Genomic DNA, 42,475 nt, shown 5'->3' on the forward strand with positions numbered 1-42,475 from the left:
GTACGCCGGGTTCTCCCGCAGGTACCAGTCCGCCGAGGCGACAGTGCCCTGCTTGGGGTCGTGCACCTGCCAGTTGGCCGAGACCGTGCCCGCACCGGCGGCCCGGGTCAGCTTGCCCAGGTCCTGGTGCTTCCACCAGTCCAGTCCACCGGTCCACGGGCTCTTCACCGACGGGTTCCCGTACACCGCCTGCAACGAGCACTCGTCGGCGAGGGACGTGCACTCGGCCGGGCCGTACTGCCAGACCAGCGCGACCGTACCGATCCGCCGGTCGAGCTGCCGCGCGTACGTGATGGTGCGCCAGTCGAACGACTGGATGGTGGCCCGGTTGGTGAAGCCGGCGCGCTGGATGGCGTCGACGAGCTTGCGGGTGAAGCTGCGGTACGGCTCGGTGTCGTTCACCACCGGGCTGATCTTCGTTTCGATGTTCATTCCGATGTCGGTGCGACCACTCGCCTTCACCAGGGCGAAGACCTCGTCCAGGGTCGGGATCCGGGCACCCGGTGCGGGCACCTGCGCGGGCAGTTCGGGCAGCGTCCTCGTGCCGCAGTCGACGGTCTTGAGCTGCGCCAGGGTCAGCTCGTGCACCGGCTTGCCGACGTACGGGAATTTCCGGTCTCCCGGGCGCACCGGGGCGGTGTCGACGCAGTGCGACCCGTTGACGGTGCGGTCGTGCAGCACCACGAGCCTGCCGTCGGCGGTCACGCCGGTGTCCAATTCCAGCGTGGAGATGGCCCGGTTGGACAACGCGTTCGAGAAGGCCGGCAGGGTGTTCTCCGGCCGGGTGGCCCGACCGCCGCGGTGCGCCTGGATGTCGAACGGCGCCGTGTACGCCTTCGGCAGCCGGTAGCCGCGCTGCGCCAGCAGGCCACGCAACCGGTCCGGGTAGTCGGTGATCATGCCGTCCACGCCGTCGTCGATCAGCCTCGCCATGGTCGGCACGTCGTCGACGGTCCACGGGATCACCTTGATCCCGTAGCGGTGCGCATGGGCGACCATCTCCCTGGTGACGTACGGCTGGTAGCCCGGGTCGGTGACAGTGCCGTTCTGCGGGAAGCCGTGCACCGGTGAGAAGGCGCTCGCGCCGAAGCTGCGGATCGCCCTGATCGGATCGCCGCCGAAGTCGTCGATGTCCAACCCGCCCAGCCACGGCGAGGCGCCCGGCTGTCCGGTCTGGAGGAAGTCGTAGTTGGTCAGGGCGACCAGCGGCAACTTCGGTTCGACCTGGCGCATGCGCATCAGCGCGCCCCAGTCGAAGCTCTGGATGGTGACCTGCTTGAGCAGCCCGGCGGCGCGGATCTCGGCCGCGGTGACCCGGACGAACTGGTCCCGGGGCGCGGTCTCGGTCGGCGCGCCCGCCTCCACCTTGGTCTCGACGTTGAGCTTCACGTCCTTCGCCCGATAGCGGTTGACGAGCGCGAAGACCTCACGCAGCAACGGCATCCGGGCACCCGGGACGGCGAGCTGGCCGGGCTTGTCCGGCAGGGTCTTCGAGCCGCAGTCCAGCGAGCGCACCTGGGCCACGGTGAGCGTGTTGACGTACTTCCCGACGTACGGGAACTCCGGGTCGCCGGGCGTCACCGGGGCGGTGTCGACGCACTTGGCGCCACTGATCTTCCGGTCGTGGGTGACGACGGCCTGACCGTCCTCGGTGATCTGCACGTCCAGTTCGAGGGTGGTCACCCCGAGCTGGAGGGCGTTGCCGAAGGAGGCGAGGGTGTTCTCCACCCGCAGCCCGAGGCCGCCCCGGTGGGCCTGCACGTCGAATGTCCGGTCCGGTCGCGGTTTCGCCTGGGCGGGCACCGCGAACCCGGTCGTCACCGTCGCGGCCACCAGGGCCGCGACGGCGGTACGCCGTACTGTGCGCACGCTGTCATCCCCTCTGCCGGCGGGCATCTCCCACCGGTCGCCGGACAGCATGGACATCTCGGACTGCGGGCAGGCGGCCAGTGGGCGGCGCGACGGTGAACCGCCGTGGACGACCTCCCGGTCACGCCGGGTTTGGTCGGCGGGTGGCCGGGCACGCAGTCAGTTCCACAGCTTCTGCGAGGTGATGATCGTGCGTGAGGACGACATGCGGCAGGACGCCGCCCGCCAGGCCGAGGATCGGATCGCCGGAGGCGTGTACGGCAAGGGAGCCGTCGAAGAGGTGACGGTGCCCCGCACCGATGTGCTGAGCGAGATTCAGCGCGACGACCCGCTCGACCCGGCGCACGAACGGATCGATCCGCAGGTGCTGCGCGACGGCGGCCCGGTCGGCGGGCAGGGCGCGGTGACCACCACCGGTGGCACCGCCGGTCCGGCGAGCGTACGCAGGGTGGCCCGGCAGCCGGAGCGACACCCGGGCAAGGTCGCACCGACCACGACCGGCGACGCCACCACCGGCGGCCTGAGCACCCCGATGGGCGGGAGCACCAGCGACCAGTCCACGTCCGCGACCGGACCCGCCAAGTCCACCCAGGATCACGCCGGCGACTAGAGCGGAACCCCGCCGTGATCATGAGGTTGGCGTGGCTGTCGGAGATGACAGTCCACGCCAACCTCATGATCGACGCAGGGGTTGGCCGGGAGGCCGTGGGGGATCAGCTTGTGGGGCGCAGGATGCCCAGGCGTTGGGTGGCTCGGGTGAGCGCGACGTACAGGTCGCTGCGCCCGCGCGGCGACTCGGCCACCATCCGGTCCGGGTCGACGACCAGCACCGAGTCGAACTCCAACCCCTTGGCCTGCGCCACGGTCAGCACCACGACCCGGCTTTCCAGCTCGGGGTGCTCGCCCACGGCGGCCTCCGGCAGGGCCGCTGTCACGGCCGCGCCCAACTCACCCACCCGGCCGGCCGGCACCAGCACGCCGAGCCGACCCTCGGTCAACCGGGCCGCCTCGCGGGCGGCCTCGGCGACCAGCTCCGCCGCCAACCGCTCGTCGGCCACAGCGCGGTCCCACGGGGGTACGCCGCTCTCCCGCACCGAGCGCGGCGGACGCAGCGCCGGGTCGATCTCCGCCAGCACCTCGGCGGCGACCGCCATGATCTCGGCAGGGGTGCGGTAGCTGACCGTCAGCTCGGTCAGCCGCCACCGCTGGGCGACGTACGGGGCCAGGGCATCCGCCCAGGAGGGCGTGCCGCTGAGCGCGCCGGTCTGAGCGACGTCCCCGACGATCGTCATCGACCGGCTCGGGCAGCGGCGCATCAGCAGCCGCCACGCCATCGGCGAGAGCTCCTGTGCCTCGTCCACGATGACGTGGCCGAACGCCCACGTCCGGTCGGCGGCGGCCCGCTGCGCGGTGGTGAGGCGGTCGGCCTCCTCCTGCCGCTCCAGCAGCCGGTCCGCGTCGATCAGGTCGGTGACGCCGAGGATCTCACCGCCCTCGGCCTCGTCCTCGACGTCGATCGAGCGGGAACCCCGGGCGATCTCCAGCACGCCCTCGGCGTACTCCCGTTCCATCATCCGGATGCGGTCCCGCCGGGCGGCGGCGGCGCGCTCGTCCTCGCCGAGCAGCTCGGCGGCCTCGTCGAGCAGCGGCACGTCGGCCGGCGTCCACCCACCCGGCTCCCGCCGCAGCAGCGCCCGCTCGTCCTCGGTCAGCATCGGCGTGGCGGCGGCGATGCGCTCCGGGTCGGCGTACAGGTCGGCGAGCAGCCGCTGCGGGGTGAGCACCGGCCACAGCCGGTCCAGGGCGGCCTGGATCTCCGTCTCCTCGCGCAGCTCGCGGCGGATCTCGGCCCGGTCCGCCTCGTCGAGCAGGTTGTCCCCGCCCAGCGGGTCGGCGCCGATCCGCTCGGCCACCTGGTCGGCGATGGCGTGCACGATCTCCACGTCGAACAGCGCGCGGGCCAGGTTGTGCGGGCGGTCGACGCGGCGTACCCGGTCCCGGGCGGCCCGCACGATCTCCGGGTCGAGAGTCAGCGTCTCCCGCTCGACCTCGATCTCCAGCGGCTCGTCCGGCACCCACTGCCGGTCCCGCACGGCCAGCGCCAGGACCTCGGCGAGCACAGCCCGGCCCTTCAGCGCCGCGGTCTCGGCCGGTTCGGTCCGTTGGGCGCTCACGCCCGGGAAGAGATCAGCCTGGGTACGCAGCAGCACGCCGGTCTCCGCCAGCGTCGGCAGCACCTGGGAGATGTAGCGCAGGAAGGTCGCGTTCGGGCCGACCAGCAGCACGCCCCGGCTGGAGAGTTCGCGTCGGTGGGTGTAGAGCAGGTACGCCGCCCGGTGCAACGCGACAGCGGTCTTGCCGGTGCCGGGACCGCCCTGGACCACCATGACCCCCGGCAGCTCCGCGCGGATGATCTGGTCCTGTTCGGCCTGGATGGTCTCGACGATGTCGCGCATCCGGCCGGTCCGGCCCGCGTTGAGCGCGGCGAGCAGGGACGCCTCGCCGGTCAGCTCCTCGTGGCCGCCGGGTGCGGCGGTGTCGATGTCGAGCACCTCGTCGTTCAGGCCCGTGACCTTCCGCTGCCGGGTGCGCAGGTGCCGGCGCCGGCGTACGCCCTGCGGGTTGGCGGCGGTGGCGAGGTAGAACGGGCGGGCTGCCGGAGCCCGCCAGTCCATCAGCAGCGGGTCGTAGTCACCGCTGGTGTCGAAGATGCCGATCCGGCCGATGTAGCGGCGGGAGTCGTCGTCACCGTCGAGGCGGCCAAAGCAGAGCCCATTCTCCACGGCGGAGAACTGCTCGACCTGATCGGCGTACATCGCTACCGAGCTGTCGCGCTGCGAGCGGTCCTGGAGGGTGCCGCCGGTGTTGCGCAGCTCGGCGGTGAGCCGGTGGGCGGCCTGCTCACGCAGCCCATCCAGCCGGTCGTAGAGCATCGAGACGTACTCCTGCTCGCGACCGATCTCGTCGTCGAGCGGCAATTCGCCGGAACCGCCGGAGTGCCTTGACAAGCCGTCTCCCTAAAGATTAGAATCCTTTGCAGGAACGGCTTATAGCCGTTCTTTTTTGTGTCCTCGAACTGTTGAAGATAGCGCGTTGCGTCGGCTCTCACCAAGCCGGACGGGTCGGCGCGCCGGTGATCGCGAGGTGGCGGCGGATGATCCTGCGGACCGGGCAACGGGTGGTCTTCATCGGGGACAGCATCACCGATTGTGGTCGACGCGACGTCGCCGCGCCCTACGGCAGCGGATACGTGAGCCTCGTGCGCGCCCTGGTCGACGCACGGCACCCCGAGTTGGAGCTGGAGTGGGTCAACCGGGGTGTGGGCGGCGACACGGTGCGGGACCTGGCCGCCCGGTGGGACGACGACGCCATCGGCGAGCGCCCCGACTGGCTCGCGGTGCTGATCGGCATCAACGACATCTGGCGGCACTACGGTGACCGGCCGGATGAGGCAGTCGGCATCGAGGAGTACGAGCGCACCCTGCGTGACCTGCTTCGACGGGCGGTTGCCGCCACCGGCTGCCGACTGATCCTCGGTGACCCGTTCTTCATCGAGGCGGACCGGAGCGTCCCGCAACGCGCCGACACGGACCGGTACGCGGCGGTCGTGGCGGGGCTGGCCACCGAGTTCGACGCGGTGCACGTGGCCAACCAGGCGGCGTTCGACCGGGTGCTGGCGGTGAGCCCGGCGACGCGCTGGGCCGACGACCGGGTCCACCCGCACCTGCCCGGCCACGCGGTCCTCGCCGACGCCTACCTCACCGCACTCGGCGTGACCTCCGCCCGCTGACCGGGCGTCCACGGCAGCGAAGCGCCGGGCCGACCGTCAGGTCGACCCGGCGCGAACACCGTGTGGATCAGCCGCGCGCGGCCTGGTACAGCCGCTCCGGGGTGACGGCTCCGGCGAGCACCCGCCCGTCATCGGTGAGCAGCACGCTGAACAGCTTGCTGCTGAAGAGCCGACCGCTGCCCCAGTCACCACTGACCGCCGGCAGCCCACCGAGCAGCTTCGACATGTCCACGTCCGGCGAGCCGGCCGGTGGCGTAACCGGCTTCGCGGAGGTCTTCGGGCCGCCTTCGAGCCCGTCGAGGCGGCCGACCAGCACGGTCGTCCAGCCGGAGCCCACCGTACGCACCTGCGGCTCACCCGAGGGTGCGGCGTGGCCAGGCTTGCCGGCACCCGGGCCGGCGGCCGACCGCTCTGCCTTCTCCTCGGTGACGGTCACACCGGGCGGCGGGTTGAAGGTGAACTGGTCGGCGTCCGGGCGGCGGTAGTCGACCTGGGTGAAGGCCATCTCGAACGCCGGCCGGTCGCTGCCCTTCGCGAGCACCTCGAAGCGCAGCGGCACGTGCTGCTTGGCGTCGATGGCGATCCGCAACTGGTGCACCAGTGAGTCCTTGTCGCGCGGCTGGAGCACCAACTCGTAGGCGTCCTGGCCGGCGACCGTGGCCGACCGGCCGACGCTGACCTCGGTGCTCGGGTCGATCGCGCCCAACGCCAGGTCGGCGGCCTGCTGCGGGGTGGCCGGCATGGTCGCCGCCGCGTCGGGGACCGGCTTTCCGGCGTCGCCGCCCAGCGTGAGGTGCTTGGCGGTGTTGCTGCGACTCTGCCAGGTCCAGACGTCCCGGCCGTTGCGGATCACGTCCTGCTCGCCCAGGGTGTCCAGCAGCGCGACCCGCTGCTGATCCGGGCCGGAATACCAGACCCGCAGGGTGTGCGTGCCAGTCAGCATGGTGGTCAGCTCATTGCCGGAGACCAGCCCGACGAGTGGTGGCAGGCCGAGATCGGCGCGCTGCACGACGGTCCCGGACAACCCCTCCAGCCGGGAGGTCTGCAGATCGACCAGAAGCTGGGCCGCGGTACGCGGTGGCAGGCTCGGCTCCGCCTCGGCGGCGAACGTGCCGATCGCCGCGCCCCCGCCGATGACGGCGACGGCAGCCGTGGCCGGGACCAGCCAACGAAGGACGGGACGGCTTCTCAGAACGGACATGGTGACACCTCCTCCGCACATCCTCCTCCCTGTGCGCTGTGAGTGTGCTGAGGACGCCGGACCAGCACGTTTGACCCGGGTGGCACCCTTGGACCGTGCGCTTGCTGGTAGTGGAGGACGAAGCCCGGTTGGCGGCCGCCCTGCAGCGCGGCCTCCAGGCGGAGGGGTTCGCGGTGGATGTGGCGGGGACCGGTCCGGCCGGCCTGGACGCGGCCCGGCACGGCGGGTACGACGCGATGATCCTCGACGTGATGCTGCCCGGCCTCTCCGGCTACGAGCTGGTCCGGCGGCTGCGGGCCGAGCAGCACTGGTTGCCGGTGCTGATGCTCTCCGCCAAGGACGGCGAGTACGACCAGGCTGACGGCCTCGACTGCGGGGCCGACGACTACCTGACCAAACCCTTCTCGTACGTGGTGCTGCTGGCGCGGTTGCGGGCGCTGCTGCGCCGGGGCGCGCCGGAACGCCCGGCGGTGCTGGCGGTCGGTGACCTGCGACTGGACCCGGCCCGCCGACGGGTGACCCGGGCCGACGACGAGGTGACCCTGACCGCGCGGGAGTTCGCGCTGCTGGACTACCTGATGCGCCGGCCCGGCCAGGTCGTCTCCAAGACCGAGCTGCTGGACCACGTCTGGGACGCGAGCGTGGAGACCGCGCCGAACGCCGTCGAGGTGTATGTCGGTTACCTGCGCCGCAAGCTCGGCCGCGACCGGCTGGAGACGGTCCGGGGCGCCGGTTACCGGCTGGCGACGTGACCGCCGACGCCCCGGTGGGTGCCCGCCGGGCGTGGCTCGGCTGGATGCCGGTGCTCGGGCTGCGGGGGCGGCTCATGGCGCTCGGAGTGTTCGGCCTCACCATCGGCCTCGCCCTGGGCGGGGTGGTGCTGCTCGGCGCGCTCGGCTTCGTGCTCCAGCGGACGGTCGACACCGAGGCGTTCCGGACCGCCGACGCGGTCGCCCTGCTCGCCGCCGAGGACGCGCTGCCCGACCCGCTGCCGGTGGCCGGTGGCCAGGTGCGCGTCCAGGTCGTCGACGCGCAGGGGCGGATCAGGGCCGCCTCGATCGACGCCGACCGGCTGGTGCCGATGGTCCGCCCGGAGCGGCTGGACCGGGACCGCCGCCAGCGCCTGGACGTGCCGGCCGAGCGGGTCGGGCTCGCCGGTCCGGTCCGGGTGGTCACCGTTCCCGCCGGCACCGCGGCCGACCCGCTCACCGTGCTGGTCGCCCGCTCGATGGCCGACGTGCGGCACAGCGCGCACGTCGTCCGGACCATCCTGCTGGTGGCGTTCCCCCTGTTGGTGGCCGTGCTGGCCGCCGTGGCGTGGCGGGTGGTGGGCGCGACCCTGCGCCCGGTCGAGGCGCTCCGCCAAGGCGCCGAGGAGATCACCGGGCGGGCCGGCGCCGGCCGGTTGCCGGTGCCCGCGTCGGCCGACGAGATCCACCGGTTGGCGGTCACCCTCAACGGCATGCTGGACCGGCTGGAATCGGCCCGGATCCGCCAGCGGGCGTTCGTCTCCGACGCCGCACACGAGCTGCGCAGTCCGTTGACCAACATCCGGACCGAGCTGGAGGTGGCCCAGCGTCTCGCCGACCGGACGGACTGGACGGCCGTCACCACCAACCTGCTCACCGACACCGAGCGACTGAGCCGGCTGGTCGACGACCTCCTGCTGCTGGCCCGCCTGGACGAAGCGCCACCGACCCGGGGCGTCGGCCCGGTGGAGTTGGGCGCGCTGCTGGCCGAGGTCGCCGCCCGTTACCCGTCGCCGCCGGTTCGGTTGACGCCGCCGCCGGGCCCGCTCTGGACGACCGGCAACGCCGACGAGCTGCGGCGCGTGCTGGCCAACCTGGTCGACAACGCGGTCCGGCACGCGTACGGCAGTGTGGTGCTCGCCGCCGAGGCGGCGTCGACGGACGGGCGTGGCTCCGGGGCGTACCACCTGGTGACGGTGACCGACGACGGCCCGGGGATCCCGGTCGCGGACCGGGAGCGGGTCTTTGATCGGTTCACCCGGCTGGATGACGGACGGGCCCGCGACGACGGGGGCGCCGGCCTGGGGCTGGCCATCGTCCGGGAGCTGGTTCGACGTGCGGGCGGCAGCATCAGCCTGACCGACGCGCCGGAGCAGTGCGGGCTGCGAGTGTGTCTGCTGCTGCCAGCGTTTCCGGGCGAGGACGGCCCTGGGCCACAGATTGACGGTCCGTGACGGCGAGCCTGCCCCCACCCACCCCCCGATCACCCCTTTGCTCTGCACCCGCGGACGCGACAGCTACGTAGCGTGATACCTCGCCGATGCCTGTCGAAGCGGCTGCCGCGACGTCTCAGCTGTTCGTCCGCGGTGGTGCATCGAGGTATGCAGAGCAAAGGCGGGGTGGGATGTTGTGGCTGGGTGCGCCGGAGGTGACGCAATGTCACGGCAGTCTTGTCAGTGGGCAAGCCACGGTGAGTGAGGTCGGCAGGGCGGGGCCGGCAGGGCTTGGCCGGCGAGGGTGTGGTCGGCTGGGCGTGCCTGGCGGGTCAGCGGCGGCGGGTGCAGACCTGCTCGGAGCTGGCGACGGTGTCGGTGGACCAGACGACGGCGACCGTGAAGCAGTAGTCGTTGGTGCGGTTGAGCGCGTAGATGACGTAGCTGGTGGTGCCGGCGGGCAGCGTCGCGAAGACGTTGCGGTCCTGGCCGGTCCGGCCACCCGCGATGACCACCGGGCCCTCGCTGCCGGCAGGGTAGGTCCAGTTCAGCGCGATGCTGTCCCGGCTGTCGCGCAGCGTCACCGCGCCGGGCGGGCTGCCGGGCGGTGCCGCGGGGCCAGCCGACGGCGGCGGGGTGCCGGTGGAGGCGGGCGCGGTGCTGGCCGGTGAGGCGGTGCTGGCCTGTGAGGTGGCGCTGGGGGAGCCGCTCGCCGGGGGCGGGGCCGGCTCGTCGTCGCCGTCGACCTGGGCCACCCCGGCGATCACGGCGGCGGCGCCGAGCAGGACCACGACCACGCCGGCCACCAGCACCGGCACCAGCCGCTTGCGCTGCGCCGACGGCACCCGGTGCACGGGCACCGGCAGCAGCCGGGACGGTGTGTACGGCTCAAGTGGCGCGTACGGGTCGGACGGCTCGTACGGGTCGGACGGCGGGTGCGCGTCGGCCCGGCGCAGCCTGTAAACCCCGGACTGCTCCTCCGTGCCGCCGGCCAGCCCGACCACGGACGGGGGCACCGGGGTGTCGGTGGTGTACGACGAGGGTTCGCTCGTCGGCTCGGGTGGCCATCTGGTGCCCGCCGGCCCGACCGGTTCGTCGGCAGGCACCCGGGGGTTCGGAACGGATCCGCCGCCCGCCGCCGCCCCGGTGTGGTGCGGGGGAGGCGCGGGCGGGTCGTAGTCGGAGTCGCCCGGGTCGTCGCGGTGCGGAGGGACACGGGCGGCCGGCACCACCGGGGTGTCCCGGGCCGTGGGCGTGTCGTCGGCGCAGGCATGGTCGGGGTTGGCCGCCGCCCGGGCCAGCGTCGCCACCTGTGCCGCCAGCGGGTCGTCGGCGGGCAGGTGCTGCCGGCACAGCTCGCGGGCCAGCGCCAGGTTGTCGTGCGCCTCGGCGAACTGCCCGCAGTCCCGCTGCATCGCCCCGAGCCGCGCCAGCATCTTGATGCCGCTGGGGTGCCCGTCGCCGTACACCTCGCGGTGCAGCTCCCAGGCATCCTGGAGCCGGTCACGGGCCACCGTGCACTGCCCGCGGGCGTACTCGACGGTGGCCAGGTCGGCGTGCGCCGCGAGCACCCGCAGCGACTCCGGACCGTCCTGTGCGGTCAGCTCGATGATGACTTCCTGGTAGAGCCGGGCGGCCCTCGAATGGCTGCCGACCCGGTGCAGCACCGCGGCCAGGGTCGCCGCGGCGGCCACGGTGCGCGGGTCGGAGCGGCCGTGCAGTCGGGTGGTGGCCGCGTACGCGAACGCGGCCCACCCCCGGGCCGAGTGCGGCTCACCGAGAGCCACCAGCACCCGCGCCTGGAGGCTGGCCGCCTCGGCCAGCTCTCCGGTTGCGTTGGCCGGGCGGGGGTCGGCGTCGGTGAGCGCGTCGGAGAGCAACTGCTGCGCGCCGGCCAGATCACCGGCCGACACGAGGTGGTGCGCCTGATCAGTCAGTTCGCCGAAGCCGGAAGACACGCCCCATCGTGCTCATCCGACGACGGTAAGTACAAGACCCGCGCCGGTGTCGATTGGTCAGGATCCGGTCAGGTGCTCGGCCAACGTCTCGCTGATCCGGCGCAGCTGGTCGACCTGGGCGGGGCTCAACGCGTCGAACAGGTGCCGTCGTACCCCCTCGACGTGGCCGGGCGCGGCGGCCGCGAGGGTGGCGAAACCCTCGTCGGTGAGCACCGCGATCTGCCCTCGTCGGTCGGTGGGGCACTCCTCGCGGCGCACCCAGCCGGCGGCCTCCAGCCGGGCCACGGCGTGCGACAGCCGGCTGCGCGACGAGCCGGCGGCCTGGGCCAGCTCGCTCATCCGCAGTTGGCGGCCGGGGGCCTCGGAGAGTTGGACCAGGATCTCGTAGTACGCGTGCGGCATGCCCGCCTCGCGTTGCAGCTCGCGGTCGAGCGTGTCCATCAGCACCCGGGAGGCGGTGAGGTACGCGCGCCAGGTGCGTTGCTCGTCGGGGTCCAGCCAGCGGGTCATGACAGCCATCATATCCCCTATAGTTGAACGTTCAACAAAACCGCGCTAGTCTCGGGTCATGGGTATCCACCGGCTCAACCACGCGGTCCTCTACGTCAGTGACCTCGCCCGCAGTGTCGCGTTCTACAGCGACGTGCTGGGCTTCCGCCCGGTGGCGATGACCCCGGACGGCTTCCGGGGTGCCACCTTCCTCCAGGCCCCCGACTCCACCAACGACCACGACCTCGGCCTGTTCGAGATCGGCGCCGCCGCCGGGCGGTCGACCGCCGGTCGAGCCACCGTCGGCCTCTACCACCTCGCCTGGGAGGTGGACACCCTCGACGAGCTGGCCGCCACCGCCGAGCGACTCGCCGCCGCCGGCGCGCTGGCCGGCACCTCCGACCACGGCACGACCAAGAGCCTCTACGGCAAGGACCCGGACGGTCTGGAGTTCGAGATCGTCTGGCTGATCCCCGCCGACCTGCTCGACGACAGCGCGCTGGCCGCCCGCAAGCAGATCGGTCGGCTCGACCTGGACGCCGAGCGGCAGCGCTACGGCGGGCAGACCAAGGGCGGAGTGGGGATCTCCGTCCCGGCCTGATCGGTCGTACGGTAGAACGGACCGATGCCGACCGACCGGACCACTGATTTCCTCCGCGAGCTGCTGGTCCGCCAGTTGACGACCTGGCTGCCCGCGGCCCTGCACCGTTCCCGGCGGGCCACCGTCGCACTCGCGGGCACGACCGCGGGCAGCGCGGAGGCCGCGCTGCGCCTGGTCGCCGCGCACGGCGACCAGGTGCGCGGCCGGCAGGTGACGGTGCTGGTGCTGGCCGACGGCGCCGCCGACCTGCCGGCCCGACTCGGCCCGATCGAGGCGGAGCTGCCCGCCGAGGTCACCGTGCACCTTCTGCCCGGTGACCCATACCGGCTTCCGGTCGCCGTGAAGGCCGCCGGGGCCGCTGGCGCCCCGCTGTTCTCCTTCGTGGACCTGCCCGGCGCCGTGACGCCGAAACTGCTCACCGCCGCGACCAACGGTCGCACCGGAGAGTTGCTGCTGCACACCGGCGACAGCGCCCGTGACGCGCTCGTCTCCGCCGGCTTCCCCCTGGTCGCCGAGGTGGCGCCGGTGCTGCCGGACGGCGACGGGGCCGGCGTGATCGCATTCGGCAGCCGCTCCGACCGGAGCCTGGAGGCGGTCCGCGACGCGCTCTGGGCGATCGGCGCGGATCTCGACGTGCGCTACCGCGACCCGGCCGACCCGATGGGCGCGACTGTCGACGTGACCGGCGATCCCGACCTCGAACCACTGATCCGCGAGCTGCTGGCCGAGCTGCGCGAGGGCGGGTCGCGGCCGGTCACCGAACTGCGCCGGCACACCCTCACCGCGACCGTCTACCGTGCCGCCGACGCCAACCGGGCGCTCGCCGACCTGCTCGACGCGGGTGAGGTGCGGCGCGACCGCGACGCTGGCCGGCTGGCCGGCGACGAGATCATCGCCCTGGCGCGCTGAGCATCCCGCACCCCCACAGACGCCGAGCGGGGTGCCGGTGAATCACCGGCACCCCGCTCGACTCCCGGGATGATTACGACCGGGACTTGTCCTGCTTCCAAGACAGCGGACCCGGCAGGTCGACCCGGTGCGCCTTGGCCTTCGAGTTCCAGGACCAGCGACCGATCTTGATGCTCCACGAGGAGAAGCCGTTCTCGGTGAAGTTCAGGATGATCGGACCGTACTTCTTGCGCTTGCGAAACATGAGGCCCATCGGAGGTCTCCCCTCGTCACCGTTCCCTGCCGTGTCGAGATCGAACATGCCCGAACCGACAACTTTTGAAACCCTCTCAATGTCCGTCCTGGACACTGCTCCGCCGCGTACCCGAATCTCTATCCAACAGATAGGTGTTGCGGCGCGGTAAACGCTGCTGAGGGCACTCCCGTAACATCGGCAGCGGCGGAAGTCTCATCTGCTGGAAGGCCGTTGACCGCTCGATCCCGTGCCCGGCAACATGAGGTCATGTCGCAGCGGGATGAGCTTCTCCTTACCGCTCGTGTGCACGTCGACCTGGTCCGGCACGCGAGGCGCGTCACCCTGGTGTCGGCGTGACCACGGTGGAGCGTCCGACGGCGGACGCCGCCGAGCTGCGGCCGGTGAGCCGGGACCTGTTCCGTGGCCTGCTGCGTCGGCAGGCCACCAGTGTCACAGTGGTCACCGCCGTTGCCCGCGCCACCGACCCCGCCTGCCTGGGTGGGATTGGCGCACCGGTCCGGGCGGGGTTCACCGCCACCTCGTTCACTTCGGTGTCGCTGGATCCACCTCTCGTCTCGTTCTGCCTCGGGACGGCGTCGTCGAGCTGGCCGGTGCTGGCCCGAGCCGAGCACGTCGCGGTGCACCTGCTGGCCGCCGGGCAACGGGAGGCCGCCGCCGTCTTCGCCACCAGCGGCATCGACAGGTTCGCCGCGTACCCGGACTGGACGCCGGGGCCGTTCGGGGTGCCGTTGCTGACCGGAGTGCTGGCTCGGCTGCTCTGCCGGGTGGTGCACCGGGTGCCGGCCGGCGACCACACGCTGGTGATCGCCGAGCCACTCGCGTTGGGCGACGGCGGGGACGGCGCACCGTTGGTGCACCACCAGGGCGGCTACACCACGGCGGTCGAGGTGTGAGCGCACCGACCACGTCGTACCGTACGTCTCCAGCAGCAACCGGGCCAGGACGGCCATCGCTCCGTTGACAGCGGTCCTCGCCGCCGACGTGGACTTCCACCAGCGGCTGCCCGAGCTGTATCCGCACCGTCCGCAGGCGCGGGACTGGCTGGCCGACCGGGCGGCGCGGGTCGAGCAGGCCCGGTTCAACGCCACCCTGCAGATCGGCTATTTGATCGTCGGTGTCCGCGCGGCGGGTCTCGCCGCCGGCCCGATGGCGGGCTTCGACGCCGCAGGCGTGCGGCGGGAGTTCTTCCCCGACGGTCGCCACGAGGTGCTGCTCCTGCTCAATCTCGGGCACCGGCCCCGGGGCCTCGCACGAGCGTCTGCCCCGGCTGGACACCGGGGAGGTGATTCGCACCGTCGACGATGCCGGCTGAGCGGTGGCCGGGGAAAAGAGCCGTCCCCGGTGTCGGCGGGGTGCCGGCACCGGGGACGGGAGTTTCGCGGATCAGGCGCCCTTGACCCAGTCCAGTGTGAAGCGGGCGAAGAAGATGCCTCCGGTGTTGCCCACCTCGTACAGGTTGCCGATCGTGCCGTCGTTCAGCACGGCCATCGTGGAGTAGCCCGCACCGCCGGGCTTGACCAGTGCCCGCGCCGGCCAGCTCGCACCGTCGTCGGTGGACAGCCGGACGGTGAGGTCGTTGCGCGCGGCCGGGGCCGCGTTGTTGCTGAACAGCGCGGTACGGGTCCGCACCGGCGCGCCGTTCGTGCCCAGCTCCGACGGGCGCAGGTAGGAGATCTCGTCGGCGTTGCAGAGCGGATCGGTCAGCAGGGCGCTGGCCGTGGCCGGTCCGAACGTCGCGCCGCCGTCGGTGGAGGTGGAGTAGAACCGGCTACGGGTGCTGTTGTGCCGCATGTTCTGCACGATCGCCCCGGTGCCACGCTCGATCGCCTTGCTCTCGTTGATGTTGCCGCCGGCGGGTCCACCGCGCTGCCACGTCGCGCCGTTGTCGTCGCTGTAGATGTTGCCGGTCTGGGTGAGACCCGCACCGTCCCGGTAGACGAACGGCTGGATCAGGCGCCCGGTGCTGCTCTGGATGCCGTGACCGGAGGAGAAGAACGCCTGCTGCCACGTCGGCACCTTGATGGTCGGGTTCAGCTCGACCGGGGCACTCCAGGTGGCACCGCTGTCCCTGCTGGTGATGTATTGCAGGTGCAGGCTGTTCGGGTCGTTCGCGGTGTTGAGACCGGATGAGCCGGACCAGAAGCTGATGCCCGGCTTGGGGGAGTAGGTGTAGAAGCAGTAGACGACGCCGGTCTTGCGGTCCACCAGCAGGCTGGGGTCGCCCGCTCCCTCGCTCGTGGTGGCGGGGGCGTGGATGATGCGCGGCTGGTCGAAGGTGCGACCGCCGTCGGTGCTGCGGGTCATGGCGATCTGGATGTTGTTGGTGCCGCCACCCAGGTCGTACGAGCCGTTGATCCGGGCGTCCGCGACGGCGATGACGGTGCCGTTGTTGGTGACGGCCATGCCCGGGATGCGGACCGAGGCGGAGGTGCCGTCGTAGCGGCCGTTGGGCCCGTTGAGGTTGCGGATGACGGACTGCGTGCTGATGACCGTCGTGGCGTTCATCTGCGGGGTGCCGGCGGCCAGGCCGCACCCGGCGGTTCCCCGCAGGGTGCTGTCGAAACCGGGGGCGGTGACCCGCAGGGTGTACGCGGTGCCGGCGCCGACCGTCCAGTAGTGCAGGTAGTTGCCGCCGGCGGCGATGGTGCGCGTCCACGGGGATCCGGTGCGCCCGGGCCAGGCGACTGTGAAGTCTCGGGCGGTGGTGGTGCGGTTCTCCACCGCGAGCTGGAGCCGACCGGCCGTGCAGTCGTAGCTGGCGACCGCGGACATGCCGGTGCCGCAGTGGAAGATGCCGGCGGAGGTGTCGTCCAGTCCGGTCGGCGTGGTCGTGCGCAGCGTGTACGCCGTGCCCGCCGGCAGTGTCCAGTACAGCTCGTTACTGCTGCTGCCAGCGGCGACCGTGCGGGTCCAGGGGGAGTTGGTGCGGCCCGGCCAGGTGACGGTGAAGGTCTGCGAGGTGGTGCTGCCGTTGGTGAGCCGCAGGTTGAGCCGGCCGGTCGTGCAGTCGGCGCTGGCCGTCGCGCTCACACCGGCGGGGGCGGCGTGAGCTGGCGTGGCGGGCAGGATCGCGGCCACGCCGAGGACGGCGACCACGACCGCCGTCACTCGGCGCGTCAGTACTCGGACAGGAGACACGGGGGATGTCCTTCCGGGGACGGGGGTGAGGAACGGAGAAGTTAGCCATAAGACGTCGGATATCTGACGTCCAAGACGCTAAGGGGCGCCGGGCGGGTCGTCAATAGATCGACGCTCGGGTACCCGTGGCGGCTGCCAGATGCGGGCGTGCGGGCTCCATTGCGGACGCAGATGATCGAAGGTGCAAAGCGAGCTTAGATATTTACATCTTGTTGCATCGTCTGGCAGGCTCGCTCTACATCGATCATTGTCGACACGCTGGCGATCCGGCCCGTCCGGCCCTCGGCCGCCACCGGCGTGCCGACGATGCCTGTCCGAAGGAGACACCATGCAACGGCGCCAACTCCTCACCCTGGGTGTGCTCAGTCCGTTCGCGGCGATGCTGGCGTCGGGCGGCCCGGCCGGTGCTGCGGCCGCGGCACAGGTCTTCGGGTTCTCCGCCGATGGCAGCAACTTCCTGCTCAACGGTCAGCCGTTCCAGATCCGCAGCGGGGAGATGCACCCGTCCCGCATCCCGGTGCAGTACTGGCGTCACCGGATCCAGATGGCCAAGGCGATGGGCATGAACACGATCGCCATCTACGTGATGTGGAACCACATCGAGGAACGGCCGGGCGTCTTCGACTTCACCACCGACCGGCGGGACATCGCCGGCTTCATCCGGCTGTGTCAGGCCGAGGGCATGTACGTGCTGCTGCGTCCCGGCCCCTACGTCTGCGCCGAGTGGGACCTCGGTGGCGTGCCGCCGTACCTGCTGCGCAACCCGAACATCAGGTTGCGGGTCCGCACCGCCTCCGACCCCAACTACATGGCGGCCGTCACGCGCTACGTCAACGCGCTCGCCGCGCAGGTCAGGCCGCTCATGGTGGCCAACGGTGGGCCGATCCTGATGGTCCAGATCGAGAACGAGTACGGGTCGTACGGCAGCGATGCCGTCTATCTCGAGGAACTGCGGCAACTGTGGCTGGCCGCCGGGATCACCGGGCCGTTCTACACCGAGGACGGGCTCGGCCAGGTGCAGGGCAACCGAACGGTCGTGACCGGCGGTGCGATCGCACTCAGTGGTGGTGACGCGGCGGCCATCGCCGCGGCCCGGCAGTCCTTCCCGACCGTCCCGGCCATGTCTGGCGAGCTCTACACGGGCTGGTTGACGCACTGGAGCGACGGTGGCTTTGCCGGGTCGAACACCGACATCTCCACCCAGCTGCGGGGCCTGATGGCCGGCAGGCTGTCATTCAACCTCTACATGATCCACGGCGGGACGAACTTCGGGTACTCCGCGGGTGCGAACGCCGCCGACAACGGGACCGGCTACCAGGCGGACATCACCAGCTACGACTACGGCGCGCCGATCAACGAGCAGGGCGGCCCGTCGCGGCTGTACCCCACCTACCGCGAGATCATCGGCACGGCCCTCGGGGTGACGCTGCCGGCTGTGCCCGCGCCGAACCCCACCATCGTGCGTACCGGCGCTCAGGCGGTGGTGCCGACGCCGTACGCCTCGCTGTGGGACAACCTGCCGGCCGCGCTGTCGACGCAGACGAACCCCCAACCGATGGAGATGTACGGCCAGAACTCCGGCTTCATGTTGTACCGCCGGGTCCTGCCCGGCTACACCCGGGCGACGCTGGACATCAGGTCGGTGCGCGACTACGCGACGGTGTTCCTCGACGGCGTCTTCCAGGGCGGTCTGTCCCGGAGCAACCTCCCGGCGGCCTACACGACCCCGCTCGGGGTGATCGTGCAGGACGCGCCGCTGGCGTTGAAGACCTCGGCCAGTGGCAGTCCCACGCTCGACATCCTGGTGGAGGGAATGGGCCGCAACAACTTCGGCCAGGCCCTGGTCGACCGCAAGGGCATCACGGAACGGGTGTCGCTCGTCGACGCGGGCACCCTGACCGGCACGTTGACCAACTGGCAGACCCACCTGCTGCCCGTCGACGAGGCGTACGTGGCCGGCCTCCGTCCGGTGATCACCAACAGCTCGCGGCCCGGCATCTTCTTCAAGGCCACGGTGAATCTCACCCAGACCGGCGACACGTACCTCGACATGTCCCGGTGGACCAAGGGCGTGGTCTGGGTCAATGGTCGTAACCTCGGCCGCTACTGGAAGGTGGGGCCACAGCAGCGGCTCTACTGTCCGGCGCCGTGGCTGCGGGTGGGGGCCAACGAGATCGTCGTCTTCGACCTGCACCAGGTGCAGGCGCAGCCGATCTCCTTCGAGGCCACATTGAGCGGCCAGTCGGGCGCCGTCCGCCACACGGTGGTCAACCGGGCCAGCGGCAAGGCCCTCGACGTGCCGGACCTGTCCCGGGTCACCGGCGTGCAGTTGATCCAGTGGACCCCCAACGGCGGGACCAACCAGGCGTGGTTGATGGCTGGCGCGGTGGGTGGCGTCACCACGATGACCAGCGTCAACTCCGGGCTGCTGGCGGACGTCGAGGCCGGCTCCACGGCTGAGGGGGCGCGGGTCATCCAGTGGAGCGCGACCGGCGGCGGCAACCAGCAGTGGCGGGTCGTCACCGCCACCGGCGACTTCGTGAAACTCGTCAACGTGCAGACCGGCAAGGTCCTCGCCGTGGCCGGCGGGGCGACCACCAACGGTGCCGCCATCGTGCAGCAGAGCGACACCGGCAGCGCCTCCCAGCACTGGCGGCTCGCCGACGCGTGATGTCCACCCCGTGCTCCCAGGCCCGCTCCGCCGTGGTGCGGTACGGAACTTTGCATCAGGGATGCAAGGATGGGCGCATGGGCGGGCCGAGCGACCGGAGTGAGACGTGAACCAGCGCGAGCGGTGGCACCGGCTCCTGGAGATGGTCGCGGTCGAGGGTCAGCTCGACATCGAGTCCACCGCCCGCGAGCTGGGCGTGAGCACGGCGACCGTCCGACGTGACTTCGACGAGCTCGCCACGCAGCAGTTGGTGACGCGTACCCGCGGCGGCGTGGTCGTCACGAACGTGTCCTACGACCTGCCGCTGCGCTACAAGGCGGTCCGGCAGGCATCGGAGAAGCAGCGCATCGCCGCTGCAGCCGTCGCACTGATTCCGCCGGGGAGCACGGTGGGGCTCAACGGGGGCACCACGACGACCGAGGTGGGCCGGGCTCTCGCGCTGCGCACCGACCCGAACGGGCAGACGACGGCGAACACGGTGGTGACCAACGCGCTGAACATCGCCCACGAACTCATCGTGCGGCCGCACATCCGGGTGGTGCTCACCGGTGGGACGGCCCGCCCGCAGTCGTACGAGCTGGTCGGCCGTATCGCTGAGACGATGCTCGCGTCCGTGGCGCTGGACGTGGTCGTGCTCGGGGTGGACGCGATCGACCACCAGCACGGCGCCAGCGCGCACAACGACGGCGAGGCGGCGGTCAACCACGTCATGGTGACCAGCGCCGCGCGAACGATCGTGGTGGCGGACGCCTCGAAGCTGGGCCGCCGGAGCTTCAACCGGATCTGTCCGTTGGGCAACATCGACACCCTGATCACCGACAGGGCGGCGGATCCGGAGCAGGTGAGCCTCGTCGAGCAGGCCGGGGTGAAGGTGGTGCGGGTCTGACGAGCGTCTCTCGACGGCAAAGATGGAACTTGATGCGAAATCGTCGCTGATTTCTTGCATCTTGAGTCAAGTGGGTGCAGCATCCCTGCTTATCGGCCCCCGTGAATGTCCGGAGCCGCGTCGACCCCTCACCACACCGGGAGAAATCGATGATCTGGTCATCGCTGCCCGCGTTCCGTCGCCCCCGCACCGCCGTCCGGGCCGCCGTGGTGGCCCTCATCCTGCTCGCCGCGATGCTGCAAGCCGTACCCGCTCATGCCGGCACACCGGGAAGCGCCACCGGCCTCACGCGGGCCGGGAACACGTACACCATCGCCACCAACACGGCCGCCCGTATCCGGGTGACGCTGACACGCGCGGACATCTTCCGCGTCTGGGCGGCACCCAACGGCACATTCACCGAACCGGCGGCGAACGAGATCACCGTACGGACCGACTTCGGCGGGGTCGCCAGCACGGTGACCGACGACGGCACCGCCTTCCGCATCACCACCGCGGCGGTGGTCATCCGGATCAACAAGAACCCCCTGACCATGCAGGTTCTACGCCCGGACGGGCGGCCGGTCTGGCGGGAGGCACAACCGCTGGACTGGTCCGCCGGCCGGACCACGCAGCGGCTGGTACGCGACGCGGACGAGCAGTTCTACGGCACCGGCCTTCGGCTGGGCGAGTGGGCGCTCCGCGACAAGACGGTGCCCATCGCCGTGGACAACCAGTGGCGGGAGAACACGAACGCCAGCCCGGCGCCCTTCTACCTGTCCACCAACGGCTACGGCGTCCTGCGCAACACCTGGGCAGCCGGCTCCTACGGCTTCACCGCACCGGTGACCACCACCCACAACGAGGAACGCTTCGACGCGTACTACTTCGTGGGTGATTCGCTCAAGGCGGTGCTCGGCGCGTACACCGACGTGACCGGCAAGCCGTTCCTGAGCCCGATGTGGGGCCTCGAACTCGGCAACGCCGACTGCTTCAACGCGTCCAACCCCACCTACCAGGGCGACCACAACCGGGCCGGGCATCAGCGGACTCCCGACGTGCTGGCGTACGCGCGGGAAGCCCGGGCCAAGAACATGCCGTCCGGGTGGTTCCTGCCCAACGACGGGTACGGCTGCGGCTACACCGACCTGCCGTCGACAGTGGCGGGCGCCAAGGCACTCGGCTTCCAGACCGGTCTGTGGACATCCGCCGGGCTCGGGTCCATCGACTCGGAGGTCGGCACCGCCGGCTCGCGCGGCGTGAAGACCGACGTCGCCTGGGTGGGCGGCGGGTACCGCGACGCGTTCCGTGGTGTGCAACAGGCTGTGGACGGCATCGAGCGGAACTCCGACGCGCGTCGCTACGTGTGGACCGTCGACGGCTGGGCCGGTAGCCAGCGCAACGCCGTTGTCTGGACCGGTGACACGTACGGCCGGTGGGACGACATGCGGTGGACCGTGCCGGCCGTAGCCGGCGCGGGACTGTCCGGCTTCAACTACGCCACCGGCGACGTCGACGGAATCTTCGGTGGCAGCCCGAACACCTACGTGCGGGACCTGCAGTGGAAGTCGTTCACGCCGGCCTTCATGACGATGTCCGGCTGGGGCGCGACCAACCCGGCGCCCGGCTACCAGGACAAGCAGCCCTGGCGCTATGCCGAGCCGTACCTGTCGATCAACCGCAGGTACCTCCAGCTCAAGATGCGGCTGATGCCGTACCACTACACGATGAGCCGCGTGGCCAGCGTGACCGGCGTGCCGGCGACCAGGGCCCTGGTGCTGGAGTATCCCAACGACCCGGTCGCCCGCGGCAACGCCACCGCCGGGGAGTTCATGGCGGGCGATGCCTTCCTCGTGGCGCCGGTGGTCTCCGACACCGAGTTGCGCGACGGCATCTACCTGCCGGCCGGCACCTGGACCGACTACTGGACCGGGCGGGTGTACCAGGGGCCACTCACGTTGAACGGGTACGCCGCACCGCTCGACCGGCTGCCTCTGTTCGTCAAGGGCGGTTCCATCGTGCCGATGTGGCCGCAGATGAATTACACCGGCGAGAAACCGGTCTCCACACTCACCTACGACCTGTATCCGCGTGGCGCGTCGAGCTTCACGCTCTACGAGGACGACGGCATCACCCGCGCCTACCGGAACGGGGCCTATGCCACCCAGCTGGTCCAGATGACTGCGCCGACGTCCGGCACCGGAACGGTCACCGTGGACGTGGGCGCCTCCACCGGCACGTACGCCGGTAAGCCGTCGTCGCGGTCCTACGAGTTCAGCGTGCACCTGGCGGGTGCTCCGCAGGCGGTCACGGTCGCCGGCCGGACGCTGCCGCCGCTGAGCACGCGCGCCGCCTACGACTCGGCCAGCAGCGGATGGTTCTACGCGGACGGAGTTCTGTGGATCAAGGCCGGTGCGCGGAACACCGCGTTCCAGACCCGGATCGACGGCGCCGTGCTGCCGGTCGCCGGCACCAGTACGACGCCGCCGCCGATCCCGAGGGACGGCTGGCGCCTCGTGTACGCCGACAGCGAGGAGACCAGCGCGGAGAACGGCGCTGCCACCAACGCGTTCGACGGTAACCCGGCCACCTTCTGGCACACCGCCTGGTCGTCGACGGCCGCACCCCTGCCGCACGAGATCCAGATCGATCTGGGTGCCACGTACCGGATGGATGGGCTGCGGTACCTGCCACGGCAGGACGGGGGAGTGAACGGCCGGATCGGCCGCTACGAGGTGTACGTCTCGGACAGCCCGAGCAACTGGGGCACCCCGGTGGCGTCGGGGGCGTTCGCCGACACGTCGACGCAGAAGGTGGTGCCGTTCGGCGCTTTCCGCAGCGGCCGGTACGTGCGGCTGCGGGCACTGAGCGAGGCTGGCGCCCGGGGTCCCTGGACGACGATGGCCGACCTGGCGATCACCGGAACCCCGGTGACGTCGGGGAGCTGATCCCCGCGTGGCCCGTCGGACAGGGTTGCCGCCCTGTCCGATCGGCCATCACCACATCCCGGGACCGGGATCGGTCCCGGTGCTGACTAGGACAAGGACCACCGCTGGTGGGTCGCGCCGGTGGCGGTCTCAGCAGGCAGCACGTGCAACTTTCTGCAAGATCGGTGTCGTACGCGCGGCAGCTCACCGACCGACTCCGACACCTCACTGATCCTCGTGCCGGTGGGGTAGCCCAACGGCCTCCACCAATTCGAAGCGGGTTGGGAGACCTTGACGGCAGTCGGGTCAGATCCTAGGGTCTGCAACATCCTGATTGATACAGGCGCTCGGATGTCACGAAAGATCATGCGTGCTCGTGTAGCCGGCATCTGCCGGAGGAGGCGGCCAGATGACGATCGAAGACCCGCCCCGGGCCCGCGGTCGGGGTGACCTGATCATCTCGGTGGCGCTCAATCCGGCCCTGGACATCACCTACACCGTTCCCCAACTGGTCCCGGACACGTCGCACCGGGTCACCGGCGTGGTCGCCCGTGCCGGGGGCAAGGGTCTGAACGTCGCCCGGGTGCTGCGTCAACTGGGCGCCGAGACAGTGGTCCTGGGTCTGCTCGGCGGTGCCTCCGGCGAGCACATCGAAGCGGAACTGGCGGCGGCCGGCGTGCCGGCGCAGTTCACCCGCCTCGGTGCGGAGACCCGTCGGACGGTGACCGTCCTCGCGCAGGGCACGGCGACCGTCCTCAACGAACCTGGCCCGCACGTCACCGAGGCGCAGTGGGCGGCGTTCCGGGACGCGTTCGCCGAGCGGGTGCGGGCCGCGCGGGTGGTGGTGCTGTCCGGCAGCCGGCCGCCGGGCGTACCCGAGACCGCGTACGCCGATCTCGTCACCATCGCGCGAGCCGCCGGGGCCGAGACCATCGTGGACGCCGACGGCGCCGCGTTGCGGCATGCCCTGGCCGCTGGACCGACGTTGGCGAAACCGAACGCCCACGAGGCCGCCGACCTGCTCGGACGCTCGGTACGCACCCGCGAGGACGCCGTCACGGTGGCGCACCGGCTCGTCCGAAGCGGTGCCACCGCCGGCGTGGTGTCCCGCGGCTCGGACGGATTCGTGGCGGTCACCGGCGGGGCCGCCTACAGCGTCCGTGCGCCCGAACGGGTGTCCGGCAACCCGACCGGCGCCGGCGATGCCCTCGCGGCCGTGCTCGCGTACGGGCTCCTCACCCGCGCGCCCTGGCGGGACGTCCTCGCCCAGGGCGCGGCCGTCTCGGCGGCCGCCGTCGCCTGCCCGTGGGCGGGCGAGTACGACGACGACGTGGCTTCCCGGCTGCTGCCCGGAACCACTGTGGAAAAGCTGGAAGAACACCGCACCGACAGAGAGCAGGAACCGTGTCGCACGTCGCCTCCGAGATAGCCTCCCAACCCGAGACGTGGCGTCGCGCCGCAGACCTGGTCGCCCAGCCGGGCGTGGCGCGGGCCCTGCCCCAGCGCGGTGAGCGCGTCGCCGTCGTCGGCTGCGGCACGTCGTACTTCATGGCGCAGAGTTTCGCGACGCTGCGCGAGTCGGCGGGCCAGGGAGAGACCGACGCCTTCGCCGCCTCGGAGTTTCCCTCCGGGCGGCGGTACGACCGCGTCGTCGCCATCACCCGCTCCGGCACCACCACCGAGGTGATCCGGCTCCTTGAGCAGCTGCCGCGCGGCAGCCGCTCGACCGTGATCACGACCGATGCCGACCGGCCGGTGAGCCGGCTCGTGAGTGACTGCGTCGTCCTCGACTTCGCCGACGAACAGTCAGTGGTGCAGACCCGCTTCGCCACGACCGCGCTCGCCGCTTGGCGCGCCGGCCTCGGAGAGGACCTGACCGAGCCGATCGAACAGGCGCGCGCCCAGCTGAACACGCCGGTCGACCCGGACGTCGTCGGTCGGAGCCAGTTCACCTTCCTCGGCACCGGCTGGACCGTGGGGTTGGCGCACGAGGCGGCCCTCAAGCTGCGGGAGGCCGCACAGATGTGGGCCGAGTCGTACCCGGCGATGGAGTTCCGGCACGGCCCGATCAGCGTGGTGGACCACCGGTCCGTGGTCTGGATCTTCGGGCCGGTGGTCCCCGGCCTCCGCGACGATCTGGCCGCCACGGGCGCGATCGTCGTGCACGAGGACGTCGACGCCATGGCGCACCTCACCACCGCGCAGCGGCTCGCGGTCGAGCTCGCGAACCGTCGCGGCCTGCACCCGGACCAGCCCCGGCTGCTCACCCGGTCCGTCGTCCTGACCGCGCCGGTTGCCTGAGGACCACTGATGACCCTCGTGCCCACCGCCGACCTGGTGGCGGCGGCCCGAGCCGCCGGCACCGGCGTGCTCGCCTTCAACGTGATCACGATCGAGTACGCCCAGGCGATCGCCGCCGCGGCGGAGCGTGCCGGCCGGCCGGCGATCCTGCAGATCAGCCAGAACGCTGCGCGCTACCACTCGGGCCTGTCGGCCATCGCCGCGGCGACGGCCGAGGTCGCCTGGAGGTCCAGCGCGACCCTGTCGCTGCACCTGGACCACGTCGACGACATCGGTCTGCTGGAGCAGGCTCCCGACTCGGGCTTCAGCTCCGTGATGGTCGACGCGTCCGCGCTGGCGTACGCCGCCAACGTGGCGACCACCCGCAAGGCGACCGAGTGGGCGCACGACCACCGACTGTGGGTGGAGGCCGAACTCGGCTACGTCGGCGGTAAGCCGAACGCTCCGGCGAGCGCCCACACCGCCGGCGTCCGCACCGACCCGTCCGAGGCCGCCCGGTACGTGGCCGAGACCGGCGTCGACGCTCTCGCCGTCGCGGTGGGCAGCTCGCACGCGATGGCCGACCGCACCGCCTCGTTGGATCTCGACCTCGTGGCCGCCATCCGCGAAGCCGTACCCGTGCCCCTGGTCCTGCACGGTTCCTCCGGGGTGCCGCTGGACCAGATCCGCGCCGCGGTCGGTCATGGCATGGTAAAGATCAACGTCGGTACGGCCCTCAACGTGGCGTTCACCGACGCGGTCCGTGAGGCCCTGCCGCAGTCCCGGGACCCGCGCCGTTACCTCGCAGCGGGACGGGACGCGGTGACCGGGGTTGTCGAACGACTGCTCACGCTCCTGCCCGCGACGCCGTAGCCAGCCGCCGCGCTGGTCCTATGCCGTGGGGAGGGCCGGCAGGGGCTCGGACATGTTGAGCCGCAGGGCGGCAGCGACGGCGCCCAGGGCGCCGCCCTCGTCGCCGAACTGGGCCGTCACGACGTCCAGGCGGCGGGTGTGTCCGGGGATCGCCAGCTGACCGATGGTCGTCCGGACCGGTTCGAGCACCGCTTCGCCGGCATGGGCGAGGGTGCCACCGATGGCCACCTTGCCCGGGTCCAACTGCACCACCATTCCCGACAGGACTCGGCCGAGCAGCGTCGCGGCGTGCCGCACCACGTCGGAGACGATCGGCTCGCCGGCGATTGCCCGCGCGACCAGATCGGCCGGGTCCGCGACTGTGACACCGCGCCGGGCGCACTGCTCGATCAGCGCCGACGGGCGGATCAGCAGCTCAAGGCAGCCGCGGCCACCGCACGGACAGGGGTCGCCGTCGGGCTCGACGCTGACGTGACCGATCTCGCCGGCCGCGCCGTGCGCGCCTCGGGCGAGCCGGCCGTCGACGATGAGCCCGCCGCCCACGCCGTCACTCCACCGGACGTAGATGGCGTCCCGCACGTCACGGGTCGCCCCCCAGGTGCCTTCGGCCAGCGCGGCCAGTCGGGAGTTGTTGTCGGTGACGACGGCTACGCCGTACCGGTCCTGAATTCGGGTGCTGACCTGCTTCGCGGCCACCGAGGGGCTGCTGCCGCTGTCGCCGGCCGAACGGCTCCGACCCGCCACCAGGCCGGGCAGGCCGAGGCCGATCGCCTCCAGGGCCCGCAGGTCGATGTCGTGCTGCTGCACGAGGTCGTCGATCAGCTTGATCGCGGCGTTGGCTCGTCGGGCCGGCCCCGCCGTCAGCGTGATGGGGCGGCTCCCCCGGGCCAGGATGTCGTGGCCCAGGGTGGCGACGATGACGGTGATCGTCGCCCGGCCGAGGTCGATGCCGACGATCCGGCCGGCGGACGGGTTGAGGCTGACGGTCGTGGACGGCCGTCCCCGGCCCCGGTGCCCGGACAGCGCGGGCTCGCGCTCGACGACCACACCGCGGGCGATGAGGTCGCCGATGATGTCGAACAGCGTGGTACGCGAGAGCCCGGTCAGCCGGATGAGCTCGGCCCGGCTGAGCGGGCCGGCGCTGCGGAGCTGAGCCAGCAGGACCTCGGTGTGTGCCAGCCGCACACGCTGCATGGCATCCGGGCGTTCGATCATCGGACCATCATGACCGATGCCTCATTTCGAATGTCGTTGCGGCAGCGTACGGGCGCGGTGGCCGGCGCCGTCACCAGCGCGAGGTGACGGCGCCGGCCGGTGGTCAGGGTGCTCGGACCGTGACGGTCAGCGCCGCCTCGACGGGGGAAGCCCCGGCCGAGCGCACCGACAGTCTCCCGGTGTACGTGCCCGGTGCGCCGAACGTGCGTCGGGACACCACGGTGAACGCGCTGTTGATCTGCATCGCGGAGATGCTCGGGTCGCGCGTGGCGGTCGGTGTGAGCGCCTCCACCCGCCCGTCGCTCCAGGTGACCGTGGTGGCCAGGTCGGCGGACCGGAGTCCGGGGGCGGTGACCGTCCAGGTGGCGCCGGCCGGTGCGCCGACGACCGCGGTGGCCGGACGGCCGATCGCCTGCTTGCGCCACGCGACGTCCGCGGTGGGGAAGAAGTTGACGCCCTGGACCGTCAACCGGCCGCCGGCCACGGACAGGCGGGTGGTGAAGTCGGCGTAGCTGCGCTGCGCCTGCGGCGTCCATCCGACCTCGGCGGTGGCGACCAGGCGCGGGAAGCTGTAGTACTGCGCCTGACCGATGCGGCGGATGAACTCGCCCCAGAGCGCCGATTCGACCCCGAGCACGCTGGTCTCGGCGATGTTCGGGATGAAGGTGCCGGGGTCCCAGTTGTAATGCCGGTCAAGCCCGCACGGTCCGCCGCACGCCCAGGTGCCACCGAGCGGCTGACGGGAGTCCTGCTTCTGCGGCACGTACGTGTGGGCGGCGGGGGAGAGGACGACCTGGGCGCCGCGGCCGGTCACCGCGTTGGCCACCGCGGTGCGGTCGCCGTTCCAGTACTGCACGACGGCCCTGTTCTGGGGCAGCGTCGTGCCGGCGTACTCGTTCCAGCCGACCACCGTCTTCCCGAGCGAGGCGACAGTCGAGGTGAAGGCGTTCACCATCGTGGTGTAGTTCGCGTGGCTGGTCACGTGAGCCTCGTCGCCGCCGATGTGCAGGTACGGCCCCGGCGTCATGGCGGCGATCTGGGTCAGGACCTGAGTGACGAACTCGTACGTCGTCGTGCTGGCCGAGTCGAACGTCGAGTAGCCGACGTTGCCGGTGCCGTTGGCCGGTGCGGTCCGCTGTCCGGCGGCCGGTTTCGGCTGGGCGCCGGTCGTGTTCAGCTGGGGGATGGCGTGCAGCGCGGCGTTGGTGTGCCCGGGCATGTCGATCTCCGGGATGACGGTCATGCCGTTCACGCCGGCGTAGCGCACGATCTCGGCGTAGTCGGCCTTGGTGTAGAAGCCGGTGACACCCAGCTCGGTGCCCATCAGCTGGCCGCTGTCGTTGTAGGTCATGGCGGTACGGCCACTGACCGTGGTGAGCAGGCCGTAGTCGATGCCCGCCGGGTTGCTCGCCGGGTTGTCGAGGGCGATCCGCCAGCCCTGGTCGTCGGTCAGGTGCAGGTGCAGACGATTGATCTTGTATTGGGCGGCGCCGTCGATGTACGCCTTGATCTCGTTCATCGGGTAGAAGCTGCGAGCGACGTCGAGCATCATCCCGCGGTGGGCGAAGCGTGGGTAGTCGGAGATCGTCACCGCCGGCACGGTCCACGTGGCGTCGACGACGGTGTCGGACTCCACCCACTGGGGGAGGAGTTGCCGCAGCGTCTGCACGCCGTTGAGTGCGCCGTTCGCCGTGTCGGCGCTGATCTGGACCTTCGTGGTGGTGACGACGAGGCGGTACCCCTCGGCTGCCTGCCCGGCGGGGCCCTTGCCGGCGCCGACCTCGACGACGATGGGCGCGGGCGCGCTGCTCCGGGTGACCACCGGCAGGCCGTACCCGGTGGCCGGTCGTAGCAGGCCGGCGAGGTAGGTCGCGGGCGCGGTCGCTTGCGCCCCGACCGCGACGATGGGCGTGTTCCGGTTCAGCGTGTACGGCGTGCCGCCGTTCTCCGTCATGGACACGGGTTTGGGCAGCACGCCCAGCGAGGGCGCGGGTGCGGGCGCCGTCTCGTTCCAGATCTCGAATTCGGAGATGGAGTAGCCGTAACCCGCCCACCGCTGGTGCCCCTGCATGCGCACGTGGGACACGGGCTGCGCCGAGTTCACCGCGATGACGTCCGTCCGGGGGCAGGTGTCGCGTTGGACGCGGGCAACGTCCGTCCAGGTGGTGCCGTTGGTCGAGGTCTGCAGTGTGAAGTCACGGGCGCACGCGTTGGGCCAGGCGAGCACGACGTGGTCGACAGTGGCAGGGGTCGCGAGCCGTACCTGCACCCAGTTGGCGTCCTGGTACTTCGACGACCACCGGGTGTTGCGGTCGCCGTCGTTGACGTGGGCGGCGACGAAGTCGGCCCGGTCGAGCTCGACGCTCGACGCGGTGGCGGTGCCGGTCCGGGCCAGGTTCACCGGCGCGGCGGCGGCCGCGGCCGGCGTGCCGGAGGTGACCGGCGCGACGAGCGTCGCGGCGATCAGCAGGGCGAGGGGGGCGGCGATGCGCCGGCGTCTCGATCCGGTGCTGTGGCGGGAGCGTGGAATCGACATGGGACTCCTTGGGCCGTCGCCCGGAGCGCCGGGCGGCTGGGGTGGCTCGGTACGCCGCAGTCTGACGAGAGCCGTCAATTTAGTCAATGCGTCGCACAATATCCGGCGCCCCCGGCGGGGTGGGCGGGCGTTGTCATGGCAGCGCCGTCACCCTAGGGTTGCTGGTCACCAGACATCGGATGTCTTATGAATCGAGGCAGTGCCGCCAGCTCGGCAATTTTAGTCCGAAGGGTTGACATGATTAGTCCGGTCACCAAAGATTCCCTTACCTTGAGCGCCGCCCACCCGGAAGGCGCGCTCCAATCCGACCTGGGCTACGGAGGGCCACCGTGCCGATAGACGTTCAACCGCCCCGGACCCGCGGGTCGGAGACCACCCGCACGGCGTCGCCGCCACGCCGTGCCGTACCACTGCTGGCGTGGAACGTGATCGCCGTCGTGCTCGGCATCGGCATCTGGACCGTGCTCGCGCGGGTCGGGGTGTCGGGCCTTCCCGGGCCGCAGGCGGTCGCCGTCCGCGCCGGTGAACTCGCCATGGACGGCACCCTGCTCGACGACAGCCTCGCCAGCCTGCGCCGGGTGCTCATCGGATTCGCGCTCGGCACCGCCCTCGCGATCCCGGTCGGCTTCCTGATGGGGTGGTACCGGACGGCACGTGGCCTGATCGAGCCCTACGTGCAGTTCTTCCGCACGATCCCGCCCCTGGCCGTCATCCCGTTGGCCATCCTGCTCATGGGCATCGGGGAGACGCCGAAGATCTTCGTCATCTTCCTGGCCGCGTTCCTGTCCTGCGTCGTCTCGACGTTCCAGGGCGTGGTGAGCGTCGAACGCACCATGATCAACGCAGCCCGGGTGCTCGGCGCGAACGACGCCGTGGTGTTCCGCCGGGTCATCGTCCCCGCGTCCACCCCGTTCATCCTGGTCGGCATGCGCGTCGGCCTCGGTGCGGCGTGGGCGACCCTCGTGGCCGCCGAGCTGATCGCCGCGCAGGAGGGCCTCGGCTACCGCATGCAGCAGGCGCAGATCTACTACGACCTGCCGAGCATCTTCGTCGGCCTGATCACCATCGGTGTGCTCGGCCTGATCATGGACCGGCTCCTGCTCACTGCGGAGAAGCGCCTCACCGGATGGCAGGAACGTCGATGACCGAGAAAATCTCCTTCCGCTCCACCAGCCGCACGTTCGAGGTGGGCGGCAAACCGTTCCACGCGCTGCAGAACGTCGACCTGGACATCGCCGACTGCGAGTTCGTCACAGTGGTCGGCCCGTCCGGCTGCGGCAAGTCGACACTGCTGAACATCGCAGCCGGCCTGGTCGAACCCACCGGCGGTGAGGTGCTCGTCGACTCGCGACCGGTGCGTGGGCCCGGCCCGGAACGCGGCGTCATCTTCCAGCAGTACGCGCTGTTCCCCTGGCTGACCGTGCGCCAGAACGTCGAGTTCGGTCTCCAGATCGCCAAGGTCGGGCGGGCCGAGCGGCGGCGACGGGCGCAGCACTTCATCGACCTGGTGGGCCTCACCGACTTCGCCGACGCGCTGCCCCGGATGCTGTCCGGCGGTATGCGGCAGCGGTGCGCCATCGCCCGCGCGTACGCCGTCGACCCCGGCGTCCTGCTCATGGACGAACCCTTCGGCGCCCTGGACGCCCTCACCCGGGTGCAGATGCAGGATCAGCTGCTGGCCACCTGGGGCTCCGAGCGACGCACCGTCATGTTCATCACCCACGACGTCGACGAGGCCGTCTACCTCGCCAACCGGGTCGTCGTCATGGCTGCCCGGCCCGGCCGGGTGCACGAGGTCATCGACGTCGACCTGCCCTACCCGCGCACCGAAGCCGTTCGCCTGTCACCGGAATTCTCCCGGATCCGCAATCGGGTCTGGCGCGCCGTCTACCACCAGACCCCTCAGGAAGGTGCATCGCAATGAGCCCTCTCTCCCGTCGATCCCTGCTCACCGGCATCGCCGGCCTCGGCACCGCCGCAGCCCTCGCCGCCTGCGGCGACGACGACCAGTCCGGATCCGGCGGCTCCGGCAGCGAGCCGGTGAAGCTGGGCTACATCGCCGACTTCACCGGCGCGAGCCTCATGGCGATCGCCGACGACAGGAAACTGTGGGCCGAACACGGTCTCAAGCCGGACCTCAAGGCCTTCACCAACGGCCCCCTGCAGGTGCAGGCGCTCGGCGCCGGCGACCTCGACTTCGGCTACCTGGGCCCGGGCGCGATGTGGCTTCCGGCCTCCGGCAAGGCCCGGGTCATCGCCATCAACTCGCTCGGTTTCGCCGACCGGGTCATCGCCCAGCCGGGCATCACCTCCATGGCCGCGCTCAAGGGCAAGAAGGTCGGCGTGCCGGAAGGCACCTCCGGCGACATGATCGTGCGGCTGGCCCTGCGGAGCGCCGGCCTCTCCATCGACGACGTCCAGAAGGTCGCGATGGACCCGAGCACTGTCGTCACCGCGTTCGGGTCGGGCCAGATCGACGCGGCCGGCATCTGGTACCCGCTCATCGGCACCATCAGCAAGCGGGTGCCGAAGCTGACCGAACTGGCCAAGAACGACGACTTCTACCCGGCCATCAGCTTCCCGTCCGCCTATGTGGGCCGCAACGACGTGGTGACCGGCAAGCCGGACCTGGTGAAGAAGGTGCTCGCGGTGCTGCGTGCCGCCAACGACGAGCGGGCCGCCAACCTGGACCGCGCTGTCGAGGTCACCGCGAAGTTCCTCAAGTCGGCCCCGATCGACCAACTGCGCGCCGAGGCCGCCAACGCCCGGTTCCTGCCGTCCGCCGAGCTCGCCGCCAAGTCCACCGACGGCACCGTCGCGGGTTGGCTCACCGGCCTCAACGGCCTCTTCAAGGACCTGGGGAAGCTGCCGAACGCTGTCGACCCGAGCACCTACTACGACGCCGCCGCGTACGCGTCCTGAGGCGGGTCGCGTGAGAAAGGATCAGCACGTGCGGCCCAACATCGTCTTCATCATGGCCGACGACCACGCCGCGCACGCGGTGGGCGCCTACGGAAGCAAGATCAACGAGACGCCACACATCGACCGCATCGCGGCCGGCGGTGCTCTCCTGGAGAACTGCTTCTGCACCAACTCGCTGTGCGCGCCCAGCCGGGCCACCATCCTCACCGGCACCTACAACCACGTCAACGGCGTGCAGACGTTGTCGACCGAGTTCGACAACCGGCAGCTCGTCTTCCCGGAGCTGCTGCGCCGCGCCGGCTACCAGACCGCCCTGGTCGGTAAGTGGCACCTCGGACACGGCCCGGAGCACGACCCCCGGGGGTTCGACTACTGGGAGGTCGTGCCCGGCCAGGGGCGGTACCGCGATCCCGTCTTCATCGGTATGGACGGCACCGAGCAGGTCCGTCCCGGCTACTGCACGAACATCATCACCGACCTGGCCGTCGACTGGCTCGACCAGCGCGACCCGCAACGACCCTTCTGCCTGCTGGTGCACCACAAGGCGCCACACCGCAACTGGGAGCCCGACGACAAGCACCGCGACATGTACGTCGACGACGTGGCCGTGCCGGGCTCGTTCGACGACGACCACTCGGGGCACGCCGCCGCCGCCCGGGCCGCCCGGATGCGGGTGGACCGGGACCTGACCGCCAACGACATCAAGGAGATGCTGCCACCACACCTGGACCCCGACGAGGCCGCCCTCTGGACCTACCAGCGCTACATCAAGGACTATCTGCGCTGCGTCGCCAGCGTCGACGACAACGTCGGCCGCCTGCTCGACTATCTCGACGAGCACGGGCTGACCGACGACACCATCGTCGTCTACACGTCCGACCAGGGCTTCTTCCTCGGTGACCACGGCTGGTACGACAAGCGGTTCATGTACGAGGAGTCGCTGCGGATGCCGTTCCTGATCCGCTACCCGGCGGAGATCGCGGCCGGCTCCACCACCAACGCGCTCGCCATGAACGTCGACTTCGCCCAGACGTTCCTCGACTACGCCGACGTGCCGGCCGACTCCCGCATGCAGGGACGCTCACTGCGACCGCTGCTGCGCGGTGAGGACGTCGACGACTGGCGGCAGTCGGTGTACTACCGCTACTGGGAACACGACGACGACGAGCACCACGTGTGGGCGCACTACGGCGTACGCACCCACGACCACAAACTGGTCTACTACTACGCCGACGGGCTGGGTCTGCCCGGCACCTCCACCACGGTGCAGGAGCCGGAGTGGGAGCTGTTCGACCTGCGCGCCGACCCGTGGGAGATGCGCAGCGTCTACGACGACCCGGCGTACGCGCGGATCAGGGCGGCGCTCGTCGAGGAACTCGCCCGCGTCCAGCGGGAGTGTGGCGACGTCCCGTGGCAGCCGCCGGCACCGGTCAGCGGGTGACGGACGAGGCACCTCCCGCGCCGGCCGGCCCGGGCCGCCCCGACCGTCGCTGGCCACGCCGCGTCTACGGGGTCGGCACGGAGCCGGACCCCCGGTTCACCCTCGCCAACGAGCGCACCTTCCTCGCGTGGCTGCGGACCGCGCTGGGCCTCATGGTGGCCGCCGCGGCGGTCAAGGCCTTCGGCGCGGAAGGCTCGCAGTGGGCGGCGGCCGTGCTGGCGGTGCTCGCCGTCGGGGTGGCCGTCGAGGCGTTCCCCCGTTGGAGCCGCAACGAACGGGCGCTGCGGCTCCAACTGCCGTTGCCGTCCACTCCCGTCGCGGTCGTGGCGGCTGCGGGGGTGGTCGTGGCCGGCCTGACCATCCTCGTCGTGGTGCTGATCTGATGTCGGTGCTGATCTGATGTCGTGGTGCTGATGTGACGGAGCCACCACGGCTCGCCGACCGGGGAGCACAGGCCGAACGCACCCTGCTGGCGTGGCTTCGTACGGCGTTGGCGACGGCCACCGTGCTGGTGGCCGTCGGACGGGAACTCGTGCCGCGTCATCCGTTCGCGGCGGGACTTGTGCTGGCCTGCGCTCCGCTCGCCGTCGTGGTTGCCGTCCTGGCGCGGCGTCGGTATCGGACCGTCCGACTGCCCACCCACCTGGGTCAGCCGGAGGGTGCCGCACTGCTGGCCGCCGGCAGCGCGCTGGTCGTGACGGGCGGCGTGGCGGTCCTCGCCCATGTTCTCGCCCGATAGGGCGGGTTGCCGTCGATCCTGCCGTTCCGGGGCGACACCAGCGTCGCCCCGGAACGGCAGAGAGACCGGTCAGGCCGTCGAGCCGTACAGGTTGATCTCGGCGGCGGAGGCGTACCCGGCGCCGTTGGCGGCGCGGGTGGTGCGCAGGCGTACGTGCCGGGCCGTGGTGGGCGCGAAGAGCGCCGACTTCACTGTGCTGCCGGAGCCGAAGGTTCCGGCGGCGATCTGGGTCCAGGTGGTGCCGTCGGTGCTGGTCTGGATCTGGTAGTCGGCGATGGTGCCGTTGGTGCCGCCGTCCTGGCGGGGCAGGTAGTCGAGTTTGTCGATGCGGAAGGTGCCGCCGAGGTCGATGGTGATCTGGTGCGGCATGGCGGCGACACCGCCGGCGTAGCGGGTGTGCCAGATGGTGGCGGGGTTGCCGTCGATGGCATTGGCGGCGGCGCCGTTCTCGCCGACCGTCTCGACGCTGTCCGCCGTCGCGGTCCAGCGGGCGCGCGACAGCTGCGGGCTGTCTCCGCCGCCGATCGCCTCGTCCGTCGGTGCGGCCTGGAAGACGGCCACCTCGAACGGCGCCAGCGTGATGCTCACCGGTGCGGCGGGGCCCGACACGAAGCCGGACCGGCGCCCGTCGCGTTCGGTGAACTTGTATCGCTGGTGGGTCCCGCCGGGCAGCTCGAAGACCGTCTGCGGGTTGACCGTGAAGCTCTGCGCGGACGCCGACGGGTTACGCAGCATCAGCATGCCTCTGGACGCCCCGGCCGAGGAGTTCCAGGCGGCCGTGCCGTAGACGGCGCCCGCCGCCGGATCACCGCCGACCCAGTGCACGTCGCTGAGCAGTCCCTGGTTGGCGCGGGCCCACTTGGCGTTGGCCGCCACGGTGTCCCAGAACCAGGCCGCGCCCGGCCTGCTGGCGTCGACGAGCGTGTTGCGCACGTACAGCTCCTGCAGGCTCAGGCCGAGCGCGAAGTAGGCGCGGATGTCCTGCGACACCTCCGCCTGCACGCTCGGCTTGGTCAGGTCGTAGTCGGCGGTGAACTGCGGTGTGCGGTCGGAGAAGATGACCCCGTGGTTCATCAGGCTCGGGATCGGGAACAGCGGGTTCTGGGTGGCGACGTTGCGGAACGTCTCCGAGTCGCGATAGTTGACGTAGCGCTGTTGCGCGCTGCCCGCACCGGTCAGTGACGCGTCGTGTCCGTCGCGCCAGATGGAGTCGGTGTACCACAACCAGTACGGCGAGCCCCAGGTGCCGACTGTGGCGTTGACGAACACGTCCTTCTGGTGCGCCCGCAGATCCCCCGTCAGCCCGAGCAGTGCCTCGTAGTCGGCGATGTAACTCGCGTTCGGGCCGGACTGGTAGAGCCCGCCGCCGATGCCGTCGAGCTTGAAGCCGCGTACCCCCTGGTTGTCCATCATGTCGAAGGCCACCGACCGGAACCGGTCGTAGTAGCGGCTGCCGCCGAGTTTGAACTGACCGCCGCTGTGGGTTTCCAGCCGCTGGTCGGCCGGCTTGCTCGCGTTGATGGCCTGGCGGGTGGCGGCGCTGGTGCCGTACCCGCCGAACGGCGACATCCACACCGACATCGATGCGCCATACTGCGCGGCCGCGGCCTTCTGCGGTGCGAAACCGGTGGGGAACTGGGTCGGGTCGAACGACCAGACGTTCAGGTTCGTCTCGTCGACCCGTGGTGAACGCAGATAGTCCCAGCCGTCGTCCACCCAGAAGCTGTCGATGGTGGCGCCGCGGTTGCGCAGCTGGGTGCCGAACAGGTTGACGGCCCGGGTCAGCTCGGCGCTGTTGATGACCTCGCCGGGTGGCTTGAGGTCCAGCCAGCTCTGGTAGTGCAGGAACGTGCGGCGGTCGTGAGCGCGTTCGCGTTGCAGGTAGTACTGGAACGAGCGGCGTAGCTGCCCGGCGGGGGAGACACCGGTGGAGGCGGTGTACACCCACGACGCGCCCGCGGTGAGATCCCCGGCACGGGGCACCGCGATGTCGACGGTCGACCCGGTCACTGTGGCCTTCGCCATCGGGTTCTCGATGCCGACGAACACCGTCTCGCCACCGGCCGCGCCGTGCACCACCGGGCTGCCGTCGTCGTTGCCGAGCACCCGTGCGTTCGCCAGGTTGAGCTCCATCAGGCGCAGCGACGTCACGTCGAACGTGCCGGCCACCGAGCGCACGGTGAAGCTGTGCTGCACGGAGTTGGCACCGCCGCGCAGCCGTACCTGCCACTGCACGTCGAGGGTCCGCGCCCCGCTGCCGTACCGGAAGGTGGTGGTGACCGCCTTGCCGGCGAAACGTTCCGCGAGCCGTGCCGACGCCGCGTTCGCCGGCAGGTCGCTGACCACCGGGCCGGCGGAGACCGTCGTGTTCGCCGTCGTGATCGTGCTGCCGTCGGCGAGGGTGAGGGTGAAGAGCCCACGGAGGCTCATCGGCACCGTGGTGTTCGCTGCCCGGTTGTCGAACCGGGTCAGCGACACCGTGCTGCCGAGCACGCTCCACGTGGTCGACAGCGCCGCGTTGGCCAGGGTGAAGCTGCCGCCGGACAGCGACGCCGTCGCCGCGCCCGGTTGGGGGCCGGGGAAGACCAGGCCGGCGGCATCGGTGTAGGTCGGGTCGGCCGGGACCGCCGCCCCGGCCGGGGCCGGATGGCCCCCGACCGTGGCGACGGCAGCGGCGATCAGAGCCAGGACGATGGTGGGCACGACGAGTCGTCGTGGCCGTGCTGCCGATGAGGATGGCGGGGGGATGGCGTGCTGCATCGTGCCTCCATCGGTGGTTCAGGCGGTGGGGGTGCTCCAGCGCTGGTTGGCGCCGTTGGTGCAGGGCCAGAGGATGAGGCGGGTGCCGTTGGCGGTCGCGCCGCCGTTGGCGTCGAGACACTTGCCGCCGGTGCGGTAGGTGCTCGTGGCGGTGTCGTAGGTCCACCGCTGGGTCGTGGCGGTGGTGCAGGTGCCGATCACGATCGTGGTGCCGTCGGTGAGGCTCCCGTTCGCTGGCCACAGGCACTTGCCCAGCGCGGTGAGGGTGCCGTCGTTGCGGTGGGTCCACGTCTGGTTGGCGCCGCTGTTGCAGTCCCAGAGGTTGACCGCGGTGCCGTCGGTGGTGTTGCTGCCGGGGATGTCGACGCAACGGCCGCTGGCAGCGCCGGTGATGACGCCCTTCTTCGGGCCGTAGACCTCGAACTCCCAGAGGGAGTAGCCGAAGGTGGTGGCGCGCGCGGTGCCCTGCATGCGGACGTACCGGGCGTTGGTGTTGACGAGGTGCTCGTCGGTGCCGCCGTCCCCGGCGGTGACGGTCACCGCGGTGCTCCAGGTGGTGCCGTTGGTGGACGTCTGGATCTGGTACGCCCGGGCGTAGGCGGCCTCCCAGCGCAGTGCGACGCGGGACAACTCCTGACTGCTGCCGAGATCGACCTGGATCCAGCTCGGGTCGGTGTAGGCCGAGGACCAGCGGGTGCTGATGTCGCCGTCCACCGCCGCCGAGGCCGGGAAGCTGGCCGTCTCGGTCGACGACGCGGTCACCGGGCGGTTCGTCGCCAGGTTGCCGGTCGCCACCGCCGGGCCGCCGGGAGCCCGGCCGATGCGGTCGATGATCGCCCCGAAGGCGGTGTACGTGGCGACCGGCTTCGGTGACCCCCAGGTCTGCTGGGCGATCACACGCAGGACGGTCCGGATGCCCGCCGCGATCTGGTCCTCGGTCTCCGCGTCCGGGTAGTCACACCAGATGTGCAGCACAGTGCCGAGGTTGCGGGACGTGTCGCCGACGGTGGTGTTGCCCTGGAACCGGTCCGGGGTCCAGGTCTCGTAGGCCCACGTCACGTTCGGCTTGCTGATGGCGGGAACGTAGTAGGTCGGATCCCACGCCTGGTTGGAGATGGTGTGCCCACGGTCCAGCAGGGCCTGCGGGGTGATGCCGTAGTTGTACCAGACCTCTACGTGGATGTTGGACGCCGGCCGGATGGTGCCGTCGGTGCCGATGCCGTCGTTCCACATGCGGGTGGTCTTGCCGCCGGCGCGGACGATGTCGTTGGCCCAGTTGATGAAGCCGTAGTAGGCGTCCTTCGCTGTGGCGTTCGCCCCGTAGGTCGCGCGGGCGTAGGTCAGCAGCTGCGGGTAGGCCGCGTAGTTGCCGATGTACTCGTCCGCGCCGATGTGCCAGTACCGGCCGGGAAACAGCGGCAGGAACTCGGTGATGAGGTCCCGGGCGAGGGTGTAGGCACCCGGCTTGGACAGGTCGAGGTAGTAGGGGTTGCGGTTGCCGTTGGTGTCGGTTAGTTGCAGGTCCGGGTGGTCGGCCAGAATGGCGTTCATGTGGCCCGGCATGTCGATCTCGGGGATGACCTCGATGTGGTACTGGGCCGCCAGGGCGATGAGGTCGCGGATCTGCTGTTTGGTGTAGAACTGCTCCGACACCACCTCCGGGTGGGTGGTGCTCTCCAGCCGGAATCCGAACGTGTCGGACAGGTGCAGGTGCAACCGGTTCATCTTCAGGTAGGCGAGCTCCTTGACGTGCCGACGGAGCCAGTCGACGGTGAAGTACTTGCGACCAACGTCGACCATCATGCCGCGTTCGGACTTGGTCGGGGCGTCGGTGGTCGTGCCCGCCGGCACCGTGCTGGACTGCTTGAGCAGTTGCAGCACCGTCCGGGTGCCGTAGAAGGCGCCGGCGTCGGTCGAGCCCTGGATGGCGATGCTCGACCCGACAGTCATCGTGTAGCCCTCGGCGGGTTGGCTGCCGCCCAGGGTCAGCCGGATGTCGCCGGTGGCGGCCGTGCCGGTGGTGACCGGGATGGTGCGGCCGGTCAGGTCCCGCAGGTCCGCGGCGAAGGTGGCAGCGTCGTCGTTGAGCTGGACGGTGTACGCGGGATCGACCACGATCCGGGTCGTGGTGCCGAAGGTGTAACTGCCGGTGCCCGCCGTCCACTGCTTCAGCGCCGGGATCACCTGCAGATCACCCGGTACGGCCGAGGCCGGCGTGGCCGGCACTGTCAACAGTGCGGCGGCGAGTACCCCCACCGCGCCGGTGACACTGATACGTCGAAGACGCATTTGTTCACTCCTCTCAAAAGGCTGGGAAATCAGCAGGACGCCGGGTTGGCGGTGCTGTCGGTGGCGTACGCGGTGAGAGTCGCGACCTGCGGGACACCGCGCGCGGCGGTGACCCGCAGCCGCAGCCGGTCGCTGTTCACGGCGGCGGTCAGCGGCACGATCCGCTTGTGTCCGACCGTTCCGGCGGCGGCGACCTGTTGCCAGCCACCGTTGATCCAGGCGTCCACGGCGAACGCCTCGATGCGCTGGCCGTTGCCGACCGACTCCTGCAACAGGAGCCGGTCGAACGTGCGGGCCCGGCAGGCGGTCAGTTCGACAGCGCCGGTGGTGGCACCACCCGAGGGCGACCAGTACGTGCCCAGGGCCGTGTCGGTGAGGGCGGCGTGGGTGCCGGTCGCACCCGCCGTGGCGAACAGCTCCCGGCCGTACCGGGCGCGTTGTGCGGTGCCGAACCCGTCGAGGGCGGTGACGTCCGGCGCGTCGATCACGCCGGCCCGGTTCGGCGGGACGTTGAGCAGCAGGTTGGCGTTGCGACCCACCGCGTTCTCGTAGAGCTGCATCAGCGCGGCCGGCTGCTTGACCGAGCCGTTCTGGCCGGAGTGCCAGAACCAGCCGGGTCGGATGGACACGTCCGCCTCGGCCGGATACCAGGACAGGTACGTGACAGTCCCCAGGTTGCGCCCGATCAGCGCGCTGGATCCCAGGTCGCCCGACGCGGCGCCACTGAGCATGTCGTCGTCACGGTTCAACGCGCCGGGATCGGCGCCCTTGAACGGCAGTGCGCTCCACTCGTCGGCCCGGAACGCCCCGGACTCGGAACCGACCCAGCGCACGTCCGGGCCGTTGATCGCGATCGTGGCGCCTGGTTGCAGGGCCCGGATCAGCCGGTACCAGTCACCGACCTGGTACGGCTGCGGGTACGCGGTGTACGGGTTGGCGCCGTCGAACCACACCTCGGCCATCGGTCCGTACTCGGTGAGCAGCTCGTAGAGCTGGTTGAGGAAGTAGGCGTTGTAGTCGTCGGCCTGGTACGTGTACGTCTGCGTGGGGGTGCGGGTGTCCCCGGCGACGAGCGTCGGGATGGTGACGTTCCGCTTGGCACTGCCGTTGCCGAACCGGTCGCCGCCGCGCCGGCCGGGGATCTCCGCGCCGTCGGCGGGGGAGAGGTAGAAGCCCACGGCAAGACCTGCCGAGCGGGCGGCGTCGACGGTGGCGCGAAGGATGTCGTTCTGGCTGGTCCGACCCCACCAGGGGCTGCTGCGCACCGAGTGGGTGCTGTATCGCGACGGGTAGAGCAGGAACCCGTCGTGGTGCTTGACGGTGAGGATGATCTGCTTGAAACCGTTGCGTTTGAGCACGCCGATCCACTGTGTTGGGTTGACCACCGTGGGGTTGAACTGGGCCGGGTCCTCGTTCCCGCTGCCCCATTCGACGTCGGTGAAGGTGTTCATGCCGTAGTGCAGGAACGCCGTCAGCTCGCGTTGTTGCCAGGCCAGTTGGGCGGCTGACGGCGTGACCTGGGCTGCCTTCTGCCGGATCCGGTCGAGGGTGTCGCACCGGTCGACGGTGATGACGGTGGCCGGCGTGACCGGGCCGCTGCTGCCCGGGTCGCCCGCGCAGCCGGGGGGCGGCGGTGTGCCACCACAGACCGGCGCGTCGAGTTGGAAGTCGGCCGGACCGGCGGCACCGGTCATCGACGCGAGGGCGACGGCGTCCAGCGTGCCGTGCCAGCCGCGGTTGCGAGCGCCGGCGTCGTTGCCGAAGGCCAGCAGACCCTGCGACGCGTTGGCCGCGGCCACCGGTGTGGTGACTGTGGTGCCCACCTGGCAGCCGTTGACGTACGCGACGAGCCGTGCCGCGGTGTCACTCACGTACTCGTAGGCCAACGCCACATGGGTGTCCTGCGTGTCGGCCAGGTTCGGCCCGCTCTGCCGGGTGTCGTGGTACGGCGCGTCCGGCCCGTACATGCCGAACTCGGTAGTGGTCTGCGAGCCGCTGGCGTAACGGTAGTAGCCACCGCCGGCGAGGCTGAGCAGCGTGTCGAAGGTGATCGTGGCGCCGCTCTGTCGGCGTACCACCGCCTCGGCCAGCAGGCTCTTGTTGACGTATTTCGCGCTGGTCACCGGGATCCGGGGGGTGAACCCGATGCCGGTGCCCCCTCCGGTGAGCGTGACGGTCGTACCGCTGATCACCTCACTGCCGGCCAGCCGGGTGAGCTGCCCGTCGACCAGTTCCCCGGTCGAGGGGGTGTAGCCGGTGGTGGAGGTGAACGTGCCGCTGAAGCCGACGTCGAGCAGCGGTTGGTAGTCAGCCGCCGCGACGCGCCACTGCTGGTTGGTGGCGGTGGTGCAGGGCCAGAGGATGAGTCTGGTGTTGTTGGCGGTGGCGCCGCCGTTGGCGTCGAGGCAGGTGCCGGTGGCCTGGTTGCGCAGGGTTTTGGCGGTGGTGTCGTAGGTCCAGCGTTGGTTGGTGGCGGTGCCGCAGGTGGTGATGGTGGCGGCGGCGCCGGCTGTGGTGCTGGCGGGGGCGAGGCATTTGCCGCGGTTGCGGATGGTGTTGTCGGC

The 42,475-nt window shown here is 70.9% G+C and carries 31 protein-coding genes (1 of these 31 cut by a window edge); 19 read left to right on the top strand and 12 right to left on the bottom strand.

The window, feature by feature from the left end:
• Positions 1-1,869: the 5' portion of a glycerophosphodiester phosphodiesterase family protein gene (locus KBX46_RS32700; protein WP_308159688.1), read on the bottom strand. The gene continues 174 nt to the left of window position 1, outside the view; 1,869 of the gene's 2,043 nt are visible here — the first part of the coding sequence; it begins with the start codon at positions 1,867-1,869; its stop codon lies beyond the left edge, outside the window.
• Between the two features lie 190 nt (positions 1,870-2,059).
• Here KBX46_RS32700 and KBX46_RS25015 point away from each other — a divergent pair, with 190 nt between their 5' ends.
• Positions 2,060-2,479: a hypothetical protein gene (locus KBX46_RS25015; RefSeq protein WP_088951551.1), complete on the top strand. Its 420-nt coding sequence runs from the start codon at positions 2,060-2,062 to the stop codon at positions 2,477-2,479.
• A gap of 103 nt (positions 2,480-2,582) precedes the next feature.
• On the opposite strand, the gene KBX46_RS25020 is transcribed toward KBX46_RS25015, so the two are convergent.
• Positions 2,583-4,877, bottom strand: coding sequence for an ATP-binding domain-containing protein (locus KBX46_RS25020; protein WP_210794280.1), 2,295 nt, complete (start codon positions 4,875-4,877; stop codon positions 2,583-2,585).
• A gap of 146 nt (positions 4,878-5,023) precedes the next feature.
• Between KBX46_RS25020 and KBX46_RS25025 the strand changes: the two genes are divergently transcribed.
• A complete protein-coding gene (locus KBX46_RS25025; RefSeq protein ID WP_210794281.1) occupies positions 5,024-5,659 on the top strand; it encodes an SGNH/GDSL hydrolase family protein in 636 nt (211 codons plus the stop codon).
• A 67-nt stretch (positions 5,660-5,726) separates the two neighbouring features.
• Here the strand turns inward: KBX46_RS25025 and KBX46_RS25030 are convergent, their stop codons facing one another.
• Entirely contained in the window at positions 5,727-6,860 is a 1,134-nt protein-coding gene (locus KBX46_RS25030; protein WP_210794282.1) for a sigma-E factor regulatory protein RseB domain-containing protein, read from the bottom strand.
• A gap of 95 nt (positions 6,861-6,955) precedes the next feature.
• On the opposite strand from KBX46_RS25030, the gene KBX46_RS25035 reads away from it, so the two are divergent.
• Both KBX46_RS25035 and KBX46_RS25040 read left to right on the top strand, forming a co-directional pair.
• On the top strand, positions 6,956-7,612 hold the full coding sequence (locus KBX46_RS25035; RefSeq protein WP_088946934.1) for a response regulator transcription factor: 657 nt from the start codon (positions 6,956-6,958) through the stop codon (positions 7,610-7,612).
• Positions 7,613-7,686: 74 nt separating this feature from the next.
• Positions 7,687-9,063, top strand: coding sequence for an ATP-binding protein (locus tag KBX46_RS25040; protein WP_210794311.1), 1,377 nt, complete (start codon positions 7,687-7,689; stop codon positions 9,061-9,063).
• A 311-nt stretch (positions 9,064-9,374) separates the two neighbouring features.
• On the opposite strand, the gene KBX46_RS25045 is transcribed toward KBX46_RS25040, so the two are convergent.
• Both KBX46_RS25045 and KBX46_RS25050 read right to left on the bottom strand, forming a co-directional pair.
• A complete protein-coding gene (locus KBX46_RS25045) occupies positions 9,375-11,000 on the bottom strand; it encodes a tetratricopeptide repeat protein (RefSeq protein ID WP_210794283.1) in 1,626 nt (541 codons plus the stop codon).
• A gap of 57 nt (positions 11,001-11,057) precedes the next feature.
• Complete coding sequence (locus tag KBX46_RS25050) at positions 11,058-11,519, bottom strand: MarR family winged helix-turn-helix transcriptional regulator (protein WP_088951553.1); 462 nt, start codon at positions 11,517-11,519, stop codon at positions 11,058-11,060.
• A gap of 49 nt (positions 11,520-11,568) precedes the next feature.
• Between KBX46_RS25050 and KBX46_RS25055 the strand changes: the two genes are divergently transcribed.
• A complete protein-coding gene (locus tag KBX46_RS25055) occupies positions 11,569-12,090 on the top strand; it encodes a VOC family protein (protein WP_210794284.1) in 522 nt (173 codons plus the stop codon).
• A 24-nt stretch (positions 12,091-12,114) separates the two neighbouring features.
• Positions 12,115-12,999, top strand: a complete 885-nt coding sequence (locus KBX46_RS25060) for a hypothetical protein (protein ID WP_210794285.1) — start codon at positions 12,115-12,117, stop codon at positions 12,997-12,999.
• A gap of 73 nt (positions 13,000-13,072) precedes the next feature.
• Here the strand turns inward: KBX46_RS25060 and KBX46_RS25065 are convergent, their stop codons facing one another.
• Complete coding sequence (locus KBX46_RS25065) at positions 13,073-13,252, bottom strand: DUF4236 domain-containing protein (protein WP_053653605.1); 180 nt, start codon at positions 13,250-13,252, stop codon at positions 13,073-13,075.
• Positions 13,253-13,587: 335 nt separating this feature from the next.
• On the opposite strand from KBX46_RS25065, the gene KBX46_RS25070 reads away from it, so the two are divergent.
• Positions 13,588-14,148, top strand: a complete 561-nt coding sequence (locus KBX46_RS25070; RefSeq protein ID WP_210794286.1) for a flavin reductase family protein — start codon at positions 13,588-13,590, stop codon at positions 14,146-14,148.
• 490 nt (positions 14,149-14,638) lie between these two features.
• On the opposite strand, the gene KBX46_RS25075 is transcribed toward KBX46_RS25070, so the two are convergent.
• Positions 14,639-16,363: an exo-alpha-sialidase gene (locus KBX46_RS25075; protein ID WP_210794287.1), complete on the bottom strand. Its 1,725-nt coding sequence runs from the start codon at positions 16,361-16,363 to the stop codon at positions 14,639-14,641.
• A gap of 358 nt (positions 16,364-16,721) precedes the next feature.
• Between KBX46_RS25075 and KBX46_RS25080 the strand changes: the two genes are divergently transcribed.
• From KBX46_RS25080 to KBX46_RS25105, 6 genes are all read left to right on the top strand, one after another.
• Positions 16,722-19,064, top strand: a complete 2,343-nt coding sequence (locus KBX46_RS25080; RefSeq protein WP_210794288.1) for a beta-galactosidase — start codon at positions 16,722-16,724, stop codon at positions 19,062-19,064.
• A gap of 106 nt (positions 19,065-19,170) precedes the next feature.
• Positions 19,171-19,950: a DeoR/GlpR family DNA-binding transcription regulator gene (locus KBX46_RS25085; protein ID WP_088946944.1), complete on the top strand. Its 780-nt coding sequence runs from the start codon at positions 19,171-19,173 to the stop codon at positions 19,948-19,950.
• Positions 19,951-20,099: 149 nt separating this feature from the next.
• Positions 20,100-22,877, top strand: coding sequence for a discoidin domain-containing protein (locus KBX46_RS25090; RefSeq protein WP_247668116.1), 2,778 nt, complete (start codon positions 20,100-20,102; stop codon positions 22,875-22,877).
• Positions 22,878-23,265: 388 nt separating this feature from the next.
• Positions 23,266-24,285, top strand: a complete 1,020-nt coding sequence (locus KBX46_RS25095; protein ID WP_247668117.1) for a 1-phosphofructokinase family hexose kinase — start codon at positions 23,266-23,268, stop codon at positions 24,283-24,285.
• The gene (locus KBX46_RS25100) at positions 24,261-25,157 is read left to right on the top strand and encodes an SIS domain-containing protein (protein ID WP_210794289.1); all 897 of its coding nucleotides are present in this window, start codon (positions 24,261-24,263) and stop codon (positions 25,155-25,157) included. Before KBX46_RS25095 ends, KBX46_RS25100 begins: the two co-directional genes overlap by 25 nt.
• 9 nt (positions 25,158-25,166) lie before the next feature.
• Positions 25,167-26,009, top strand: a complete 843-nt coding sequence (locus tag KBX46_RS25105; RefSeq protein WP_210794290.1) for a class II fructose-bisphosphate aldolase — start codon at positions 25,167-25,169, stop codon at positions 26,007-26,009.
• Positions 26,010-26,027: 18 nt separating this feature from the next.
• Here the strand turns inward: KBX46_RS25105 and KBX46_RS25110 are convergent, their stop codons facing one another.
• Together KBX46_RS25110 and KBX46_RS25115 are read right to left on the bottom strand one after the other, a co-directional pair.
• Positions 26,028-27,224: an ROK family transcriptional regulator gene (locus KBX46_RS25110; RefSeq protein WP_210794291.1), complete on the bottom strand. Its 1,197-nt coding sequence runs from the start codon at positions 27,222-27,224 to the stop codon at positions 26,028-26,030.
• A 103-nt stretch (positions 27,225-27,327) separates the two neighbouring features.
• Positions 27,328-29,760 (bottom strand): family 20 glycosylhydrolase, encoded by a 2,433-nt coding sequence (locus tag KBX46_RS25115; RefSeq protein WP_210794292.1) that lies wholly within the window; start codon positions 29,758-29,760, stop codon positions 27,328-27,330.
• A 329-nt stretch (positions 29,761-30,089) separates the two neighbouring features.
• On the opposite strand from KBX46_RS25115, the gene KBX46_RS32705 reads away from it, so the two are divergent.
• From KBX46_RS32705 to KBX46_RS25145, 6 genes are read left to right on the top strand one after another with little or no spacing between them, the layout of a single operon-like run.
• The gene (locus KBX46_RS32705; RefSeq protein WP_210794293.1) at positions 30,090-30,905 is read left to right on the top strand and encodes an ABC transporter permease; all 816 of its coding nucleotides are present in this window, start codon (positions 30,090-30,092) and stop codon (positions 30,903-30,905) included.
• A complete protein-coding gene (locus KBX46_RS25125) occupies positions 30,902-31,684 on the top strand; it encodes an ABC transporter ATP-binding protein (protein WP_088946950.1) in 783 nt (260 codons plus the stop codon). Before KBX46_RS32705 ends, KBX46_RS25125 begins: the two co-directional genes overlap by 4 nt.
• Complete coding sequence (locus KBX46_RS25130; protein WP_210794294.1) at positions 31,681-32,682, top strand: aliphatic sulfonate ABC transporter substrate-binding protein; 1,002 nt, start codon at positions 31,681-31,683, stop codon at positions 32,680-32,682. The genes KBX46_RS25125 and KBX46_RS25130 overlap by 4 nt, the downstream gene beginning before the upstream one ends.
• Before the next feature lie 28 nt (positions 32,683-32,710).
• Complete coding sequence (locus tag KBX46_RS25135; protein WP_210794295.1) at positions 32,711-34,123, top strand: sulfatase; 1,413 nt, start codon at positions 32,711-32,713, stop codon at positions 34,121-34,123.
• Complete coding sequence (locus KBX46_RS32710) at positions 34,120-34,506, top strand: YidH family protein (protein WP_210794296.1); 387 nt, start codon at positions 34,120-34,122, stop codon at positions 34,504-34,506. Before KBX46_RS25135 ends, KBX46_RS32710 begins: the two co-directional genes overlap by 4 nt.
• A gap of 32 nt (positions 34,507-34,538) precedes the next feature.
• A complete protein-coding gene (locus tag KBX46_RS25145) occupies positions 34,539-34,862 on the top strand; it encodes a DUF202 domain-containing protein (protein ID WP_141908450.1) in 324 nt (107 codons plus the stop codon).
• Between the two features lie 69 nt (positions 34,863-34,931).
• Here KBX46_RS25145 and KBX46_RS33205 read toward each other — a convergent pair whose 3' ends face one another.
• The 3 genes from KBX46_RS33205 to KBX46_RS25160 all read right to left on the bottom strand — a co-directional run.
• Complete coding sequence (locus KBX46_RS33205; protein ID WP_210794297.1) at positions 34,932-37,565, bottom strand: discoidin domain-containing protein; 2,634 nt, start codon at positions 37,563-37,565, stop codon at positions 34,932-34,934.
• 75 nt (positions 37,566-37,640) lie between these two features.
• Complete coding sequence (locus tag KBX46_RS25155) at positions 37,641-39,911, bottom strand: family 20 glycosylhydrolase (RefSeq protein ID WP_210794298.1); 2,271 nt, start codon at positions 39,909-39,911, stop codon at positions 37,641-37,643.
• A gap of 29 nt (positions 39,912-39,940) precedes the next feature.
• A partial coding sequence (locus KBX46_RS25160) for an alpha-L-fucosidase (RefSeq protein ID WP_210794299.1) occupies positions 39,941-42,475 on the bottom strand: 2,535 nt, incomplete at its 5' end.

It is taken from the genome of Micromonospora sp. C81 (assembly GCF_018070425.1).
GTDB classification, from domain to species: Bacteria; Actinomycetota; Actinomycetes; order Mycobacteriales; family Micromonosporaceae; genus Micromonospora; species Micromonospora zamorensis.

Bases quoted from the DNA above. Each gene is read 5' to 3' on its own strand.
- KBX46_RS25025 (WP_210794281.1), top strand. From the start codon at position 5,024: ATGATCCTGCGGACCGGGCAACGGGTGGTCTTCATCGGGGACAGCATC.
- KBX46_RS25030 (WP_210794282.1), bottom strand. From the start codon at position 6,860: ATGTCCGTTCTGAGAAGCCGTCCCGTCCTTCGTTGGCTGGTCCCGGCC.
- KBX46_RS25040 (WP_210794311.1), top strand. From the start codon at position 7,687: ATGGCGCTCGGAGTGTTCGGCCTCACCATCGGCCTCGCCCTGGGCGGG.
- KBX46_RS25050 (WP_088951553.1), bottom strand. From the start codon at position 11,519: ATGGCTGTCATGACCCGCTGGCTGGACCCCGACGAGCAACGCACCTGG.
- KBX46_RS25055 (WP_210794284.1), top strand. From the start codon at position 11,569: ATGGGTATCCACCGGCTCAACCACGCGGTCCTCTACGTCAGTGACCTC.
- KBX46_RS25060 (WP_210794285.1), top strand. From the start codon at position 12,115: ATGCCGACCGACCGGACCACTGATTTCCTCCGCGAGCTGCTGGTCCGC.
- KBX46_RS25065 (WP_053653605.1), bottom strand. From the start codon at position 13,252: ATGGGCCTCATGTTTCGCAAGCGCAAGAAGTACGGTCCGATCATCCTG.
- KBX46_RS25080 (WP_210794288.1), top strand. From the start codon at position 16,722: ATGCAACGGCGCCAACTCCTCACCCTGGGTGTGCTCAGTCCGTTCGCG.
- KBX46_RS25090 (WP_247668116.1), top strand. From the start codon at position 20,100: ATGATCTGGTCATCGCTGCCCGCGTTCCGTCGCCCCCGCACCGCCGTC.
- KBX46_RS25095 (WP_247668117.1), top strand. From the start codon at position 23,266: ATGACGATCGAAGACCCGCCCCGGGCCCGCGGTCGGGGTGACCTGATC.
- KBX46_RS25105 (WP_210794290.1), top strand. From the start codon at position 25,167: ATGACCCTCGTGCCCACCGCCGACCTGGTGGCGGCGGCCCGAGCCGCC.
- KBX46_RS25110 (WP_210794291.1), bottom strand. From the start codon at position 27,224: ATGATCGAACGCCCGGATGCCATGCAGCGTGTGCGGCTGGCACACACC.
- KBX46_RS25115 (WP_210794292.1), bottom strand. From the start codon at position 29,760: ATGTCGATTCCACGCTCCCGCCACAGCACCGGATCGAGACGCCGGCGC.
- KBX46_RS25125 (WP_088946950.1), top strand. From the start codon at position 30,902: ATGACCGAGAAAATCTCCTTCCGCTCCACCAGCCGCACGTTCGAGGTG.
- KBX46_RS25130 (WP_210794294.1), top strand. From the start codon at position 31,681: ATGAGCCCTCTCTCCCGTCGATCCCTGCTCACCGGCATCGCCGGCCTC.
- KBX46_RS25155 (WP_210794298.1), bottom strand. From the start codon at position 39,911: ATGCGTCTTCGACGTATCAGTGTCACCGGCGCGGTGGGGGTACTCGCC.